Annotated in this window: 46 protein-coding genes, 1 tRNA gene and 1 pseudogene (2 of these 48 only partly in view); 20 read left to right on the forward strand and 28 right to left on the reverse strand. The window is 70.1% G+C overall.

The annotated features are described in order from the left end of the window. Positions 1–762 carry the 5' portion of a S8 family peptidase gene (locus ACFP2T_RS05095; protein ID WP_377417700.1) on the reverse strand. 534 nt of this gene lie to the left of the window's left edge, so only the first 762 of its 1,296 coding nucleotides appear in the window; the start codon lies at positions 760–762; its stop codon lies beyond the left edge, outside the window. Between the two features lie 124 nt (positions 763–886). Beyond that, positions 887–3,241, reverse strand: a complete 2,355-nt coding sequence (locus tag ACFP2T_RS05100; protein ID WP_377417702.1) for a cation-translocating P-type ATPase — start codon at positions 3,239–3,241, stop codon at positions 887–889. Positions 3,242–3,397: 156 nt separating this feature from the next. On the opposite strand from ACFP2T_RS05100, the gene ACFP2T_RS05105 reads away from it, so the two are divergent. Then, positions 3,398–4,996, forward strand: coding sequence for a sensor histidine kinase (locus ACFP2T_RS05105; protein ID WP_377417704.1), 1,599 nt, complete (start codon positions 3,398–3,400; stop codon positions 4,994–4,996). A gap of 39 nt (positions 4,997–5,035) precedes the next feature. Here ACFP2T_RS05105 and ACFP2T_RS05110 read toward each other — a convergent pair whose 3' ends face one another. Further along, positions 5,036–5,767 carry a hypothetical protein gene (locus ACFP2T_RS05110; RefSeq protein WP_377417706.1) on the reverse strand — a complete coding sequence of 244 codons (732 nt, stop codon included), beginning with the start codon at positions 5,765–5,767 and terminating at the stop codon, positions 5,036–5,038. Between the two features lie 88 nt (positions 5,768–5,855). On the opposite strand from ACFP2T_RS05110, the gene ACFP2T_RS05115 reads away from it, so the two are divergent. Then, the gene (locus tag ACFP2T_RS05115) at positions 5,856–6,392 is read left to right on the forward strand and encodes a hypothetical protein (RefSeq protein WP_377417708.1); all 537 of its coding nucleotides are present in this window, start codon (positions 5,856–5,858) and stop codon (positions 6,390–6,392) included. Positions 6,393–6,447: 55 nt separating this feature from the next. Here the strand turns inward: ACFP2T_RS05115 and ACFP2T_RS05120 are convergent. After that, positions 6,448–6,765, reverse strand: a pseudogene (locus ACFP2T_RS05120) (VOC family protein); the annotation flags it as partial. A gap of 112 nt (positions 6,766–6,877) precedes the next feature. Beyond that, on the reverse strand, positions 6,878–7,255 hold the full coding sequence (locus ACFP2T_RS05125) for a helix-turn-helix domain-containing protein (protein WP_377417710.1): 378 nt from the start codon (positions 7,253–7,255) through the stop codon (positions 6,878–6,880). Between the two features lie 339 nt (positions 7,256–7,594). Between ACFP2T_RS05125 and ACFP2T_RS05130 the strand changes: the two genes are divergently transcribed. Further along, a complete protein-coding gene (locus ACFP2T_RS05130; protein ID WP_377417712.1) occupies positions 7,595–8,233 on the forward strand; it encodes a flavin reductase family protein in 639 nt (212 codons plus the stop codon). Positions 8,234–8,270: 37 nt separating this feature from the next. Here the strand turns inward: ACFP2T_RS05130 and ACFP2T_RS05135 are convergent, their stop codons facing one another. Beyond that, positions 8,271–8,918, reverse strand: coding sequence for a DoxX family membrane protein (locus ACFP2T_RS05135; RefSeq protein ID WP_377417714.1), 648 nt, complete (start codon positions 8,916–8,918; stop codon positions 8,271–8,273). Positions 8,919–9,607: 689 nt separating this feature from the next. Between ACFP2T_RS05135 and ACFP2T_RS05140 the strand changes: the two genes are divergently transcribed. Beyond that, positions 9,608–10,303 carry a DUF6082 family protein gene (locus ACFP2T_RS05140; protein WP_377417716.1) on the forward strand — a complete coding sequence of 232 codons (696 nt, stop codon included), beginning with the start codon at positions 9,608–9,610 and terminating at the stop codon, positions 10,301–10,303. Between the two features lie 12 nt (positions 10,304–10,315). On the opposite strand, the gene ACFP2T_RS05145 is transcribed toward ACFP2T_RS05140, so the two are convergent. After that, positions 10,316–10,570 carry a DUF397 domain-containing protein gene (locus tag ACFP2T_RS05145; protein WP_377417718.1) on the reverse strand — a complete coding sequence of 85 codons (255 nt, stop codon included), beginning with the start codon at positions 10,568–10,570 and terminating at the stop codon, positions 10,316–10,318. 151 nt (positions 10,571–10,721) lie between these two features. Then, a complete protein-coding gene (locus tag ACFP2T_RS05150) occupies positions 10,722–11,399 on the reverse strand; it encodes an RlpA-like double-psi beta-barrel domain-containing protein (protein WP_377417720.1) in 678 nt (225 codons plus the stop codon). A 249-nt stretch (positions 11,400–11,648) separates the two neighbouring features. Between ACFP2T_RS05150 and ACFP2T_RS05155 the strand changes: the two genes are divergently transcribed. Further along, a complete protein-coding gene (locus tag ACFP2T_RS05155) occupies positions 11,649–13,019 on the forward strand; it encodes a glycoside hydrolase family 18 protein (RefSeq protein ID WP_377417722.1) in 1,371 nt (456 codons plus the stop codon). A 308-nt stretch (positions 13,020–13,327) separates the two neighbouring features. Further along, positions 13,328–14,710, forward strand: a complete 1,383-nt coding sequence (locus ACFP2T_RS05160; protein ID WP_377417724.1) for a D-glucuronyl C5-epimerase family protein — start codon at positions 13,328–13,330, stop codon at positions 14,708–14,710. A gap of 26 nt (positions 14,711–14,736) precedes the next feature. Here ACFP2T_RS05160 and ACFP2T_RS05165 read toward each other — a convergent pair whose 3' ends face one another. Further along, on the reverse strand, positions 14,737–15,234 hold the full coding sequence (locus ACFP2T_RS05165; protein ID WP_377417726.1) for a hypothetical protein: 498 nt from the start codon (positions 15,232–15,234) through the stop codon (positions 14,737–14,739). A gap of 208 nt (positions 15,235–15,442) precedes the next feature. Between ACFP2T_RS05165 and ACFP2T_RS05170 the strand changes: the two genes are divergently transcribed. The 3 genes from ACFP2T_RS05170 to ACFP2T_RS05180 all read left to right on the forward strand — a co-directional run bounded on the left by ACFP2T_RS05170 (position 15,443) and on the right by ACFP2T_RS05180 (position 18,337). Next, positions 15,443–16,567 carry a sensor histidine kinase gene (locus ACFP2T_RS05170; protein ID WP_377417728.1) on the forward strand — a complete coding sequence of 375 codons (1,125 nt, stop codon included), beginning with the start codon at positions 15,443–15,445 and terminating at the stop codon, positions 16,565–16,567. Beyond that, the gene (locus ACFP2T_RS05175; protein WP_377417730.1) at positions 16,564–17,256 is read left to right on the forward strand and encodes a response regulator; all 693 of its coding nucleotides are present in this window, start codon (positions 16,564–16,566) and stop codon (positions 17,254–17,256) included. Before ACFP2T_RS05170 ends, ACFP2T_RS05175 begins: the two co-directional genes overlap by 4 nt. 244 nt (positions 17,257–17,500) lie before the next feature. After that, positions 17,501–18,337 (forward strand): hypothetical protein, encoded by an 837-nt coding sequence (locus ACFP2T_RS05180; protein ID WP_377417732.1) that lies wholly within the window; start codon positions 17,501–17,503, stop codon positions 18,335–18,337. 227 nt (positions 18,338–18,564) lie between these two features. Here ACFP2T_RS05180 and ACFP2T_RS05185 read toward each other — a convergent pair. Then, positions 18,565–18,654: transfer RNA gene (locus ACFP2T_RS05185), tRNA-Ser, on the reverse strand. Between the two features lie 76 nt (positions 18,655–18,730). Here ACFP2T_RS05185 and deoD point away from each other — a divergent pair. Continuing rightward, positions 18,731–19,438, forward strand: a complete 708-nt coding sequence (deoD, locus tag ACFP2T_RS05190) for a purine-nucleoside phosphorylase (RefSeq protein ID WP_377417734.1) — start codon at positions 18,731–18,733, stop codon at positions 19,436–19,438. A 73-nt stretch (positions 19,439–19,511) separates the two neighbouring features. On the opposite strand, the gene ACFP2T_RS05195 is transcribed toward deoD, so the two are convergent. The 4 genes from ACFP2T_RS05195 to ACFP2T_RS05210 all read right to left on the reverse strand — a co-directional run bounded on the left by ACFP2T_RS05195 (position 19,512) and on the right by ACFP2T_RS05210 (position 23,330). Beyond that, complete coding sequence (locus ACFP2T_RS05195; RefSeq protein WP_377417736.1) at positions 19,512–20,735, reverse strand: ABC transporter permease; 1,224 nt, start codon at positions 20,733–20,735, stop codon at positions 19,512–19,514. Next, positions 20,735–21,520: an ABC transporter ATP-binding protein gene (locus ACFP2T_RS05200; protein WP_465264256.1), complete on the reverse strand. Its 786-nt coding sequence runs from the start codon at positions 21,518–21,520 to the stop codon at positions 20,735–20,737. The genes ACFP2T_RS05195 and ACFP2T_RS05200 overlap by 1 nt, the downstream gene beginning before the upstream one ends. Before the next feature lie 32 nt (positions 21,521–21,552). Beyond that, entirely contained in the window at positions 21,553–22,593 is a 1,041-nt protein-coding gene (locus ACFP2T_RS05205) for an efflux RND transporter periplasmic adaptor subunit (RefSeq protein WP_377417738.1), read from the reverse strand. A 191-nt stretch (positions 22,594–22,784) separates the two neighbouring features. Then, positions 22,785–23,330: a hypothetical protein gene (locus tag ACFP2T_RS05210; protein ID WP_377417740.1), complete on the reverse strand. Its 546-nt coding sequence runs from the start codon at positions 23,328–23,330 to the stop codon at positions 22,785–22,787. 131 nt (positions 23,331–23,461) lie between these two features. Between ACFP2T_RS05210 and ACFP2T_RS05215 the strand changes: the two genes are divergently transcribed. Further along, positions 23,462–24,118 carry a response regulator transcription factor gene (locus ACFP2T_RS05215; protein WP_377417742.1) on the forward strand — a complete coding sequence of 219 codons (657 nt, stop codon included), beginning with the start codon at positions 23,462–23,464 and terminating at the stop codon, positions 24,116–24,118. After that, positions 24,115–25,392: a sensor histidine kinase gene (locus ACFP2T_RS05220; RefSeq protein ID WP_377417744.1), complete on the forward strand. Its 1,278-nt coding sequence runs from the start codon at positions 24,115–24,117 to the stop codon at positions 25,390–25,392. The genes ACFP2T_RS05215 and ACFP2T_RS05220 overlap by 4 nt, the downstream gene beginning before the upstream one ends. 75 nt (positions 25,393–25,467) lie before the next feature. On the opposite strand, the gene ACFP2T_RS05225 is transcribed toward ACFP2T_RS05220, so the two are convergent. The 5 genes from ACFP2T_RS05225 to ACFP2T_RS05245 all read right to left on the reverse strand — a co-directional run bounded on the left by ACFP2T_RS05225 (position 25,468) and on the right by ACFP2T_RS05245 (position 28,451). Continuing rightward, entirely contained in the window at positions 25,468–26,379 is a 912-nt protein-coding gene (locus ACFP2T_RS05225) for an aminoglycoside phosphotransferase family protein (RefSeq protein WP_377417942.1), read from the reverse strand. Between the two features lie 136 nt (positions 26,380–26,515). Then, entirely contained in the window at positions 26,516–27,031 is a 516-nt protein-coding gene (locus ACFP2T_RS05230) for a nucleoside deaminase (protein WP_377417746.1), read from the reverse strand. A 46-nt stretch (positions 27,032–27,077) separates the two neighbouring features. Then, positions 27,078–27,614 (reverse strand): tRNA adenosine deaminase-associated protein, encoded by a 537-nt coding sequence (locus tag ACFP2T_RS05235; protein ID WP_377417748.1) that lies wholly within the window; start codon positions 27,612–27,614, stop codon positions 27,078–27,080. 160 nt (positions 27,615–27,774) lie between these two features. Beyond that, positions 27,775–27,942: a hypothetical protein gene (locus ACFP2T_RS05240; protein ID WP_192766406.1), complete on the reverse strand. Its 168-nt coding sequence runs from the start codon at positions 27,940–27,942 to the stop codon at positions 27,775–27,777. A 116-nt stretch (positions 27,943–28,058) separates the two neighbouring features. Beyond that, positions 28,059–28,451 (reverse strand): hypothetical protein, encoded by a 393-nt coding sequence (locus tag ACFP2T_RS05245; RefSeq protein ID WP_377417944.1) that lies wholly within the window; start codon positions 28,449–28,451, stop codon positions 28,059–28,061. 356 nt (positions 28,452–28,807) lie between these two features. Here ACFP2T_RS05245 and ACFP2T_RS05250 point away from each other — a divergent pair, with 356 nt between their 5' ends. After that, on the forward strand, positions 28,808–29,587 hold the full coding sequence (locus ACFP2T_RS05250) for a M23 family metallopeptidase (protein ID WP_377417750.1): 780 nt from the start codon (positions 28,808–28,810) through the stop codon (positions 29,585–29,587). 28 nt (positions 29,588–29,615) lie between these two features. Then, positions 29,616–30,620, forward strand: coding sequence for a prephenate dehydrogenase/arogenate dehydrogenase family protein (locus ACFP2T_RS05255; RefSeq protein WP_377417752.1), 1,005 nt, complete (start codon positions 29,616–29,618; stop codon positions 30,618–30,620). Here ACFP2T_RS05255 and mtnA read toward each other — a convergent pair. Both mtnA and ACFP2T_RS05265 read right to left on the reverse strand, forming a co-directional pair. After that, on the reverse strand, positions 30,592–31,668 hold the full coding sequence (gene mtnA / locus ACFP2T_RS05260) for an S-methyl-5-thioribose-1-phosphate isomerase (RefSeq protein ID WP_377417754.1): 1,077 nt from the start codon (positions 31,666–31,668) through the stop codon (positions 30,592–30,594). The genes ACFP2T_RS05255 and mtnA overlap by 29 nt on opposite strands. A gap of 117 nt (positions 31,669–31,785) precedes the next feature. Then, the gene (locus tag ACFP2T_RS05265; RefSeq protein WP_377417756.1) at positions 31,786–33,636 is read right to left on the reverse strand and encodes a M48 family metallopeptidase; all 1,851 of its coding nucleotides are present in this window, start codon (positions 33,634–33,636) and stop codon (positions 31,786–31,788) included. Between the two features lie 254 nt (positions 33,637–33,890). On the opposite strand from ACFP2T_RS05265, the gene ACFP2T_RS05270 reads away from it, so the two are divergent. Then, entirely contained in the window at positions 33,891–34,964 is a 1,074-nt protein-coding gene (locus ACFP2T_RS05270) for a PHP domain-containing protein (RefSeq protein WP_377417758.1), read from the forward strand. On the opposite strand, the gene ACFP2T_RS05275 is transcribed toward ACFP2T_RS05270, so the two are convergent. After that, complete coding sequence (locus tag ACFP2T_RS05275; RefSeq protein ID WP_377417760.1) at positions 34,950–35,924, reverse strand: DMT family transporter; 975 nt, start codon at positions 35,922–35,924, stop codon at positions 34,950–34,952. The two genes, ACFP2T_RS05270 and ACFP2T_RS05275, sit on opposite strands and share 15 nt — an antisense overlap. Before the next feature lie 72 nt (positions 35,925–35,996). On the opposite strand from ACFP2T_RS05275, the gene ACFP2T_RS05280 reads away from it, so the two are divergent. Together ACFP2T_RS05280 and ACFP2T_RS05285 are read left to right on the forward strand one after the other, a co-directional pair. Next, complete coding sequence (locus ACFP2T_RS05280) at positions 35,997–36,152, forward strand: hypothetical protein (protein ID WP_377417762.1); 156 nt, start codon at positions 35,997–35,999, stop codon at positions 36,150–36,152. A gap of 101 nt (positions 36,153–36,253) precedes the next feature. Further along, a complete protein-coding gene (locus ACFP2T_RS05285; protein ID WP_377417764.1) occupies positions 36,254–37,924 on the forward strand; it encodes a DUF885 domain-containing protein in 1,671 nt (556 codons plus the stop codon). 93 nt (positions 37,925–38,017) lie between these two features. On the opposite strand, the gene ACFP2T_RS05290 is transcribed toward ACFP2T_RS05285, so the two are convergent. Further along, entirely contained in the window at positions 38,018–41,164 is a 3,147-nt protein-coding gene (locus ACFP2T_RS05290; RefSeq protein ID WP_377417766.1) for a DUF7933 domain-containing protein, read from the reverse strand. A gap of 422 nt (positions 41,165–41,586) precedes the next feature. Here ACFP2T_RS05290 and ACFP2T_RS05295 point away from each other — a divergent pair, with 422 nt between their 5' ends. After that, entirely contained in the window at positions 41,587–42,150 is a 564-nt protein-coding gene (locus ACFP2T_RS05295) for a DUF7691 family protein (protein ID WP_377417768.1), read from the forward strand. Between the two features lie 83 nt (positions 42,151–42,233). Here ACFP2T_RS05295 and ACFP2T_RS05300 read toward each other — a convergent pair whose 3' ends face one another. The 3 genes from ACFP2T_RS05300 to ACFP2T_RS05310 all read right to left on the reverse strand — a co-directional run bounded on the left by ACFP2T_RS05300 (position 42,234) and on the right by ACFP2T_RS05310 (position 46,772). Beyond that, positions 42,234–44,258 carry an ABC transporter ATP-binding protein gene (locus ACFP2T_RS05300; RefSeq protein WP_377417946.1) on the reverse strand — a complete coding sequence of 675 codons (2,025 nt, stop codon included), beginning with the start codon at positions 44,256–44,258 and terminating at the stop codon, positions 42,234–42,236. A gap of 80 nt (positions 44,259–44,338) precedes the next feature. Next, positions 44,339–46,072 carry an ABC transporter ATP-binding protein gene (locus ACFP2T_RS05305; RefSeq protein ID WP_377417770.1) on the reverse strand — a complete coding sequence of 578 codons (1,734 nt, stop codon included), beginning with the start codon at positions 46,070–46,072 and terminating at the stop codon, positions 44,339–44,341. 34 nt (positions 46,073–46,106) lie between these two features. Further along, on the reverse strand, positions 46,107–46,772 hold the full coding sequence (locus tag ACFP2T_RS05310) for a TetR/AcrR family transcriptional regulator (protein ID WP_377417772.1): 666 nt from the start codon (positions 46,770–46,772) through the stop codon (positions 46,107–46,109). A 261-nt stretch (positions 46,773–47,033) separates the two neighbouring features. Between ACFP2T_RS05310 and murD the strand changes: the two genes are divergently transcribed. After that, the gene (murD, locus tag ACFP2T_RS05315) at positions 47,034–48,422 is read left to right on the forward strand and encodes a UDP-N-acetylmuramoyl-L-alanine--D-glutamate ligase (protein WP_377417774.1); all 1,389 of its coding nucleotides are present in this window, start codon (positions 47,034–47,036) and stop codon (positions 48,420–48,422) included. 72 nt (positions 48,423–48,494) lie between these two features. On the opposite strand, the gene ACFP2T_RS05320 is transcribed toward murD, so the two are convergent. Continuing rightward, on the reverse strand, positions 48,495–50,495 hold the full coding sequence (locus tag ACFP2T_RS05320) for a cell wall-binding repeat-containing protein (RefSeq protein ID WP_377417776.1): 2,001 nt from the start codon (positions 50,493–50,495) through the stop codon (positions 48,495–48,497). Between the two features lie 358 nt (positions 50,496–50,853). Next, the gene (locus tag ACFP2T_RS05325; RefSeq protein WP_377417778.1) at positions 50,854–55,233 is read right to left on the reverse strand and encodes an ExeM/NucH family extracellular endonuclease; all 4,380 of its coding nucleotides are present in this window, start codon (positions 55,231–55,233) and stop codon (positions 50,854–50,856) included. Between the two features lie 339 nt (positions 55,234–55,572). Between ACFP2T_RS05325 and ACFP2T_RS05330 the strand changes: the two genes are divergently transcribed. After that, on the forward strand, positions 55,573–57,671 hold the 5' portion of the coding sequence (locus ACFP2T_RS05330) for a VanW family protein (protein ID WP_377417780.1). 31 nt of this gene lie beyond the right edge of the window; the window shows 2,099 of its 2,130 coding nt (coding positions 1–2,099); its start codon is at positions 55,573–55,575; its stop codon lies off the right edge, out of view.

The following is a 57,671-nucleotide window of genomic DNA, read 5'->3' on the forward strand; positions in this document are numbered from 1 at the left end:
GGCGCCGATGCAGTCGAAGACCCGTACGGCGACCAGGGTGCTTTCCTTCGCCACCCCGTACGCGGCGCCGCCGATCGTTCCGGCGACGTGCGTGCCGTGTCCGTTGCAGTCGTCGGCGGCTCCCCCGTCGACGAGGTCGATCCCCTGGACCGCCCGCCCGCCGAAGTCCTGGTGCGTCATCCGGATCCCGGTGTCGACGACGTACGCGTGCACGCCCTCACCCCCGTTCGACGGGTACGTGTAGGAGCTGCTCAGCGGCAGGTCCCGCTGGTCAATCCGGTCGAGTCCCCAGGATGGCGGGTTCGGCTGGGTGTCGTCGAGCGTCACGACCTGGTTCTGCTCGACGTACGCGACGGCCGGGTCGGCGGCGATCTTCCTGGCCACCGCCGCACTGCCGTTCACCGAGAAGCCGCGCAACGCGGACGTGTACTGGTGGCCGACGACTCCGCCGTACCGCCGGGTGAAGTCCCGGGCGGTCTGACCGACGGCCGCGCGGGCCGCACCGGTGTCCTTCAACACCACCAGGTAGCTGTCGGGAATCGCCGTGGGGGCACCGGCACTGCGGATCCCGCCCGCCGTGCCGGAGCCCACCGCCCCGCCCCCACCCGCCCCGGAACCCGCCCCGGCGCCCGACGCGGAATTCGGCTCGGAATTCGACGCGGCCGATGCCGGACCGGCCACTCCGACCCCGAGCCCGACGACCAACGCGACGACCAGCCCGACGGCGACGCCGGACGTCCCGGACCGACCTCGATTGTCCATCGACGATCTCATCTCCCCGTGTCCCCCTTCTATCGGGTCCCGTTACGGCCCCCCGTGGACCGTTCGCCGGAACCCGTCGACGCGAGGCTACATTTCGATAGATCTAGATGGAACGAGGTCCCGATCACCGGGCCACGCGGGGCCGGAACCCGGCCCGGATCAGCTCCAGCAGCAACCCGGCGACGACCGCCAGCGCCACCGCCATCCCCGGTGCGGTCGTTCCGACCAGGCTCAACTGGAAGAACTCCTGGAGGAACGGCACCAGCAGCACGACCGCGAACGCCGTACCCATCGCCGCGACGAGCAGGATCCGCCACCAGGTGTACGGGCGGGCGATGATGGCCACCGCCCAGAGCCCGACCAGGAACAGGGTCAGCGTCGCGGCCGAGGTTTCTGCCGCCAGGTCGCCGCCGTAGACACTCCGGGCGAAGAGGTACGACGTGATCGTCGCCGCCATCGCCACGAGCCCGCCCGGTACGGCGAACCGCAGCACCCGGCCGACGAAGCCGGGCCGGGCCCGTTCGTTGTTGGGCGCGAGCGCCAGGAAGAACGCCGGAATGCCGATGGTCAGCGACGAGATGATGGTCAGGTGCCGGGGCAGGAACGGGTACGGCACCTGGCTCAGCACCACGATGATGGCGAGCAGCACCGAGTAGACGGTCTTGGTCAGGAAGAGGTTCGCGACCCGCTCGATGTTGCCGATCACCCGTCGGCCCTCGGCGACTACCGCCGGCAGCGCGCCGAAGTTGTTGTCCAGCAGCACGATCTGGGCCACCGCCCGGCTGGCCGGGCTGCCCGAGCCCATCGCCACCCCGATGTCGGCGTCCTTCAGCGCGAGTACGTCGTTGACCCCGTCGCCGGTCATCGCCACGGTGTGTCCCCGGGCCTGGAGTGCCGCGACCATGTCCCGTTTCTGCTGCGGCCCGACCCGACCGAACACCGTGTGCCGGTCCACGGCCTCGGCAAGCTCCGCCGGATCGGTGGGCAACTCCCGGGCATCGACCGGATCCTCCGCCCCGGGCAGGCCGAGGCTACGGGCGACCGCACCCACCGACAGCGCGTTGTCCCCGGAGATGACCTTCACCGCGACCCCCTGCTCGGCGAAGTACCGCAGCGTCCGCGCCGCCTCCCCCCGCACCCGCTGCCCCAGCACCACCAACGCCACCGGATGTAAGGAAGGGCCCCTTGTTATCGCTTTTTGTAGAAGAAGGGCCCCCTCTTCACACCCCTGCCGGGCGAGCAGGAGCACGCGCAGTCCTTGGGCGCCGTAGGCGTCGGCTTCGGTGAGGACCGGGTGGGCGGCAGGCAGCAGTACGTCTGGAGCGCCGAGCCGCCAGTCGGCGGTGTCCCCGGACGGGTCGGTGAGGGTGGCGCCGCTCCATTTCCGGGCGGACGAGAACGGGGTCCGGTCCCCGACGGTCCAGCCACCCGGCGCCGGGTACGCGTCGACGATCGCCCGCAGGCTGGCGTTCGGTCGCTCGTCGGCCGCGCCGAGCATGCCCAGCACCTCCGCCACCGGGGCGTCCTGGTCGAGGTGGCGTACCTCGGTCACGTCCATGGCGGTGTCGGTGAGGGTTCCGGTCTTGTCCAGGCAGACGACGCTGACCCGGGCCAGCCCTTCGATCGCCGGCAACTCCTGCACGAGGCAGCGCCGCCGGCCGAGCCGGATCACCCCGACCGCGAAGGCCACCGAGGTGAGCAGCACCAGTCCTTCCGGCACCATCGGGACCAGGCCGGCGACCATCCGTCGGACGGCCTCGGGCAGGTTGTCCGAGTTGACCAGGTACTGGCTGATGATCAGGGCCAGTCCGGTCGGGATGATCAGCCAGGTCACGAACCGCAGGATGGTGTTGAGGCCGCCGCGCAGTTCCGAGTTGACCAGGGTGAACCGGCTGGCCTCCTCGGCGAGCCGGGCCGCGTACGCCGCCCGGCCGACCTTGGTCGCGGTGAACGCCCCGCTGCCGGCGGTGACGAAGCTGCCGGAGAGCAGGGGATCTCCGGCCTGCTTGACCACCGGATCGGCCTCTCCGGTCAGCAGCGACTCGTCGACCTCCAACTGCTCCGCCTCGGTGACCACCCCGTCAACTGCGATCTGGTCGCCGGGTCCCAACTCGATCAGGTCGTCCAGTACGAGGTCGGCGGCGGCCACCTCGACGGCGTGCCCGTCCCGGCGGACCACCGGACGGGCCGCGCCGACGATCGCCAGCCGGTCCAGGGTCCGTTTGGCGCGCAGTTCCTGGATCACGCCGATCAGCGTGTTGGCGATGATCACGCCGCCGAAGAGCGCGTCCTGGATCGGGCCGACGGCGAGGATCACCCCGAACAGCACGCCCATGATGGCGTTGATCCGGGTGAACAGGTTCGCCTTGACGATCTCCCCGACGCTCCGCCCCGACCGGACCGGTACGTCGTTCACCTGGCCGGTCGCGATCCGTTCGGCGACCTGGGCCGTACTCAGCCCGGCTTGCACTGTCAGCATGCGGTCGAAGATACGAATTCGGCCCCGTCGGCCGATGCGCCCGATGGTCGACCCCGGACCCTGACCTTTCTCAGGGTCGCCGCGGGCCATTTTTCCGGGTACCCGGACGCCGTTCCCCGGTCGCCGACGCCCGCTCGGCACCGTAGCGTCGGAACGGTGCGGCGCGTGGTCACGGACATCCTGCTCTGGGCACCGCTCTCCGTCCTGGTTGGATTCTCCTGGACCGGCCACCGGGCGTACCCGTTGTGGCTTCTGCTCCTCGGGCTGGCGGCCTGGGCCGGCGCGGTGGCGGTCAGCCGCCGGGCCCCGGTGGTCCCGCTCCTCGTCGTGGTCGGGCTCTGTGCCCTGGACGGCAACTACTCGTTCGGCCTGCCGCTGGTCAGCTACCTGCTCGGGCGGCGGATGGCCAGCATCTGGCCGGCGGCGGCGAGCTTCTCCGGGCTGGCGCTGGTCGGCACCCCGGTGGTACTGGCCCAGTACGACTTCATCAGCTGGGCGACGCAGGTCGGTGCGCTGATCTACGCCGGGCTGTTTCCCTGGCTGCTGGGCAGGTACCGGCGCCAGCAGCGTGAGCTGCTCGCCGCCGGCTGGGAACAGGCCGAGCAGTTGGAGCGTGAGCAGCGGATCCTGGCCCGGGAGGTACGGCTGCGCGAGCGGGCCCGGATAGCCGAGGACATGCACGACTCGCTCGGGCACGAGTTGAGCCTGCTGGCGCTCCGGGCCGGCGCGCTGGAACTCACCGCCGGGCTCGACGAGCAGACCCGCGCGGTGGCCGGACAGTTGCGGGCGGGCGCGGCAGCGGCCACCGGGCAGCTCCGGGAGGTGGTCGACGTGCTCCGGGACGATCCACCCGCCGAGGCGCCGGTCCCGCCGGCCGGGGAGAGCGTCGCCGAACTCGTGCGCCGGGCCGGCGCGGCGGGCATGCCGGTGGAACTGCACCGGGAGGAACCGTCGGAGCCGTTGCCGGCGCTGGTGGACCGGGCCGTCCATCGGGTGGTGCAGGAGGCGCTGACCAACGCCAACAAGCACGCCCCGGGCGCCGCGACCACCGTGCGGCTCGGCTCCGACGACGGCGGGACGGTGCTGGTGAGCGTCGTGAACGCCCGGCCGGCGACCGGCCCCGGGTCCGGAGCCACGACCGGGGCCACGACTGGGGCCATGACTGGGATCGGGACCAAGACCGGGACAGCGACCCGGACCGCGTCCGGCATCGGTCGCGGCGGGCGTGGCGGACGTGGGCTGGTCGGGCTTCGTGAGCGGGTACGGCTGGCCGGCGGCACCCTGCACGCCGGCGAGCGGGACGGCGGCTTCGAGGTCGTCGCGCGGCTGCCCAGCCGGGCCGGGCGGACCGGTCCACCGAGTCCGGAGCCCACCTCGGCGGTGGACCGGCGTCGGCTGGTCCACCGGGAGGCCCGGCGCGGACTGGTCGGCGCGGCGATGGTGCTGACCACCCTCGCGGTGACGCTGGGCGGCACGGCGCTCGGCTACTACCTCTACGCGACCAGCAGTTCGGTGCTCAGTCCGGCGGCGTACGCGGGGCTGGAAGTGGGGCAGAACTGGACCGTGGTGGCCCCGCTGCTGCCCAGCCGGGAGGCACTCGAACCGCCCGATCCGGATCCGTTGCCGAAGCCGGCCGGCGCACAGTGCCGGTACTACCGCTCGCACGGCGACGTTCTACAGCCCCGGTTCGACGTCTACCGGATCTGCGCGGCGGACGGACGGCTGGTGGCGAAGGACGTACTCACGTCGTCCTGACCGGTCCTCCGGTCAGTCGTCCCGACCCGCGTTCTCCGATCAGCGATGCTGGAGCCATACGTTCGGTTCGACGTATACGCCCTGGTCGGTGGCGCGGTCGATGTGCAGGACGCTCAGCCCGTCCGGGATGACGAAGTCGCCGGAGTCGGGGAACGTCATCCCGGTCCAGCTCTGCCACTGCGCGACGGTGCCGGTGATGACCTGCGACCGGGGAGCCGTCGCCACCATCCGGGCGCCGAGCCGGTAGTGGGTACGGATCCACGGGTCGAACGGGGATCCGTCCGGCCGGGTCCAGCCGGCGTAGCGGTCGATCGGGGTGAGCGGGTAGCGGGACTTCAGGGTCGGGCGGACGGGGCAGATCACCCGGGGCCACGCGGCTTGCCCGGCGAGTTCGCGGAGCGCCCCGAGCAGTTTGCCGGCGAGGCCCTGGCCCTGACGGTCGCCACGGACGGCGGCGGCGAGGATGGCCAGCGTGTCGGGCTGCTGCCCGGCGTCGTACGCGGCGAGGGCCCGGGCCAGTGAGTCGTTGTATCCCGCGGGAAGGTCGTCGACCTCGCCGCTCCAGCACAGCGGCACCGCCCAGCCCGCCGCCACGATCTCGTCGCCGTCGAGCAGTACGACCTCCAGTTCGGCGAAGAGTTCGCGGACCCGGCCGAGATGCCGGGCGGTCTCCTGATCGTGGAAGACGAATTCGGGCCAGCCGGCGGTGAGCCAGGCCAACTGGTCTGCCGGTCGTGGTCGTGCGTGCAGCGGCTGCGCGACGATCGTCATGGCGTCGATTCTGCTGTGGAGCCAGCGGTACGACCCCGACGAATCGGACGAATCACGGATAAACTACTCTGTGTGCCCGGAGGGTGACATGGAGGCACGGAAAATCGTACGAATCGCCGCGGTGCTGGTGGCTGCCACCATCGCGGTCTGCCACGCGTACCGGACGGGGTCCGACGAGCCGCCGTCGACCCCGGCCTCGGGGCCGAACATCCTCAACCTGCGGGGCGTACGCAACGTCGAGTTCGGCGACACCGAACAGGAACTGCTGCGACGGGGCCAGTTGCATGCCGAGCCGGATCTGGCCTGCGGATCGAGCCTCACCGACCCGTCGGCGGTCAGCCCGGTCTTCGCCGACGACCGGCTGGTGCTGCTCTGGGCCAGCCCACCGGTGAAGACCCCGGAGGGCGTCACCGCGGGTACCCCGGTCGAGCAGGTACGGGCCGCCTACCCGGCCGCCACCCGGTTGACCGCGCCACCGGGGACGTACCGGTTCGACGGGCTGCTCGCCCGGCAGGGCGACCGGGCGTACCTGTTCCTGCACGACGGGCGGACGGTCCGGAAGACCGTCGCCGGGTACGCCCACTACGCGCAGCAGTTGTTCGACGAGGGCTTCGGCACCTGTTGAGGAGAACGGCGTCGAGGAGGCGCCAGCTCGGCTGCCTGAGCCCGAGCAGGGTGCCGGCCGGGTCGCGCACGTAGGCCAGGTGTCCCTGGCCCGGGATGCTGTGGCGGTCACCGACAGCCGATCCGCCGGCCCCGGTCACCGCCTCGATCGTCCGGTCGAGGTCGTCGACCTCGATCCACGGAATCGCCGGCTGGGAATGGAGGTCGGCGCTGAGTACGGCGCCGTCGATCCCGGCACCGGCACCGGTGTCCGCCAGGTGGTAGCCCGGCATGAACGGGGACATCTCGAAGCGCCAGCCGAAGGCGGTGGCGTAGAACGCCGTCGCCTGCTCGACGTCAGCGGCGGTGAATTCGACGTGGATGAGCCGACCCATCAGTACTTCCTTCCCGTTGGCCTGTCGACTCCGACGATGCCCGCCCGCCTCCCGATGGTCTTGTACGAATCTTCCCCACCGTCGTCCCCCCGAGACCCGGGACCCGTGCGGCTCAACGGAGCGGGGGCGGTTCGGTGTGCATCAGCTGGGCGATTCCGTGCTCGATCCGGCGGAAGGTCCCGGCGCTGACCCCGGTGAAGCGCTTGAAGTCCCGGGCCGCGTGTGCCTGGTCGTAGTAACCGTGCGGGCTGGCCAGCAGCGCCGCCGAGTTTCCGGGGCCGCCGCCGAGCAGCCCGCCGACGAAGTGGTAGTACCGGACGATCTCGCCGAACCGCTTCGGAGACAACCCGAGCCGACCGGCGAAGAGTCGGTACAACGCCCGGTAGCCCACCCCGATCCTGACGGCGAGTTCGGCCACTTCGAGCTGGCCGCGCGACTCCTCGATGGCCGCGACCGCCGTACGCAGCCGGGTCAGGTCCGGCTCGGACATCGGGGTTACCCGGTCGGTCAGAAACTCGGCGAGGCATCCGGCCGTTGGGAATCAGGATCTCCCGGATCGGCTCCGACCGGCCGGGCGACTCGATCATCCAGAAGTGTTCGACGTGCTCGCGCAGTGCCGGCGGCGGCGGGAATCGCGCATACCGGGACTGGCTCGGATCGACCCCGTCCATGCCCCACCTGCCCTCCTCCGTACCGCCGGCTCGGCGACAGCTTCCACCACAGCACATCGGGGCGTTGGTCCGGTGCCGCTCCGATCGGTCGACCCGCGCGCAGCGCGATGTCCGATGGCCGCCAGCATTCCCCGTCCGGTGCCGGCGAGAGTTGACGCATGCACATCGTCCCAGGGCTCAAGGTGTTGTACTTCGGCACTCCAGTGGTGCTGATCAGCTCACGCAACTCCGACGGCAGCGCGAACCTCGCGCCGATGTCCTCCGCCTGGTGGCTCAACCAGTCGGCCATGCTCGGCCTGGGCAACAGCGGCCAGACGACGGCGAACCTGCTGCGCGAGCGCGAATGCGTACTCAACCTGCCCTCGTCGTCGATGGTCGACGCCGTCGACCGGATCGCCCTCACCACCGGAAAGCGGGCCGTACCGGAGCACAAGGTACGCCAGGGCTACCGGTACGAGCCGGACAAGTTCTCGGCCGCGGGCCTGACCGAGCGGGCCTCGGAACTGGTCCGGCCACCCCGGGTCGCGGAGTGTCCGATCCAGTTGGAGTGCCGGGTCCGCTCGGCGCACCCGTTCGGCGGCCCCGCCCCGGAGTGCACCGCCTTCGAGGTGGAGGTGCTACGCGCCCACGTCGACGAGCGTCTCGTCATCCCCGGTACGCACTATGTGGACCCGGTCGGCTGGGATCCGCTGATCATGAAGTTCTGCGAGTTCTTCGGCGGTGGCCGGAACGTGCACCCGTCGAGACTCGCCGAGGGCTGGAACATGCCGCACCAACTGCCGACGGTCCCCGCCTGACCGCGCAGCGCGAACTCTCCGGTCAACTCGAACCTGCTCAACTCGAACCTGCTCGGCCGCCAGGACCGCCGGCCGTCGGACCCGAAACCGAATCGCCGTCGTCACTCGGATCGCCGGCTCCGTGCCGGTCGCCGGCCGGACCCGACGTGTGGTCCAGCCGGGGTGTCGCCAACACCAGACCCGCCGAGATGAGGATCAGGTTCTTGACCACGAATTCTCCGGTCATCGTCAGGACCAGCGGGTTGCCGCCGAGAAAGGCCACCTCGGGCTGGATCACGAGCACCAGGAAGGTACCGGCCAGATGCCCGATCATCAATAGGACGACCAGGCCCGTCCAACGTCCGATAATTAGCGCCACCCCGAGGATGAACTCGAAGAGTCCCAGGGCCGGCACGATCTGGTCACCCGGAAGAAATGGCAGGGTGTTGGCCACCAACTCCGCCACGGGTGTCACATTGGTGGCCTTCAATGCGCCAAACCAGATGAACACCAGCCCAAGAGACACCCGCAGCAGCCCCAGGCTGCTCCTGTCAACCGCTCTACGCAGCACGAACAGTCGGCCACGAGGTGCCGGCCCGACACCGAACCGCCTCGCGACCGACCGCCTCGCCGCCTCCGCCCGCCTGGCTAGCGTAACCACGACCACTCCCTTTGGTACCGATGGATGCAGCAGCCAGCCCACCACGGAGCCGACCTGACAGATTTCGCCGCCCGGCCCGATTCAGGACGCCGGGCACGAGGCCAACGCATTTACATTGACATATGTCTTTGCCCCTGTAAAGCAATCGGCCTTTATTGGAACCGGTAAAGACAGATCGGAAATTACCCTTGGGGGCACACAAACGCCGGCACCCATTGGAACGACAGCCGAGCGGGACCGATCGTCCAGCCAGTCCCCGGACCACCGCCGTTGCTGTCGAACCGGTCCAGATCGTCGATGAGCCGGCGATCGGGACGGCGAGGGACCGGTCCGCTCCGTTCGACGGTCAGCCCGGCCCAGGACGGGCCACCGGCGCGCTCGTCCGTCATCGCGCGGACGACCCGCCGACCTTCCCGAATCTCCGGTAGGCCAGAGCATCCCCGGCAACCGCCGATGCCGCCGCCCGATTTCTCTGGCCATCCCTGTCACGGTGACGGGGCCACGGTAGGCCGGGCCGCCCACGGGAAGTGAGTCCGGATGGCGGCATGCCGGCGCGCGACTATGACGTACAAACGAAATGGAAATTCCACGGATTGACGGATCAAGGCTCGGAACGAACGTACCGTTCACCCACGCCTGTGAGTGAACATGCATGACTACAGAGTCATCGGAGAAGAGGGGGCAAAATTGTCAGACTGGCCGTAGCCGGCCGCAGTCAGCGGAGGAGTCACCGGATGGCGCTTCGAAGGCCCCAGCCCCTGAACGACCTGGGTCGCAGACTCGTTCGGCCAGTGCTGCTCGCTGTATCGACGGTCCTCCTCATTGGAGCACTCCTGGTCGCCACGGTGTCCCCGGTCATCATAGACGCGCTCTATCGGGGTGAACGCGATTTCTCAAGAGCCAGCAACATAGGACAGGCCTACGGGGCCGCGTCCGCCCTATTGGCGGCACTCGCCCTCACGGTCGTTTCCGCCTCTCTGGTGGTCCAGTACAGCCAGTTCAGATACGAACGCCTGCAGACCGTCTACCAGCACACGGAGGACCTCGTGAAGCTTGCCATCGAGAACCCTCAGTACTGCCAATGCTGGGGATCCCGGATGTCTCCGGAGCACGTGGACGAAAGGTTGTTCTACTACTGCAGCCTCGTCATCAAATCGTGGACGCGGGCCTGGGAGCGGGGCGGCCTCACGGAACGGGAGGCGCGCAACTTCCTGAAGTCATTCTTCGACAGCGAGGTTCCTCGGCTATTCTGGCAACGCCATGGAGACTGGCATCTCTACCGGAAGGCCCGTACCCGGGCCGGCCGCTTCATGGTTCTCGTCAATGAGGAGTACCTGATCGCCATCAAATCCGGGCCTCCGTCACGTTCGCACGAACCCGCCCCACACATCGGTCGGCCCGGCGGTCGAGGAACGCAGAGAACAGAATGATGCCACCGCGACCTAGCCGCGTGCGGCAGCTGAGCGTTCGAAAACTCCGGCCTTCACTCCGGATATCAGGTTCCGCCACACGCTTCCGGGCAACAGGAGAACGTCGGCGGGATGCCGGGAGTTTCGCAAGGCAATGACATCAGTCGCAGAGGCGACCTCGACGCAATGATGCTCGGTGACGCACCGTGAACTGCGACGCCAAGCTGATTGATTAAGACCCGTCCGGTCGGAGGCCACCGATTGATTCCCCTCTCCCGCCGCAAACACTGGCCAGCCGAAGTCTGCCGCCCAAGGGACCGTAGCAGAGACAGTGCGCCGTTTTGCCGTAAATCAGCACATAAACGGACATTACCTACCATCACAGCGACCCTGGGCCGTCCGTGGTGGACGGCCCAGGGTGCCGGCGGTGCGGTGCCGGTCAGCCGATCCGCTCGACCACTGGCCGCCGGATCACGAACTTGCCGGCCTCCCGGACCTGCTCGAACGCCGCGTTGTTGAGCAGGACGCAACTCCCCGAAGGGCTGGTCACCTTGACCGTGATGCTCTTTTTGTTGTCCAGGTTCGTGACTCTGAGCGTGGTACCGATCGGGAACGTCCCGCTGGACGCCGCCGGTGCGGCATCCTCGTTGAACAGGGTCACGGTCGACCCCTGGCAGACGACGTTCCCGGCCGGCTCGGCCCCGCCGCCGGAGTCGGCGGGCGGCGCCTTCGGCGGTGCGGCCGGCGGCTCGGCCGCGGGCGGCTTCGCGGCGGGCGGGGCGGCGGGCGGCGCCTTGGTCGGCTCGGCCGCCGGCGGCGGCGCGGGTGCGTCCGCGCGGACGTCGGCGGTGCAGCCGGCCGTTGCGCGACGCTGCTGGATCAGGTCGACCACGGCCTGCCGGTTGGCGATCCGCGCCTCCGACTGGGCGTCCGGGTTGGCCTGCTGGCCTGCGATGAAGTTCAGGTTGTTGCGCAGCGCGGTGTCCAGGCCGGCACAGTTCTCGCCCGCGTTGCCGAGTCCGGTGCCGACGGCCAACGCGCCGCCGAGCAGGGCCGTCGCCGCCGCGCCCAGGAAGATCTTCCGCGCCCGGCCACTCGTCCTGCTTCGCCTGTACATGCACCGCTCCCTCGATCGTCCGCTGCCGGTTGCAGCTACCGATCGGTACGGAAGCGGGATCCCAGTGGATCAGTTCAGATTCCTAAATATTCTTTAAGTCCGGCGCCCGTCCACATCGGACCGACGTTGGAGCCGGCATGACAGTGCGCGAACGGCTCTTGACCGTACGACATCGACGGCCCTACCTTTCACGTCATCGGAAACTTTCCTAACGAATACTGTCGCTCCAAACCCCCGTCAGGAGTGCATATGCGCGGATCCGTCCTCCGTCGACTCGGCACCGCAACCGCCGTCACCGCGGTCACCGCCGTGCTGGCCGGCATCGCCGTACCCCCGGCATCGGCCGCCCCCGGCGCACCGTCGAAGCACGACGGCGGCCAGCGTGACGGCTTCGTCAAGGTCGGCTACTTCACCCAGTGGGGCATCTACGGCCGGGCCTTCACGGTCAAGAAACTCGACGACTCCGGTGCCGCAGAGCGGCTCACCCACCTCAACTACGCGTTCGGCAACGTCAGTCCCGACGGGCGGTGCTTCGTCGACGGCGGGCCGGGCGAGGGCGACGCCTGGGCCGACTACCAGCGGCCGGTCCCGGCGGAGGAGAGCGTCGACGGCGTCGCCGACGCCTGGGGCGAGCCGCTGAACGGCAACTTCGGGCAGCTCCAGAAGCTCAAGGCGGCCCATCCCAACCTGAAGGTGCTGATCTCGCTCGGCGGGTGGAGCTGGTCGACGCACTTCTCCAACGCCTCGCTCACCCCCGAGTCGCGGCGCAGGTTCGTCGCCTCCTGCATCGACCTCTACATCAAGGGCAACCTGCCCAACCCGGACGGAAGTGCCGGCGGACCGGGCTCACTCGCCGGGGTCTTCGACGGCATCGACCTCGACTGGGAGTGGCCGGGCTCGGCCGGCGACGTGGACACGGTCTATCGACCCGAGGACAAACAGAACTTCACCGCGCTGGTCGCCGAGTTCCGCCGGCAACTCGACGCCGTCGGCAAGCCGGTCCGCAAGCACTACGAACTGACCGCCTTTGTACCGGCCAACCCGGCCGCGATCGACGCGGGCTTCGAGGTCCGGAAGGTCTTCAAGAACCTCGACTTCGCCACCGTGCAGGGGTACGACTTCCACGGCACCTGGGAACCGGTCGCCAACCAGCAGTCCGCGCTGCGGGTACCGGCCGGCGCCACCGAACCCGACTTCGCGGTCGACCGGACCATCGACGCCTGGCTCGACCGGGGCGCCGAGCGCGGCAAACTGGTGCTGGGCATCCCGTACTACGGCCGTGGATGGGCCGGCGTGACCGGCGGTCGCAACGGCCTGTTCGGCACCTCCACCGGCGGCGCGGCTCCAGCCACCTTCGAGGCCGGCTACGAGGACTACAAGGTGCTCAAGACCAAGGTCGGCCAGAACGGCTTCAAGGTCTACCGCGACCTCCGCGCCGGCACCGCCTGGCTCTACGACGGTACGACCTTCTGGACGTACGAGGATCCGGCGGTCGTACTCCAGAAGACCCTGTTCATCCGGTCCCAGCGACTCGGCGGCGCGATGATCTGGTCGCTCGACGGCGACGACGACCAGGCGACGCTGACCCGGACCATCGATCTCGGCCTCTGGACGGGCTGACCACTCCCCGATCGACAGCGCCCGGCAGGTCCGTCCGGATCTGCCGGGCGCTGACCTGGGGGGACAAAAAACTTGTGACTGGATGCAACCATCTAGGCGCTCGCGGCCTTTGACGGATCGGAGGCTCGGTAGCAGAGGGCGACGCACTCGGCGCGTCTTGACGGGGGGCGACAGTGGAGGAGCAGAACCGCATCAGGAATGACACCCTGCATGCCGATTTTTCGCGTCGTGCCATTATCCGCGGCGCAGTCGCCGTCGGCGGGCTCGGGGCCTTCGCCGGCCTGGCCAGCGGCTGTAGTGGCAGCCGGATGACCGATCCGAAACTCGCGGCCAGCCAGCCTCGCCCGGCCTTCTTTCTCGGATCTTCCACCGAGGTCAATTTCGACCACCACGACTTCGAGATCCGCGAACTTCTGGACGGGATCCGGCCGTACCACCTGAAAACGGCTGTGCCGCTTGTCGATCCGGGTCCGCATGACTCGTCGGGTGTCCGGATGGCGTTGCTCGGCGGGAAGCTCCACGACCATCCGGTCGCCCAGGCGCAGTACGGCCTGCACCTGATCGAGGCCCACCGGCTCACGAAGAACGGCGAGTACCTGAACCGGGCCAGGAAGCAGGCGCAGCGGCTGGTCGACCGGCGGGTGTTGCAGGGCGACGGCTGGTTCTACCCGTACCCGTTCCGCCACCGGCTGCACCGCACCAACGATGTCTATCCCGCGCCGTGGTACTCGATGATGGCCCAGGGGCAGGCGCTCAGCGTCTTCTGCCGGCTGTTCACCGTCACCGGCGAGGCCAGGTGGCGGACAGCGGCCGACGCGACTTTCAGGTCCTACCTGGTGGCCCCGGTCGCGGGCAAGCCCTGGGGCGTGTACGTCGTGGACGGGAAACTCTGGCTGGAGGAGTACCCGAACCCGAGGGGCGTCACGGGTGACCGGACCTACAACGGGCACACCTTCTCGGCGTACGGCCTGTGGGACTACTGGGTGGTGACCAAGGACGAGCGCGCCAAGATGTTGTTGCAGGGCGCGCTGACCACGACCCGGGACGTGTACAGCGAGATCGCCAACCCGCAGTGGCGGAGCAAGTACTGCCTACGGCACTCCCATGACGCGGGCACCTACCACTCCACCCACATCGGCCAGCAGATCCAGTGCTTTGCGATCACCGGTGACACCGCGTTCGCGCGGATCGCGGATCTGTTCTACACCGATTTTCCGCCACACGGCATAACCGGGAAGGTCATGTTCCAGCCGGGTGACCACACCGGGTACCGGTTCGACGGCAATGGAGCCGTCACCGCCAGCAAACCGATCCGGCTGCTCCAGCCCCGTGAGGCAGCCTCCAAAGGGCGCGTACGGGTGAAGGACCAGCGCGACATCTGGTACGAGATCGGCGACGGCGACCTGGCCGGCTACCACGTGAAAGAGGTACCGGGGCATTCGTACCAGCTCGGTGAGGCAGCCCCCCTCGGTTACCGGATCCCGCGCCTGGCGTCGATCGCGCTGGCACCGGTCGAGGCGTACACCATCGATGCGGCCGGCGCGATGACCTCGGTGGTCACCAATTACCGGGTGGGTGATCGGGTCAGCCTCGACCGACGTGCCGTGCTGAACGGCACGGAGCACCTCCGGCTGGCAAACGGCCCGCACGTCGGTCGTTGGGTGAGGTATTCGGCCATGAACCGCACCTGACCCTCGTCAACCCGCCGCCACTTCCGTCAGTGGCGGGTGCGGGACCGGAGGAAGCTGACGACCAGCACGGCGAGGAGTACCAACGCGCCGCCGTCCGTGACCACCGAGGGCAGGACACCGACCCAGCCGAAGTTGTCGACGGCGGCCTCGAACATCTCGGTCGGGACCATGAAAACGCCCGCCGCCTGACCCGCGTTGACCACGACTACCAGCCAGAAGACCCAGGTCCTGCCGCGCAGCGCAAGCATTCCGAGCGCGTTGCCCACGATGAACAGCGCGCCGACGACACGAAACCCGGCGAGGAAACCCGGAGCGCTGTCGGTCGCTTCCGCCGCGCTCACGCCTGCCAGCCGCATCATCTGTTCGAGCGTGTCGAGGTCGACGATGACGAAGGTCTGCACGGTGGTGCCGATCGTGAAGACGACCGAGCAAACGAAGGTGAAGACCTGCGTCCGTCGGGTCCAGACCGTCGGGGCGCGCATCGGGCTGGTGGACGTCGGCGGGGCGATCGGGCGCTCGACCATCGTGGACCTTCTTCAGCAGACCTGGCGTTAACGGTTCCCATGCTCGTGGTCGACGTCGGCACGATCGTCGTTCCCGCATCGGCTCTTCCGCGTACTCCGTGGGTAGGTCATCCCCGGCCAGCAGGGCCGGCGTACCACCTACGGAGTACGCCGAAACTGCTCTTCGGGGTGGCTCGGCCCGGCCCACGACGCGGCTATCGTGGCCCGCATGGCCAGGTGGAGCATCGACGGTGTCGCCGCGGTCGCGGTGGCGGTCGGAGTGATCGCGGGCAGTCAGTTCGGACCCCGTGCCGGCGGGCAGAGTTCGTTGGATCTCGCGGGGTACGCACTACTGGTGGCCGGTTCGCTGCCGCTGGTCTGGCGGCGCCGTCGCCCGCTGCTGGTGGCCGCGTTGACCGCCATCGCGTGCGTGGCCTACCACGGCCTGCTGTATCCCGGCATCTTCGCCGCCACGCCCGTCCTACTGGCCGTCTACACCCTGATCAGCCTCGGGCATCGGCTCGAAGGAATCGTGACGGCCATCGGGTACGCGACCGGGTTCTACCTCGCGATCGGTGCGGCACGCGCCGACTTCGAGATCCACGACGGCCTGCTCTGGCAGATCGGCTTCCTGACTGCGGTCGGGGTGATCGGGCAGATGGTGGCGACCCACCGCGCCTACCTGCGGGCGGTCGAGCAACGGGCGGTCCAGGCCGAGCGGACACGGGACGAGGCCGCACTGCGTCGGGCCGGCGAAGAACGTCTCTGGATCGCCCAGGAACTGCACGACACCCTCACCCACAGCATTGCGGTGATCAACGTACAGGTCGGCGTCGCCGTCCATCTGCTGGACAAGAACCCAGAGCAGGCGCATTCGGCGCTGACCGCGATCAAGGAAACCGGTCAGGAGGCGATGCGGGAACTGCGGGCCACCCTCGGAGTACTCCGCCAGGCCGATCCCGACGGCGCCACGGCTGGCCTGGCCAAGCTACCGAGGCTGCTCGCGCGAGCCGAGGCGGCCGGACTTCCGGTCACCGTCGACGTACGCGGCGACGTGTCGCCCCTGACCGCCGAGGCCGATCGTGCCGCCTACCGCATCGTGCAGGAGGCCCTCACCAATGTGCTGCGCCACGTGGGCCACGCGGCCGTCACCGTGACCCGCGAATACCGTCGCGACACGGTCACCCTGCGCGTGGACAACGACGGCGCGCCGCTTCAAGCGGAGCCACGACACGGGATGGGACTGATCGGGATGAGAGAGCGTGCGGTGGCCGCCGGGGGCTCGTTGACCACCGGGCCACGCCTCGGCGGCGGATTCCGCGTCGAGGCCGAACTGCCGTTGGGGCGCCCGTGATCCGGGTCCTTCTCGCCGACGACCAACCGTTGATCAGGGCCGGCTTCCGCGCCCTGCTGGAGAACGAGGACGACATCACCGTAGTGGCCGAGGCCGGCGACGGCTCCCAGGCAGTGCAGCTCGTTCGCGAGCACCTGCCCGACGTGGCACTTCTCGATGTCAGGATGCCACTGCTCGACGGCATCGCCGCCACCCGCCAGATCGCCGCCGACCCCCACCTGGCAGCCGTCCACATCGTCATCCTCACCGCCTATTCGGTCGACCGCTACGTCTTCGCCGCCCTGCGTGCCGGCGCGAGCGGCTACCTGGTCAAGGACGTGGAACCGGCCGAACTCCTGCACTGCGTACGGGTCGCCGCACGCGGCGACGCACTACTCGCTCCCGCCGTGACCCGAAGCCTGATCCAGGAATTCGTCTCCACCCCGCCCCGTCCCGACCCGCCCACCAGCCTCGCCGGGCTCACCCAGCGGGAACGCGAAGTGCTCGTCCTGGTCGCCGCCGGCCTGTCCAACGACGAGATCGCCGCACACCTGACGATCAGCCAGCTCACCGCCAAGACACACGTGAGCCGCACCATGACCAAACTCGGCGCCCGCGACCGCGCCCAACTCGTCGTCTACGCGTACGAGTCCGGCCTCGTCACACCGGGCCACCCGACAACGCCGAGCGCCGTCAATTCCGACCAGTGATCACGGACCTGGGCCGCGAGCCCTCGCCCGGGTGCAGATCGGGTCGGGGTTTGTCTGCCTGGTGCAGGCGGGCCTGCTCCTCCCCGGCCTACCGAAACGACCCGTGCTGGGCACTCCAACCGATCGGACTCGACCCTCACACCACGCCATGAGCGAACTGGCATCGCAGGACTAGGCTCGTGGCCGTCGATGGCCGTCCGATCCTGTGGTCGGGCGCGTCGCCGTATCGGACCCTGGAAGCGCTGTGCGGGAAGAGTCACGGTACGACTTCGTCGGTGGCCTGGTCGTCGCCCTGATCGGTGCCGCCGCCGGCGCCCTCGTCGGGTTGCTCGGGTGGCTGCTCGGCGGGAACCCGCTGGTGGTGCTGCTCCTGGCGTCCTACGGTACGGTACCCGGCATTTTCTGGGCGTTCGCCCCACCCGAGGAGCGCGGCCGGCCGGCCCGCCCGAGGGTGCTCAGCCCACGGCAGCAGAGGGCGCGGGAGCGACAGTTGCGCCGCCACGAGCGGCGACTGGCCCGGCGGGAGCGGCGTCGTCAACGCCGGCAGAAGACGGCCGACACAACCGCTCACCTGCTGACGTCCGCCTGGTTCGGCGGCGCGACCGGCTGGTTCGCCTCGGTACCGCTGCTGCTGCTCACCGCCGCCTGCGGGCTCGCCCCGGGGATCGACCCGCTCGCCGCCATGCTGCCCCTGTCGCTACTGGCCGCGGTGGTGGCCGGGGTGGTGCAAGGGTTCGCGGGACCGACGGGCGGATGGTGGAACACCGCCTGGGATCTCGTGCGGCGTAGCCTGCCGGCCGCCTTGCTCGTACTGAGCGTTCCCGGGCTGGCGCTCGGCTGGACACTAGCGATGCCGCTGGCCGGGGCGGCGGTCTGGCTGGGGCAGGCGCGTAGCACCGCCTGGATCTGGGTGGTGCTCCCGGTCACACTGCTCGGCTACCTCGCCGCCACGGTCGTTTGGCGCCGGATCCTGCTACGTACCGATCGCCGCCCTGGCAATGGCAGTGGAGGCCGACCGCGCTCCACCAACGGCGGATCCTGGGTCGACGTCGACGTCGACGGCAGCACCTGGGAAGGCTGACCGGCAGGTAATCGAGCACCCTACCGACTCGATCCGAACCGACATTGCCAAGCGGGGCGGTGGGCTGATCTCGGCCACCGGTGGCCAGCCCGAGGCCGACGACGGCTCGGCGGAAGTCCGCATGCCGGTCGGGTGAGCCATTGAGACGACGATTGAGACTAGCGATCTTGAAACAGCGAAACGCCCGGTCAACCCTGGTGGGCTGGCCGGGCGCTCTGCCTGTTCCGTGGCGGTGGTGAAGGGATTTGAACCCTTGGAGGGCGTAAACCCTCACACGCTTTCGAGGCGTGCTCCTTAGGCCGCTCGGACACACCACCGCCGAGTAGGGTACCCGACGCTCGTGGCGGACGTCGCGGCGGTATCGGCCGGACCGACCTGGCAGGATCACCTCACATGAGCACGCACATTGGCGCCAAGCCGGGCGAGATCGCCGAGCGGGTCCTGATGCCGGGCGACCCGCTGCGGGCCAAGTGGATCGCCGAGACCTACCTCGAGGACGCCAAGTGCTACTCGACGGTCCGCGGCATGCTGGGCTTCACCGGCCGGTGGTCCGGTACCGAGGTCTCGATCCAGGGCTCCGGGATGGGCATGCCGTCCGCCTCGATCTACGCCCACGAACTGATCAACGAGTACGGCGTGAAGTCGCTGATCCGGGTCGGCTCCTGCGGGGCTCTCGCCGAGGACCTCCAGCTCAGGGACGTGATCGCGGCGAGTGGCTCGTCGACCGACTCGAACATGAACCGGATCCGGTTCGACGGGCTGATCGACTACGCCCCGGTCGCCGACTTCGGGCTGCTGCGTACCTCGGTCGAGGTGGCCGAGCGGCGCGGCATCGCGATGCGGGTCGGACCGATCCTGGCGGCGGACGCCTTCTACACCGATCGTCCCGACCTCTACGACACCCTCGCCGACTACGGCGTGCTGGCGGTGGAGATGGAGTCGGCGGCGCTCTACACGATCGCGGCCCGGTTCAAGGCGCGGGCGTTGACGCTGCTGACCGTCAGCGACCACATCAAGCGCGGCGAGAAGACGACCTCGCAGGAGCGGGAGCAGACGTTCGGCCAGATGGTCGAGATCGCCCTCGACACCATCATCGCCTGACCGCTGGTAACGCGGACGACCGTGGTCAGGAGCACGCCAGTCGACGGCGTACCCCTGACCACGGTGCGCTGAACTACGGGGCGGCGAGGGCCTCGGTCGGGGCGAGCCGGGAGGCCCGGACCGCCGGATAGAGCCCGGCGAAGGCGCCGATCAGCAGGGTCGCGCCGACCCCACCGGCCATCGCCCAGCCCGGTACGACCGTGGGCCAGTTCCGGGAGAGGGCGTAACCCGAGGTCACGGCGATGCCGATCAGCACCCCGCCGATCCCGCCCAGGGCGGACAACAGCAGCGACTCGGCGAGGAACTGGGTGCGTACCTGTCCTCGGGTCGCGCCCAGCGAGCGGCGGAGCCCGATCTCGGCCCGCCGTTCGAGTACCGAGATCACCATCGTGTTCGCCACTCCGACCCCGCCCACCAGCAGCGCGACCGCGCCGAGGCCGAGCAGCAGCCCGGTGAACGCCTCGTCGGTGGCCTGCTGCGCGGCGAGCGCGTCGGAGGGCTGGGTCACCTTGACCTCGTTCGGCGCCTCCGGGTTCGCGGTGGCGCCGAGGACCGCCTGCACCGCCTCGACGAACTCCTCCGCCGACCGGGTGTAGATCGTCGTCGGGTGGCCGTCGAAGTCGAGGTACGAGGCGGCGGCCTCCCAGCCGATCAGCGCGGACAGGTCCAGTTCCGGGGCCAGCGGCGCCGGCGCCAGGATCCCGACCACGGTGAACCACCGACCGCCGACCTGGACCTGTACGTCGGATCCGGCGGCGCCGAGGCCGAGCCGCTGGGCGGCGGTGGCCCCGAGCACCACGGCCGGGTAGCGGGCCGTCGCGGCGTTCAACCAGGTGCCGCTGGTCACGGTCGCCCCGACCGTGTCGAGCAGGTCCAGCCGGGCCGCCCGGGTGGCGATCCCGCCGCTCTCCACCGCCGGAATCTGGTCCGAGCGGTACACCTTGGCGTCGGAAAGCTGCCCGGTCGCGGAGACCTGTTCGACCGGACCGATCCGGCCGACCATCGCCACCGACTCCTCCGGGAGCTGGGCATTGTCCCCGAACATGGTGTTGCCGGGCGAGACGGTCAGCAGGTTGGTGCCGAGGGAGTCGAGCATCCGGTCCAGCTCGGCCCGGGAGGACGACGAGATGCCGACCACCGAGACCATCGCCGCGATGCCGATCGCGATGCCCAGCGCGGAGAGGAAGGCCCGCAGCGGTCGGGTACGCAGCCCGACGCCGCCGACCCGGAGGATGTCACGTGGACGCATCCGGGCCGGCACCAACCGGGGCCGGGCCGCGCCGCTCGTGCCGGCCATCAGCGCACCCCGTTCGACGCAACGGGACCGGACCCGACCGGAACGAGACCGGCCGGGTCGAACCCGACCGGTGCCAGCCCGGCGGAACCGCGCCCGGCGCCGCTGTCGGCGACCACCAGGCCGTCCCGCATGTAGACCTGCCGGGGCAGGCTCGCCGCGATCTCCCGATCGTGGGTGATCACCACGACGGTGGTCCCGGCGGCGTTCAGCTCGCGCAGCAGGGCGAGCACCCCCGCACCGGACGCGGAGTCGAGGTTGCCGGTCGGCTCGTCGGCCAGCAGCAACGCCGGACCGCCCACGACGGCGCGGGCGATCGCCACCCGCTGCCGCTCCCCGCCGGAGAGCTCGTGCGGCCGATGGTCCAGCCGGTGCCCCATCCCGACCCGGTCCAACGCGGCCTCCGCCCGCCGCCGCCGCTCCCCGAGGGGTACGCCGGCATAGAGCAGCCCGTCCGCCACGTTGTCCAGCACCGGTACGCCCGAGGCGAGATGGAACTGCTGGAACACGAACCCGATCCGGGACGACCGCAGCGCTGACAACTGCCGGTCGGAGAGCTTCGCCACGTCGTACCCGTCGATGTGCACCCGGCCTGCCGAGGGCCGGTCCAGGGTGCCGATCAGGTGCAGCATTGTCGACTTGCCGGAGCCGGACGGCCCGACGATCGCCGCGAGTTCGCCGTGCCGGATCGTCAGCGTGACTCCGCCGAGCGCCGTCACCCCGCCCGGATAGACCTTCGTCACACCGTCGAGCACGACGACCCCGTCGGACCCGGGCGCCGGGTCCACGGTCCCACCGGCGGCGACGGCCGTGCCCCCGTTCACTTGGGCATCCCGACGGTCGCACCCTCGGCCACCCCGGCACCGGAGATCTCCACCCGACCGGACGCGAACAGCCCGGTCTCCACCGCCACGATCCGGGTCGTGCCGCCCTCGACGAGTTGGACACCGTACCCGCCCTCGGCGAGCGCGAGCAGCGCGGCGACCGGCACGGTCAGGACGTCCGCGCGCTGGTCGGCGGTGAACGCCACGTCCACCGAGGCGCTGTCGAACCCGGTCAGCGCCTTCGGGTCGGCCGCCGTGATGGACACCTCGATCTTGGTCTCCGGCTCCGCCTCGGCGCCACTGCCGGTCTCGATCACCGTCTCCACCGCGGCGATGGTGCCGGCGACGTCCTTGCCGTCCGGCAGCGTCACGGTCACCTTGCCGCCCTTCTTGGCCAGCCGCTGGTCGTCCACGTCCAGCGACGCGGTGACCACCCGGGCCGTACCGGTGTAGGTCAGCACCCCGCTGCCGGGCTGGACGGCGTCGCCGACCGTTGCCTCGTGGCTGTCCACCCGGACCTCGCCGGCGGCGTAGACGACCTGGCCCAACTCGACCCGCCCGGTCTCGTCGAGACCGAGATCGTCCTGCCATTCCTCGACCGCGTCCGCGGTGGCCGAGGTGTACTCGTCGTCGACGGTGAACCCGTCGTACCCCAACGCGCTGAGGTTCCGCTCGAGCTGCTTGACGTCGGCGCCGCTGTCCCCGGACCGGAGCGTCCGGTACGCCGGCACCGTGCCATAGAGCAGCACGACCTTGGCGTTGTCGACCGAGTACAAGGGCTTACCCCGGGTGACCCGGGCACCGGTCCCGGCCATCCAGGTGATGGTGCCGCCCGCCCGGACGGCGGCGGTGCGGGTCTCCCCGTACCCGAGTTCACCGCTGACGCTCTCCGAGTCGATCAGCGTCTGCCTGGTGATCTGCGCATTGGCCGGGGGCAGGGTGCCGGCGGTCGCCGTACCCGGATCGTCGCCGCCGAATCCGACGGCCGCCGCCACCCCGGCGGCGACCGCGACCGCGGCGGTCGTCGCGACGGCCACCACCCTGGTACGACCGCCCCGGCGCCGCCGGTGCGCCCGGCCGGTGCCCCCCGCAACCGGACCGGCCGACACCGGCCCGGTCTCGCCGGACGGAGAATCCGACGGGGAACCGGACGGATCCGCACCGGCCGCACCGGCCGCACCGGAGCCTTCCGGGGCGGGTCCGGCGGCGGTAACCGAGGTGCCCGCCGTCATTGCGACCCCCGAACCCGGATCGGGAAGTTCCCACGGCACTTCTCCATCGCGGCCTGGAACTTCGGGTCCTCCCGGTCGAACCCGGACCCCGCCTGGAAGTCGATGGTGCCGTCCGCGTTCGGGTCCGGGAAGTTCGGTACGCCGTTCTCCCGCATGCACTTGGCCATCTGGCGCACCTGCTCGATCTGCTCCGCGTCGAGCTTCATTCCCTCGCCACCGTTCGGCAGCAGGCTGCGGCACTTCTGCATCGCCGCCTCCATCTTCGCCCCGTCATCCCCCGCACGCCGCTCGATGCGGATCCCGCCCTGACCCGGCTCCGGGTCGGGCATGTCCACCCCGTTCTCCCGCATGCACTTGGCGAACTCCCGCTGCCGGTCCTCGTTGCTGAGCGCGGCGGCGCTGGCGCTGGCCGTGGGTCCGGCCTCGGGCCCACCGCCGGCGGTCGCCACCCCGGTTCCGGAATCGGGTCCGCCGCAGCCGGCAAGAGCCAGACCGAGAGCCAGGGGCAGGGCCAGCCAGGTGCCCGACGTTCGTCGGCGCATGACACAACTCCTTCCGTGGGCCGGCGCGGTTCGCCGGCCGATACGGACAAAGTCAAGGGCAGGGCGCGTATCCGGGGCGTAACCGTCGACGTTTACGGCGGGGTTACCGGGGAGCGAGTCACGATGGGACAGTGCGGGTACTGGTGGTCGAGGACGAGAAGCTGTTGGCGGACGCCATCGCCGAGTGGTTACGTCGGGAGGCGTTCGCGGTGGACGTCGTGTACGACGGCGACGCGGCGCTGGAAAGGCTCGGTGTCAACGACTACGACGTCGTGGTGCTCGACCGGGACCTGCCGGTGGTGCACGGCGACGACGTGTGCCGGGCGATCATGGACGGCGGGGCCGAGACGAGGGTGCTGATGCTCACCGCCGCCGCGGCTGTCCGGGACCGGGTGGCCGGATTGGCGCTGGGCGCCGACGACTACCTGATCAAGCCGTTCGCGTTGGTCGAACTCTCGGCCCGGGTGCACGCGCTGATCCGCCGGGCCCGGCCGGCCGCACCGCCGAAGCTGACCCGGGCCGGTCTGGTGGTCGATCCGGCCCGGCACGAGGTCTACCGCGACGGCCGGTACGTCGCGCTGTCCCGCAAGGAGTTCGCGGTGCTGGCCGAGCTGATGCGGGCCGGCGGTGCGGTGGTCTCCGCCGAGGAGTTGCTGGAGCGGGCCTGGGACGAACACATCGACCCGTTCACCAACGTGGTCCGGGTGACCGTGATGAAGCTGCGTCGCAAGCTCGGCGACCCGCAGGTCGTCGAGACGGTTCCGGGAGTGGGGTATCAGATCCGGTGAAACGACTGACCATTCGAGCCCGCCTGACGCTTGTCTACGGCGGCCTCTTCCTGCTCGCCGGCATGGTCCTGCTCGGCGTCACCTACGTCCTGGTCAAGCAGCAGATGCCCGGTTCGTTCGGGGTGTCGCTGAACGCGATCAGGGTGTCCCCGGACGGTTCAGCGGGGCGGATCGTCTCCCCGGACAACGCCGAGCAGCTCCGGGTCTTCGCCCGGCAGGTGCAGGACCAGGCCCGGCAGGACGCGCTCGAAACCCTGCTCACCCAGGGCGGCATCGCCCTGGGAGTGGTGTCGGCGACCGCCGTCGCCTTCGGCTGGCTGCTCTCCGGCCGGGCGCTACAACCGCTGAACCAGATCACCGGCACCGCGCGGCGGATCGCCGGGGCGGGCGTGGCCGGACACGGGCTGCACGAGCGGATCGCGCTGCGCGGGCCCCGGGACGAGGTGAAGGAACTGGCCGACACCTTCGACCTGATGCTGGAGCGGCTGGACCAGTCCTTCGACGGGCAACGCCGGTTCGTCGCCAACGCGTCGCACGAACTGCGTACCCCGCTGGCGCTGAACCGCTCGCTGCTGGAACTCGCGATCACCCGACCGGACGCGCCCGCCGAGCTCCGGCAGCTCGGCGAGACGCTGCTGTCGATCAACGAACGCCACGAACGGCTGGTCGACGGGCTGCTCACCCTGGCCGACTCGGACCAGCAGGTTGTCGACCGTACGTCGATCGACCTGGCCGAGGTGGCCGCGTACGTCACCGACCAGGCCACGGCCGGGAAGCAGCTTTCGGTACGGCGGAACCTGGCGCCAGCCCGCACGGTCGGCGATCCGATCCTGCTGGAGCGGCTGGCCCAGAACCTGCTGGAGAACGCGGTACGGCACAACGTCCCGACCGGCGGCGAGGTGTGGATCGACACCCGCACGGTCGACGGCTGGGCCACCCTGGTGGTGGCGAACACCGGGCCGGTGGTGCCGGGGTACGAGATCGAGACGATGTTCCAGCCGTTCCGGCGGCTACGTCAGGAGCGGGTCGACGGAGGGCGGGGATTCGGTCTCGGGTTGTCGATCGTCCGGGCGGTCTCCCGCGCGCACGGCGGCTCGGTCCGCGCCGAGCCCCGGGAGGGCGGCGGGCTGGTGGTCACCGTCGTCCTGCCGGCCGAGCCGTCCCGCGGGTTCTCCACGTCGGGCGAGCCCCGGTGGGAACCAGCTCCGGTGGCCGCCATCGGCGCGGTGGCCGACACCGCGGTCCCGGCCACGGTCGGCGCCCGGAGCCGCTGACCCTCCGGGTCCAGTCAGGGCAGTCAGGGGCTCAGTCGCGACAGTCCGGGCTGAGTCGGGACAGTCCGGGCTCAGTCAGGGCAGTCGGGGCAGTAGTTGCAGCGCGACGTCCAGGGCGCGGCTACCGGGCGTGCCACCGCCTTCCGCGGTCCACACCTCCGACAGCACGCCCTGGACGTATCCCCAGGCGACGACCCGGTCGACGGGCATCTCCAGCTCATCGGCGAGCTGCTCGATCCGGCGCGGGACCAGGGCGAGGAGTTCGTCCTCACGTCGGCCGGGGTCGGGGTTGTAGAGCAGGGCGCCGATCTCGTAACCCGGATCGCCGACGACGCCGTGCGGATCGATCGCCAACCACGGTTCCCGGTCGGCTCGCAGGATGTTGTCATGATGCAGGTCGCCGTGCAGGATCACCCGGTCCGGCGCGGTCGCGCACAACTCGTCGAACAGCCGGCCCGCCCGCTCCACCAGGTGCCGGGGGAGCTGACCGTCATCGGGGTGCGCACGCAGGTGATTCGAGAAGGACGCGCTCCGGGCCGCCAGGTCGGGCAGTGGCCAACCCGGCGGAGCCGTACGGTGCAGCCGCCGCAGCACGTCGACGAAGGCGGTGGTCGCCTCCTCGTCACGGGTTGGTACGAGTGCACTGATCGGGGTGCCGGGGTTGGCCCGTTCCAGGAGCAGCGCCCCCCGGTCGGCGTCCCGGGCGAGCAGTCGTACGGCGCCCTGGCCGGCGAAGAATTCGAGCGTCGCCGCCTCCTTCGCCAGATGGCCGGCGTGCGGTACGCCGAGCTTGAGTACCGCTGGCGAGCCGTCCGCCCGGTTGACCGAGGTGACCCAGTTGAAGCTGAGCGGGAACGGCGTGCCGGGCTCCAGTTCCCAGTCGCGCAGCACCGAGGACTCCAACTCCGGCAGTTCGGTCAGCCACCGTCTGCCGGTCTCGCCCCAGGTCTCGACGACATTGCGGCTGAGGGAGGCGGGAATGACCATGCGGGGCACGGATCGAAGTCTGCCAGTCGGGTACGCCCCGGCACGTACCCGATCCACAGCCCGTACGGGAGTTTTCCACAGGTTTTGAAGTTATCCACAAACTGTGGATAAGGTCCTGGGCAAGCGGCGTGGGAAGTCAGCGGAAGAAGGCGCGGAGCGCGGCGGCACACTCGGCTTCCAGCACCCCGCCGTAGACCTCTGGACGGTGATTGAGCCGCCGGTCACGTACGACGTCCCACAGTGACCCCACCGCGCCCGTCTTCGGCTCCCACGCGCCGAAGACGAGGGTGGAAATTCGGGCCAGCACCAGTGCCCCGGCACACATGGTGCACGGCTCCAGCGTCACGACCAGGGTGCACCCGGTCAGCCGCCAGGCCCCCACCACGCTGGCCGCCCGGCGCAGTGCCAGGACCTCGGCGTGCGCGGTGGGATCACCGGTACGTTCCCGCTCGTTGCGGGCGGTGGCGAGTTCCGTACCGTCCGGGCCGTAGATCACCGCGCCGACCGGTACGTCCTCGGCCGCCACCTCCCTGGCCCGGTCGGCGGCGTCTCCCGCCGGACCGACCGCCCCGAGGTCGCCAGGTCCGGTGCCGGAGACCTCCAGCGCCCGCCGCATCCACGCCTCGTGCTGTTGCCGCCGGCCGGTCATCATCCGACCCGCCGGACCGACGTACCGGGACCTTCCGAAGCGGGGCCGGTCACGCCTCGCGGAGTTCCTCGACCTCGTTGCCGCAGCCGATGACCTGACACACCTGCGCCGTGACATCGGCCGGCAACATGCCCTCGTGGGAGCAGATCGCGAGCAGGCGATGCGCCGAGATGCCGAGGTCGGCGAGGAGGTCGGCGTCACCCACCGGGTCGGCGTCGGGATCGACCACCGGGTCGTTGTCGTCGTCGCCACCGGACGACCCGGCGGCGGGCTCTACCGGTTCGACGACATCGTCGATCTCCAGCGCCGGCGCCTTGATGTCCCCGACCAGCAGGGCACCGAGCCGCGACTCCTCGGCGAAGGCCGAGTCGGAGCCGAAGATGCGCAGGTCCTCACCCTCGTCCAGCCGCATGATGGCGAGATAGACGTCATCGGACTCGACGAAGAGCAACGAGACCTCGGCGTCCTGGTCGACGTCGCGGAGCAGGTCGGCAACCTCGTCGATGTCCGCCGCGCCACTAAGATCAACTTCTGCCGCAGTCCAGCCTGACGCGCCACGCGCGACGGCCGCAGCGAAGTACGACACGGTCCCCCCAATTACCCTGCGGCCCCCAGCCGCAGATCACCGCCGACATGCCTGTTCACAGCCGACTCTCTGTTACGCGTGACGGTATCCGGTCGCTTCCACAGGAGCCTACGCAACGCCCCGAAGCAGGTCGGGGAATCGAAGTGGGTGGCGCGGTTGGTCAGCTCACCAGCCGACGACGAGTGGCGATCAACTCACGCAGCCGATCAACGCGGGCACGTCGTGGATGCTCACGCTCCCGCACCGACTTCGCCCCGGCGAGCTCGGCGAGGAGCTGCAACCGGCGGCGGCTGCGGTCGGGGTCGAGCCGATGCTCTGTCCAGGCCATACCGCGAGGGTGCCGAGTCCCGCGCGGTTCGTCAAGGCCGGTCGCGGTACGCAGCCACAGGCTCACCCAGCGCCGTCAACGACGGCGAATTTTGCCCGGTTTCGCCCAACGGTGTCCTACCACAGCGGCCAGTCGGCGGAGGAGGACCAGCGGACCGCGACCGCCGCCGCGGCGATGGCCCAGCCCAGCGCCCCGGCCAACGCGATTCCCGCGCCGACCCCCCGATCACCGCGTGCGGTCAACACCAGGGCGACCAGCCAGGCCACCCCGCCGGCAAAGAGCGTCCACAGCACATAACCGCGCAGGTCACGGCCGAGCAGACCGAAGGCGAGCAGCCAGGCCGCCGCCGACCCGGCACCGGCGAACACACTGCCGACCCGGGCCGGATGGGGCTCGCGGTACGTCGGGTGTGAGTTCGGCGGCGGACCGGCCGGAAAGAGACCGGACGGGCTGTGCGCCACCGGCCGTGCCGTCCAGACGGGCCCGGCCCGCAGGCCGTTCCGGAGCATGTCGCCCGGCGGGAGCACGGCCGGTCCGGGCCTGCCGGGCCGGCGGACGTCCGCGTGCGGACCACCGGGCTGGCGGACGTCCGGGTGCGGGCCACCGGGCTGGGGCGCGTCCGGCCAGGGTCGGAACGCCGGCTGTTCCGCCATGACGCGGCTCCCTCCACCACCGTCCGCGCCGGATTCCGCGCGGTCCGCCGTCCGCAGCCTATCCCGGCCGATGCCGGGCACCCACCGAGTCGCGGCCAGCCGACATCCGGCAGGTCGCGGCGGCGGCAGTGGGCCCGGCGGGGGGACAACCCGGCGGCGGTGAGGTTCCGGGCGGGCGGGCGGGCGGCACGGCAGTCTGCCAGTATTGCCGGATGTCGTGGGGAGGAACCGCAGAGCGGGGTCGGCGGCGCGGCCGGGGGACGTACCCGGTCGTCGTCCTGCTGGCGACGGCGCTCGTGGCCGGCTGCGCCGACACGAGACAGTCGCCGGACGCACCGAGCTTCGAACCGATGGAGACGGCGACGCCGTCCTCGACCGGCGGCAACCCGCCGCTGGCGGCTCCGACGCCGACGGCCCCGGCCACGCCGAGCGCGTCGCCCTCCCGGAAGCCCACCACCCCGCCACCCACGACCGGCAACCACCGGTACGTCTTCCCGGTGCAGACCGGCAACGTCTCGTACCACCCGACGCACTCGGGCTACCCGGCCACGGACATCTTCGCCAACTGCGGCTCACCGGTCGTCGCCGTCACGGCTGGCCGGATCCTGGAGGTGAGCCGGGTCGACAACTACAGCAAGTCCGGTCCACAGGGTCCGAACAACGGCGGCAAGGCGGTGTCGCTGCTCGGTGACGACGGGGTGCGCTACTACGGCTCGCACCTGACCAACGTCGCCGCCGGGATCAACGCGGGCGTACGGGTCCGCGCCGGCCAGCAGGTCGGCACGGTCGGCAAGACCGGTAATGCGAACAACGTCTGCCATCTGCACTTCGGCATCTCGCCGCCCTGCAAGAAGACCGCCGACTGGTGGATCCGGCGCGGCGTCGTCTGGCCGGCGCCCTTCCTGGACGGTTGGCGCAAGAAGCGCAACACGTCGCCGGTTGCCAAGGTGAAGGACTGGCACGCCGACAAGGGCTGCCCGAAGGCGCCGTAACTGGCGCCGGTGTGCGAGAGTTCCCGACGTGGACGTCGCGGTGATCGGACTCGGTCTCATCGGCGGCTCGGTGCTACGGGCACTGGCCTCCGCCGGCCATCGGGTCCTGGGTTACGACGCCGATCCGGCGACCCGGGCCACGGCCCGGACCGCCGCCGCCCAGGCCCCGGCCAACGGGCGATGGCAGGTCGCCCGGACCGTACGGGACGCCGTGGCAAGGGTCGAGCTGGTCGTGATCGCGGTTCCGCTGCCCGCCGTGTCCGGGGTGCTGGATGACCTGGCCAGCGCCGGCTACACCGGCCTGGTCACCGACGTCACCTCGATCAAGGGGCCCGTGCAGGCGTTGGTCGACCGGCATCTGCGTGCCGGACCCGATCGCCTCGCCGGATTCGTCGGCGGGCACCCGATGGCCGGACGGGAGACCTCCGGATTCGGTGCCGCCGATCCGAGTCTCTTCACCGGCTGCGCCTGGGTACTCTGCCTCGAACCGGGGTCGACGTCGCTGGCCGATTGGCTCGAGCTGGCCGTACTGATCACCGGACTGAACGCCCGGGTGGTACCGGCCGTCGCCGACGAACACGACCGGGCGGTCGCCGCCGTCAGCCACGTACCGCATCTGCTGGCCTCGGCGTTGGCCGCGGTCGCCGCCGACGATCCGCTCGCCGGCACCCTGGGCGCCGGATCGTTCCGGGACGGTACGCGGGTCGCGGCGACCCGGCCGGACCTGGTGGCGGCGATGTGCGGTGGCAACGCGGCGGCGGTCGGTCCGGCCCTGGACGCGGTTCTCGACGCGCTGGCACGGGCCCGAGCCGCGCTGGACACCGCAGATCCGATCGACGCGCTACGGAGCTGGCTCAGGCCCGGCTCGGCGGCCCGGCTGGCCTGGCCGCCCCGGGGCGGTACCCCGGTGGAGCTGCCGGCCGAGCCCGACGCCCTGCTCCGGCTCGGCCGGGCCGGCGGTTGGCTGACCCGGGTCGCCGACGACCGGCGTACGGTCACCGCCGTCAGACCCGCTCGCCACGATCCAGCCTGATCACCCGTCGCTCGGTGACGATCGCGGTGACCAGGTCGTGTGGTGTCACGTCGAACGCGGGGTTGACCGCGCCGACGGTCGCCCACCCCGCTGACTGGTCCGGTCCGGCCGACTCGGCACCCGGTCCGGCCGACCGGGCATCCGGTCCCGCAGGCCCGGCACTCGGGATCGGCGGCCGGCTGTCGGGGGCGGGCGACCGGTGCACCGACAGCACCTCGTCCGCGCCCCGGTCCTCGATCTCGACGTCGGCACCGGAGGCCGTCGCCATATCCACCGTGGATTCGGGCGCGACGACGACGAACGGGATGCCGGCCCGGTGCGCTCCGAGGGCATGTGCGTAGCTGCCGATCTTGTTGATCACGTCGCCGTTGGCGCAGATCCGGTCGGCGCCGAGGACCACCCCGTCGACCTCGCCCCGGGCCATCAGGAACGGCCCCGCCCCGTCCACCGCCACCCGGTACGTCACCCCGGCCCGACCCAGCTCCCAGGCGGTCAACCGGGCCCCCTGCAGCAACGGCCGGGTCTCGCTGGCCACCACCGTGCCCAGCGTGTCCCGGCGGTGCAGCTCCAGCACCGCACCCAGTGCCGTGCCGCCGACCACCGTCGCCAGCGCGCCCGTGTTGCAGTGGGTGAGCAGGCGTGGACGCGCCCCACACAGCTCGGCCAACAGGTCGGCTCCCCGGGTGGCCATCGCGGCGGACGCCTCGATCTCCTCGTCCCGGACCGACAGGGCCTCGGCGAGCACCGCGTCGGCACCCTCCGGCAGCCGGGCGGCCGCCCGCCGCGCACCCCAGGCCAGGTTCACCGCGGTCGGCCGGGCGGTCTCCAGCAGGCGTACCGCCGCCGCCCGGTCGGTCGACTGGCGGGCGGCCATCGCCACCCCGAGGGCACCGGCCACCCCGAGTGCGGGAGCGCCGCGTACCGCGAGCCGCTGGATCGCCGCCACCAACTGCTCGACGGTGGTCAGCCGCAGCACCGTGAGCCGCCCCGGCAACGCGGTCTGATCGATGATCTCGACGGCGCCGTCAACCCAGTCGATCGTCCGCATGATCGCCAGGGTACGACGCCCTGACCGGGTCCGGCGAGCCGAGCGAACCCGGCCCGCCGAGCCGAACGATCCCGGTTCGCCGAGCCGAGCGGGCCCGGCCCGGCGAGCCGAGTCGGTTCAGTCCTCCGAGCCGAACGACTTCAGCGCCTTCAGCAGGGTGTCGCGGCTGTTCTTCTCCAGCAGTTCGCTGCTCCAGGCCTCCTGCAACGTCAGCCGGCGGCCGTCGTGCAGCACGACTTCCGCCTTGAGCGGCACCTGCTTGCGTACCGTCGCCGTGGCGAACTCCTCGAAGGGCAGGAACTGGTGCCGGCTGGCCAACTGGGTGATCGGGGCCGATTCGACCAGTTCCCGGAGCCGCTTCGTACCCTTGTCCGCCTTGCCCGGGTTGCTCACGAAGACCAAACCACGGTTGAGCATCAGCAGGTCGTGGTCGACGCCGTCCACCTTGATGTTGGCGAGCGCGGCGAGCAACCGGGCGCCGCTCGCGTCCGCCCGGCGCTGCACCACCTTTCCGGCCGCCGGGTCGATGCCGAGCGCCGTCAGCCGCGCGACGGCGTCCGGCAGGGTCTGCGGCGCGACGGCCAGCTCGGCGATCTCGGCGAGCGGCAACGGCTGGCCGTCACGGCCGACGAATCGGGCCGGCTCCGACCAGGAGTGCTGCCACCGGGCCGCCCCGGAGGCGACAGCGGCGCTCTGCAACAGCGACTCCATCGGCTCCGCGAACTTCCCGGCCGCCTCCCGGCGGGTCGCGTTCGGGAAGAACTGCTCGGCGAACTCTCCGAGCCGACCGCTCTGCACCAGCTCGAGTACGGCCGGCAGCCCGGGATCGGGCGTACCGGTGAACCGGCCGAGGGCCCGGAAAACGGCGTCGGCCTCCCGCTGCACTCCGGCGGCCACCGTCGCGGCAGTGAACTCCGGCCAGGGCAGCATGGTCCGGTCCCCGGCGTCGACCACCAGTTGTTGAAGGCGACGGCCGAGCGCGGTGATGTCGGGCAGCAGTACGCGGGCCGGTCGGTCGTCCGAGGCGCCGGAGGCGTCCGGTGCGGTCGCGATGATGCCGATCCGTTCGGCGATCGGCGGATGGGTGTCCCAACGGGAGCCACCGCCCTCGGGCTCGGCGCCCCGCATCTCGTCCAGCTCCGCCTGGCGGGCCACCAGCAGCTCGTTGAATCCGCCGAAGAGGTCGTCCGGAACGTACCCGGCCTGCCAGCCGGGGTGGACGTAACGCTGGAAGTAGAAGTCCCACGCCGCGTCGAGGACCGGCAACTCGCGCAGGGCGGACGCGGCGGCGACCCGCCCGGCGACCTGTACGGAGGAGCGGTCCGCCTCCAACTCCTGACGACGGGACGCGGCGTTGTCGACGAGCAGGTACAGCCGGGAGTATCCCCGGAACACCCAGCCCACCGGGTTGCGTGGACCGATCCGACTGATCGTGCCGCCCATCGCCAGCCGCCCCCGGTACGCCACCGCGCCGAGCCGGGTGTGCCGACCCGAGTAGTGGCCCAGCTCGTGCGCGAGTACGGACCGGATCTGGTCGACTCGCATCGCCTGGAGCAGCGGGATTCCGATGTAGAGGATGCGCCGACCGCTGATCAGGCCGAGTAGTTTGGCGTCCTCGCTCACCGCCGCGTTGACCTCGGGAACCAGCCGGATCTCGTTCGGGACCCGGGTGCCCACCACGGTGGCCAGCTCGTGCACCGTACGCCACAGCTCCGGCGCCTGGTCGGGGCCGACCGTGAGGCCCGGCGCGGGTTCCGGCTTGGCCCGGATGGCCTTCCACAGCGCGACGGAGACGGCGCCGACCGTCGCGACGAACAGCGGGAATGCGATCTTCAGCGCGATCACGCCGTTCAGCACCGTGCTGATCCAGATCACCAGGGCCACCGCGCCGGCGAGCTGGATGAGCGCGACGACGTAGAACCCGGCGAGCATCACCACCGACGCCAGCGCACGGAAAGTGGCGACCACGATTGTTCCTCCCCCATGAATGCGGTAGCCGCCCGTCGGGCGTAGCACGCGACGGAAAAAGCGGCGCACGGACAGTACGACGGCGATCTTCGCCCGACAACCCCTTACCGGTGGACCTCGCCGGGCCAACCGACCAGGTCCGGGCCGCTTCGGTGACTCGGCGCGACGCAGCCGCGACTCAACGCCCACGGCCGCCGACACCGCAACGCCGGCGATGTACGGCACCGGCGGCGGCCGGGAACTAATGTGGCGGTGTGACCGCCCGGGACCCCCTCGCCGATCTGCGCCGGATCGCCTTTCTGCTGGAGCGTGCGAACGAGGCCAGCTACCGGGTCCGGGCGTTCCGGTCCGCCGCCAAGACCCTCGCCGAGCTGCCCGCCGAGGAGCTGGCCGCGCGGGCCGAGGCGGGCACCCTGACCGAGCTGTCCGGTGTCGGTGACGTGACCGCGCGCACCGTCACCGAGTCGCTGCGGGGCGAGGAACCCGTCTACCTGCGCCGGTTGACGGCGACCGAGGGAATCGACCTGGAGGGTGCCGCGGCCACGCTGCGGGCCGCGCTCCGCGGCGACTGCCACACCCACTCCGACTGGTCGGACGGGGGTTCGCCGATCGAGGAGATGGCGCTGGCCGCGGTCGAACTGGGGCACGAGTACCTGGTGCTGACCGACCACTCTCCCCGGCTGAAGGTGGCACGCGGGCTGACCCCGGACCGTCTGCGCCGGCAACTCGACCACGTCGCCGCGGTCAACGCCGCGCTGCCGGAGGGCTTTCGGATCCTCACCGGCATCGAGGTCGACATCCTCGACGACGGTTCCCTCGACCAGGAGGAGGAGTTGCTCGCCCGGCTGGACGTGGTGGTCGGCTCGGTGCACAGCAACCTGCGGGATCCGCAGGCCCGGATGACCCGGCGGATGCTGGCCGCGATCGCCAACCCGCACCTGGACATCCTCGGCCACTGCACGGGACGGATGGTCGCGGCCCGTCCGCCGGGGGTGACCGGTGCCGGGGACCGGGGCCACCGCGCCCGTACCCGACCGCCGAGCGAGTTCGACGCGGACGCGGTCTTCGCCGCCTGCGCGGAGCACGGCAAGGCCGTCGAGATCAACTCGCGTCCGGAGCGGCAGGACCCGCCGAAGCGGCTGATCCGGCTGGCGGTGGAGGCCGACTGCCTGTTCGCGATCGACACCGACGCACACGCGCCTGGTCAGCTCGACTGGCAGCGGTTCGGCTGCGAACGCGCCGCCCGGTGCGGCGTACCGGCCGACCGGGTCGTCAACGCCTGGCCGGCCGAGCAGTTGCTGGACTGGACCGCGTCACATCCGAGCTGATTCGCTCAACGGCGCCATCCCGGTCGGGACCTCCCGGCGGCGCCGTCGAGTGCCGATCATGCCCTGCGAGACCGCCACCCCGACCAGCACGATCGCCGCACCCGCCGGCTGGTACCAGGCGAGGTGTTCGTTCAGCGCGATGACCCCGATCAGCACCGCGAAGATCGGGATGACGTAGGTGACCGTCGACGCGGTGCTCGCGCCGGCCAGCCGGATGTTGCGCATGTTGATCACGAAAGCCAGGCCGGTGCCGAGCGCACCCAGCGCCAGGACGCTGGCGATCACCTCGCCGGAGAGCCGGGTCGGCACCGGCGGGGCACCGGCGACCAGCGGCGCGACGATCGCGAGCTGCGCCGTCGCCATCAGGAGCTGCCCGGCGGAGAGCGCCAGGCCGGACTCGGGTCGGCCGGCGAAGAACCGCTTCTGGTACGGAATCGCGACGCCGTAACACGCCGCCGCCGCGAAGCAGAGCAGTTGCCCGGTGAACTGGGCACCGCCGAGGCCCTGCCACACGCCGAGCACCACCAGCACGCCGACGAAGCCCAGCCCCAGTCCCACGGCCCGGCGGGCGGTCATCCGCTCGGTCCGGAACACCAGCACCGCCAGCGGCAGCACCACCAGCGGGGTGGTGGCGTTCCAGATCCCGGCGAGCATCGACGACACCCGCTGTTCGCCGTACCCGAAGAGGGTGAAGGGCAGCGCGATCCCGATCGCCGCGTACACCGTGGTGTGCAGCCACAGCTTCGGGTCCCGGGGCAGCCGCTCACGGAGGATCGCCAGCACCCCCAGCAGGGTGATCGCGCCCGCGCCGACCCGGCCCAGCGTGAGGTAGACCGGGTGCATCTCCCGGATGCCGACCTTGATGAAGAGGAAGCTCGATCCCCAGATGGCGGCGAGGACGAAGAAGCCCGGCAGCCAGGTACGGAAGGCGACTCTGTCAGGAGCGGCAAGGGCAGTCACTCCTGACACTCTGCAACAGGGGTCCGACAATGTCCCGCGAGTTTCTCTCCTCGTGTCGGACGACACACGCGGGTGGAGATCGTCCGCCGGCTCCGGCACGCCTCGGTCGAGTTCTTCACCCTGGTCGACGGCGAGTACCAGCGCACCGCGGAGGCGGTCGCCGGGCAGCGACTCCGGGTGGACCAGCCGTTCGAGATCGATCTCGATCCGCGCGAGCTGCTGCCCTGATCTCCGGGTCCTGGCCGAGGCGGGCACCTCCGGCGGGCCGCGGGCGGTACCTGCGGGTAACACAGATGAACGGGACGGCACGGATCACGTAGGGTCGTCCCGTGGGACGAATCAACGAGCTGGCCGACCGCTACGTCGACGACTGGGCGCGGCTCAATCCGATAGGCGCGACCTTCGTCGGCATCGGCGGCCACGACGACCAACTCGGGGATCTCTCACCCGACGGCTTCGCCGCGCAGGCCGACCTGACCCGACGTACGCTCACCGCGCTCGACGCCACCGAGCCGGACTCCGAGGCGGAACGGACCGCCAAGGAGGCAATGCAGGAACGGCTGAACCTGGAACTCGCCCGGTACGACGCGGGCGAGTCGACCAGCGAACTCAACGTCATCGCCAGCGGGCTGCACGAACTCCGACAGGTCTTCGACCTGATGCCGACCGAGGGCACCGAGGCGGTAAGTAACATCGCCGCCCGGCTCGGCCTGTTCGCCGGGGCGGTCGAGGCGTACAAGACGACGTTGCGTACCGCCGCCGAGGCGGGCCACGTCAGTTCCCAGGCCCAGATCGTCGAGGTCGCCAAGCAGTGTGACGTCTGGACCGACCCGGACGGTGACAACTTCTTCCACGCCCTGGTCGAGCGGCTGCCCGCCGACGGCGCCCTGGCCGCCGAACTGCGTCGGGGAGCGGCCGCCGCCACCGCCTCGACCGCACAGTTCGGGCACTTCCTGCGCGAGGAACTCGCCCCGCTGGGCCGGACCAAGCAGGCCGCCGGCCTCGACCGGTACGAACTCGCCTCGCGGTACTTCCTCGGCGCCAAGATCGACCTCGCCGAGACGTACGCCTGGGGGTTCGAGGAGTTGGCCCGGCTGGAGGCCGAGATGCGCGCGGTGGCGGCGGAGATCGCCGGGCCGGGCGCCAGCGTCGACGACGCGGTGACGGCGCTCGACGCCGACCCGGCCCGCCGGATCCAGGGCAAGGAGGCGTTCCGGGACTGGATGCAGGCGCTGGCCGACAAGGCGATCGCCGAACTGCACGGCACCCACTTCGACATCCCGGAGCAGGTACGCCGGATCGAGTGCTGCCTGGCACCGACCAGCGACGGCGGGATCTACTACACCGGCCCCAGCGAGGACTTCTCCCGACCCGGTCGGATGTGGTGGGCGGTGCCGCAGGGCATCACCGAGTTCTCCACCTGGCGCGAGGTGACCACGGTCTTCCACGAGGGCGTACCCGGACACCACCTCCAGGTGGCCCAGACCCAGGTCCGCGCCGACCTGCTCAACCGCTGGCAGCGACTGCTCTCCTGGTCGTCCGGCCACGGCGAGGGCTGGGCGCTGTACTCGGAACGCCTGATGGACGAGCTGGGTTACCTCGCCGACCCCGGCGACAAGCTCGGCATGCTCGACGGGCAGGCGTTCCGGGCCGCCCGGGTGATCGTCGACATCGGCATGCACCTGGAGTTGGAGATCCCGCAGAACAACCAGTTCGGATTCCACCCGGGCGAGCGATGGACCCCGGAGCTGGGCTGGGAGTTCATGCGGGCGCACTGCCGGGTCCCGGACGAGAACCTGCGCTTCGAGCTGAACCGGTACCTGGGTTGGCCGGGGCAGGCGCCGTCGTACAAGGTGGGCGAGCGGATCTGGTTGCAGGCCCGGGCGGACGCCAAGGCCCGCAAGGGAGCCGACTTCGACCTGAAGGAGTTCCACCGCGCCGCGCTCGACCTGGGCTCGATCGGCCTGGACCCGCTCCGCTCCGCACTGGCGCGGATCTAGCGTTCCCGCCAGCCAGACGTATCGGGCCAACCGGGTCCAGGCCATCGCAACCTGGGGCATGAACGTATCGAGCTCATGCCCGCCTTCTTCGAGTTAGGCGACGAAGCGTCTGCGCCGGACCACCCGGTGGCTGATCGTGAGGAGCGCCGCGCCGAGGCCGATCATGGCTAGGGCGAGGACGATGTAGCTTGCTCCTCGGCTACCGGTGACGGGCAGGATGGGTCGTCTGCCGACCGTGATGGTTGCCGAGGCGGTAGCACCCGGGCCGCTTTCGACCGAGGTGACGGCAACCGTCGTGTTGACCTTCGTCCCGGTGGTGGTGGCGGTGACGTTGACCGACACTGTGCAACTCCCGTTGGCCGGCAGGGTGGCGCCGAACAGGCTGATGGTGCCGCTGCCGGGGTTCGCGACGATGGTGCCGTCGGCGCAGGTGGTTCGCGCGGAGTTGGGTGTGGCGACCACCAGTCCCGTCGGGAGGTTGTCGACGAAGCTGACGCCGGTCAGTGACCTGCCCGAGTTGGGGTTGGTGAGGGTGAAGCCCAGCGACGTCGTCCCGTTGAGAGGGATGGTGCTGTCCGCGAAGGCTTTGGAGAAGGTCGGTGCTTCGGCGACTCTGACCGTGATGCTTGCGGCGGCGGGGGTGCCCGGTCCGCTCTGGGTGGAGTCGACGGGGCTGCTCGTGTTGACCTTCGTACCGCTGGTGGTGCCGGTGACGTTGACCGAGAAGGTACAACTCCCACCGGCCGGCAGAGTGGCGCCGGTCAGGCTGATGTTGCCACTCCCGGCGGTGGCGGTGATCGTGCCACCGCCACAGGAACCACTCAACCCGTTGGGAGTCGCCACCACCAGCCCGGCGGGCAACGCGTCGGTGAATTCGACGCCGGTCAACGTCGTACTCGTGTTGGGGTTGGCGAGGGTGAAGCTCAGCGACGTCGTCCCATCGGCCTCGATGACGACGTCCCCGAAGGCTTTGGAGATCGTCGCTGGTGTAGCGGGGGCGACCGTGACGCTTGCCGAGGCGGGGATTCCTGGGCCGCTCTGGGTGGAGTCGACGGGGCTGCTCGTGTTGACCTTCGTACCGCTGGTGGTGCCGGTGACGTCGACCGAGAAGGTACAGCTACCGCCGGCCGGCAGGGTGGCGCCCGTCAGGCTGATGTTGCCACTCCCGGCGGTGGCGGTGATCGTGCCACCACCACACGACCCACTCAACCCGTTGGGAGTCGCCACCACCAACCCGGCAGGCAACGCGTCCGTGAAGCCGACACCGGTCAACGCCGTACCCGGGTTGGGGTTGGTCAGGGTGAAGCTCAGCGACGTCGTCCCGCCGGCCTCGATGATGGCGTCCCCGAAAGCCTTGGAGATTGTCGGCGGCGCGATGACCGCGGCGGCGACCGTGACGCTTGCCGCGGCGGCGGCACCCGGTCCGCTCTGATTCGAGTCGACGGGGCCACTCGTGTTGGCCTTTGTGCCGCTGGTGGTGCCGGTGACGTTGACCGAGAAGGTACAACTCCCACCGGCCGGCAGAGTGGCGCCGGCCAGGCTGATGTTGCCGCTCCCAGCGGTGGCGGTGATCGTGCCACCGCCACACGAACCACTCAACCCGTTGGGAGTCGCCACCACCAGCCCCGCAGGCAACGCGTCCGCGAAGCCGACACCGGTCAACGTCGTACCCGGGTTGGGGTTGGTCAGGGTGAAACTCAGCGACGTCGTCCCGTCGAGAGGGATGATCGCGTCATCGAAAGCCTTGGAGATCGTCGGCGGCGCGACGACTTCGGCGCCGACCGCGATGCTTGCCGAGGCGGGGATTCCTGGGCCGCTCTGGGTGGAGTCGACCGGGCTGCTCGTGTTGACCTTCGTACCGCTGGTGGTGCCGGTGACGTTGACCGAGAAGGTACAACTCCCACCGGCCGGCAGAGTGGCGCCGGCCAGGCTGATGTTGCCACTTCCGGCGGTGGCGGTGATCGTGCCACCGCCACACGAACCACTCAACCCGTTGGGAGTCGCCACCACCAACCCGGCAGGCAACGCGTCGGTGAATTCGACACCGGTCAACGCCGTACCCGGGTTGGGGTTGGTCAGGGTGAAACTCAGCGACGTCGTCCCGTCGAGAGGGATGATCGCGTCGTCGAAAGCCTTGGAAATCGTCGGCGGCGCGATGACCGGGGCGGCGACCGTGACACTTGCCGCGGCGGCGGCACCCGGTCCGCTCTCGGTCGAGTCGACCGGGCCACTGGTATTGGCCTTTACCCCGCTGGTGGTGCCGGTGACGTTGACCGAGAAGGTACAACTCCCACCGGCCGGCAGGGCAGCACCCGCCAGGCTGATGTTGCCACTCCCAGCGGTCGCGGTGATCGTGCCACCACCACACGAACCACTCAACCCGTTGGGACTCGCCACCACCAACCCGGCAGGCAACGCGTCCGCGAAGCCGACACCGGTCAACCCGGTGCCCGGATTGGGGTTGGCCAGGGTGAAACTCAACGACGTCGTCCCGTTGAGAGGGATGATCGCGTCGTCGAAAGCCTTGGAAATCGTCGGCGGTGCGATGGACGGGGTGCAGAACGGCCGAGTGATCGTGTTGTTGATCAACGTGACGGCGCCGTTTCGAGCCAACACCCGCCCGATCACGGTGGCCCCCTCGCCCAACGTCGCCGACTGCAACGCCAGGATGCTTCCGGCGAAGACGGTTCTGGTGTTCAACGTCGCCGAACTGGTGACCTGCCAGAACACATTGCACGCCTGGGCGCCCCGGGTCAGGACCACCCGGCTGTCAGTCGCGGTGATCAGGCTGGATCCCGCCTGGAAGATGAACACGGCGTTGGGATCATTCTGCCCGTCCAGCGTGAGAGTGCCGGTCAGAGACATGGTGGCCGGCGACCTGTACACCCCTGCGACCAAGGTCTGACCGCCGAGGTCCGCACTCACCGTACTGGTCGCCGGCTGCGCCGCGGCGAAGTTGTACGCCGTGGTCAAAGCGGACTGGGCCTGCATCGCCTCGGTGTCACCGACGTGCACCTCGCCATTCACCACCGGCGCGCCCGTGAGCGACGTACCCGGCCACACACCCAGGTCGCCATTGATGACCGAAGGACCGACCGGAGGTGGGACATCCGTGACCGCCTGGCCCCCCAACACCCCGTACGTCTCGGCAACCCCCAACGGAACCGGTGGCTGCGCCCACGCCGCCGGCATCCCCACCAGACCGACGACGATGACTGCGGCGACGACGGTCCCCACCATCGGCACCGCACCAAACCAACGGCGTACAGGAGACGCCAAACGGATCAACGACACGGATTTTCCCCACCGATCAAGATCCTGCCGCGCGGGCGGGATTCAGTACACGAAGGTTGTTACTCGGGCGCTCGCCAACGGACGACACCAGAGGCCATTTTTTGTCCTAACTTGGACATAATGGCATTGAAGTCCCCAGACGGGGCGTAATGGAGGATTCTCGGCGTGTCTGTGGCCGTCGAACTGGGGAGGCGGGTGATCCGGGGCGGGGCTGATCGGGCGACTGTGGTCCGATCACCGGTCGCCGGTCAGCACCGCTGACCACATCGGAACCGACCCACCCCGTACGCACGTGAGCCTGTGACCGATGTCGCACCCTGCGCCTACAGTCGACCAGTGCACTTGCCGGATGTACGAAGGGATGCAGCATGGGTTACGGCGTGATGGCCTATGCGGTCGACATCGACAAGCTGGTGGCTCTCTGCGGCAGCGGTGACGACCGGATGCGGCGGGTGATCAGCGGGAAGTTCCGAAATGACATCTACCGGACCAACGACTTTCTGGGGTGGTCCAACGAGCGTGGTGAGCCCTCGGTCTTCACGGCGATCAATCACCTCATCATGGGGGAGGAGAAGTCGCTCGAGGGTGCCATGTACGGCTATGGGTTCAAGTACATCGTCGAGTTTTCGGGCCGGTTCCTCGACAACAGTCCTTTTTGCCCGTGCCCGTCGCAGTACCTCACCGACACCGTCGACGTAGAGCTGGCAGGCATCGGCGCCAGCATCACCATGAGCGGCCTCATTTTCGGTGGCGCTCCGGTCGAATTCCCCTCCCCGGACGACTTCCCGGCGATCGGGCACTGGACAGCGGACGAGGTCGCCCGCAACGTCGAGCCGCTACGGGCGGGCTCCAGCACCGAATTGAAGACCATCGCGAGTTGGCTCGACCAGGCCGCCGCCACTGGTCGAGGGGTGGTCGGCTTCTACCACTGATCGAGGGTGCACCGGGCAAGACGCCCAAAGGGCCTCGGGCTTTCCCGGTCGGGGAGAGCCCGAGGCCCAGAGCGTCGGAAGGATCAGCGCTGCCGTGGTGGTGCTCCGGCAGGGACCGGTCCGGCCACCACGGCCGGCTCCACGTCGACCGCCGGCTGCGAGAACTGCGCGTGGTAGAGCCGGTGGTACGCGCCCTCGGCGGCCAGCAGTTCGTCGTGGGTGCCCTGCTCGACGATCCGGCCGCTCTCCATCACCAGGATGAGGTCGGCGTCCCGAATGGTCGACAGCCGGTGCGCGATCACGAAGCTGGTCCGGTCCGCCCGCAGTGCGGCCATCGCCCGCTGCAACAACACCTCGGTACGGGTGTCCACCGAACTCGTCGCCTCGTCCAGGATCAGCAGCGACGGGTCGGACAGGAACGCCCGGGCGATGGTGATCAGCTGCTTCTCACCGGCGCTGACGTTGTTGCCCTCCTCGTCGATCACCGTGTCGTACCCGTCCGGCAGGCTCTGCACGAACCGGTCGACGAAGGTCGCCTTCGCCGCCTCGACGATCTGCTCCTCGCTCGCCTCCGGGTTGCCGTACGCGATGTTGTCCCGGATCGTGCCGCCGAACAACCAGGTGTCCTGGAGCACCATGCCGATCTCGCCGCGCAGGGTGTCCCGGCGCAACGCCGTGAGGTCGACGCCGTCCAGGGTGATGCGTCCGGCGTCGAGTTCGTAGAACCGCATGATCAGGTTGACCAGGGTGGTCTTGCCGGCGCCGGTCGGCCCGACGATCGCCACCGTGTGTCCCGGCTCGGCCACCAGGGACAGATCGTCGATCAACGGCTTGTCCGGCTCGTACCGGAAGGAGACGTGTTCGAACTCGACCCGGCCGTGCCGGTCGGTGAGCCGGGCCGGCGCGGCCGGATCCGGGCTCTGCTCCCGCGCGTCCAGTACGTCGAAGACCCGCTCCGCCGAGGCGACCCCGGACTGCAACAGGTTCGCCATCGACGCGACCTGGGTGAGTGGCTGGGTGAACTGCCGGGAGTACTGGATGAACGCCTGGACGTCGCCCAGGGTCATCGCGCCGGAGGCGACCCGCAGGCCACCGATCACCGCGATCACCACGTAGCTCAGGTTCCCGATGAACATCATCGACGGCATGATGATGCCCGAGACGAACTGCGCCCCAAAGCTCGCCTTGAACAACTCGTCGTTCTTGGTGCCGAAGGCCGCCTCGACCTCGCGCTGCCGGCCGAAGACCTTGACCAGCTCGTGCCCGGTGAACGCCTCCTCGATCTGGCCGTTCAACGCCCCGGTGTGCTGCCACTGCGCGATGAACTGCTTCTGTGACCGCGTCGCGATCTGCTTCGTCACCAGCACCGACAACGGCACGGCGACCAGGGCGACCACGGCGAGCAGCGGCGAGATCACGAACATCATCACGACGACGCCGACGACAGTGAGCAGCGAGGTGAGGAGCTGACTCAGCGTCTGTTGCAGGCTCTGCGAGATGTTGTCGATGTCGTTGGTGACCCGACTGAGCAGTTCGCCCCGGGGCTGGCCGTCGAAGTACGGCAACGGCAGCCGGTTGAGCTTGTCCTCGACGTCGGCCCGCAACTGCCGGACGGTGCGCTGCACGGCACCGTTCAGGATGTACCCCTGCAACCAGCCGAGCAGGCTGGCGGCGAGGAACAGGCACATCGCCAGCAGCAGGACCTGGCCGAGCCGACCGAAGTCGATGCCCACGCCCGGCAGGACGTCCATCTTCTCCAGCATGTCGGCGAAGCTGTCGTTGCCGGCCGCGCGGGCGTTGTCGGCGGCCTGCTGGGCGGTAACCCCGGCCGGCAGTTGCTTGCCGATCAACCCGGAGAAGATCAGGTCGGTGGCGTGTCCGAGGATCTTCGGACCGACGACCGACATCCCCACGCTGACGATCGCCAGCAGGATGACCGCGAGCAGGTGTACGCGCTGCGGCCGGAGCCGGCCCATCAACCGCCGGGCCGACGGGCCGAAGTTCATCGACTTCTCGGCCGGCATTCCGACGCTCGCCCACGGCGGGCCGCCCCGCCCGCCCCCGGCCGGCAACCGGGCCGGAGTCGTCCGGGCCGTTTTCTGGTTCATCTCCGCACTCCGGGTCTGCTCGTCCGCCGGTTGGTCGTTGGCGCCGGTGTTCCGTCCGTTCATGCCGGTGTTCCGCTCGCTCATGACCGGACCGCCACGGTCAACTGGGACTCGACGATCTCGGCGTACGTCGTACAGCTCTCCAGGAGTTCGTCGTGCCGTCCGGCGCCGACGATCGATCCGTTCTCCAGCACGATGATCTGGTCGGCGTCGACGATCGTGGAGACCCGCTGTGCCACGATCACCACTGCGGCATCCGCCGTGACCGGGCGCAACGCGGCCCGTAGCCGGGCGTCGGTGCCGAGGTCGAGCGCCGAGAACGAGTCGTCGAAGAGGTAGATCTCCGGCTTACGTACCAGGGCACGGGCGATGGCGAGCCGCTGCCGCTGCCCACCGGACAGGTTCGTTCCGCCCTGCGCCACCGGAGCGTCCAACCCCTCCGGCAGCGCCTCGACGAAGTCCCTGGCCTGGGCGATCTCCAGGCTGGCCCAGAGTTCCTCGTCGGTCGCGTCCGGCTTGCCGTACCGCAGGTTGCTGGCCACGGTGCCGGTGAAGAGGTACGGCCGCTGCGGCACCAGGCCGATCCGTTCCCAGAGCAGGTCCGCGTCCAGTTCCCGGACGTCGACCCCGTCGACCAGCACCGCGCCGCCGGTGACGTCGAAGAGCCGGGGCACCAACCCCAACAGGGTGGTCTTGCCCGCTCCGGTGCTGCCGATGATCGCGGTCGTCTCCCCGGCCCGGGCCCGGAACGAGATGTCCCGGAGCACCGGAGCCGCCGCGCCCGGGTACTGGAACCGGACGTCCCGCAGCTCCAGGTCACCGTGGACCGGGACCTCGGTCACCGGTCGCGGGGCCGGCACGACGGAGGATCCGGTGTCGAGCACCTCGACGATCCGCTCGGCGCACACCGCCGCCCTCGGCACCATGATCAGCATGAAGGTCGCCATCATGACGGACATCAGGATGAACATCAGGTAGCTCAGGAAGGCGGTCAGCGCTCCGATCTGGATCTGTCCGGAGTCGATCCGGGAGGCGCCGAACCAGAGCACCGCGACGCTGGACGCGTTGAGCACCAGCATCACGATCGGGAAGACCAACGCCATCAGCCGGCCGACCTGGAGCGTGGTGGCGGTCAGGTCGGCGTTCGCCGCGTCGAACCGCCGGGTCTCGTAGGGCTCCCGGACGAACGCCCGGACGACCCGGATGCCGGTGATCTGCTCCCGCAACACCCGGTTCACGGTGTCGATGCGGGTCTGCATCAGCCGGAACTGCGGAACCATCCGGCGGATCACCAGGCCGATGGCCAGCACCAGCACCGGTACGCAGACCAGCATCAGCCAGGAGAGACCGACGTCCTCCCGCAGCGCCATGGCCACGCCGCCGAGCAGGGTGATCGGGGCCGCGACGAGCATCGTGCAGGTCACCACGACGAGCATCTGCACCTGCTGGACGTCGTTGGTGTTGCGGGTGATCAGCGAGGGCGCGCCGAACTGGCCGACCTCACGGGCGGAGAACCCCATCACCCGATGGAAGATCGCGGCCCGTACGTCGCGGCCGAAGCTCATCGCGGTCCGCGCGCCGAAGAAGACCGCGGCGATCGAGCAGGCGATCTGCACCCCGCTGATCAGCAGCATCCAGCCGCCGGTGCTGACGATGTAGCCGGTGTCGCCCCGGGCGATGCCGTTGTCGATGATGTCGGCGTTGAGGCTCGGCAGGTAGAGCGAGGCCATGGTGCCGACGAGTTGCAGCAGCACCACGGCGGTGAGCGGTCGGGCGTACGGCCGCAGGTAGCCGCGTAGTAGTCGCATCAGCATCGGCGATCCCCCGTATCGAATGCGCGGTTGACGATCATGGCTGCTCCGGGTGGTGTTGGCGCACCCCGTCGAGCAGCAGGGCAACGATCTTTTCCGGGGGCAGCGGCCGCCCCTCGGTTATCAGTGGGTGGGAACCGGAGAACAGGATCAACTGCATCAGCCGGGCCACCTCCTCGACCGGGTAGCGGAACTGGTCCTGGTCCGGTCGCAGCAGGTCGGCGGTCAGTTCGAGGATTCGCTCCCTCGGCGCCCGGAGGCTGCTGCGGTACTCCTCGTGGTCCTTGGGCACCGGCGGGGAGTGCACCCCGATCGCGATCAGCAGGTTGATCACACCGATCAGGCGGCGTTGCATGACGCCGGCAGCCTCGGTGAGCCGCTCGCGCAGCGGCAGCGCCAGGTCCACCGCGGCGAGTTCGGCCAGCGGCTCGGTGGGATCCAGCGCGGTCGAGACGGCCGCCTGGATCAGCGAGTCCTTGTCCGGGAAGACCCGGAAGATCGTGCCCTCGGCGACCCCGGCGGCCTCGGCGATCTGCCTCGTGCTGACCTTCGTCCCGTACTCGCTCACCAGTGGCAGGGTGGCGGCGATCAAGGCCGCGCGGCGCTCGTCCGGCGGCAGTGGCCGGGCCCGCTTGGAGGGGCACGGAGCCGAGGGCCCGTTGTCCGCGCGGTCCGCCGCTTCGCTGGTGTCGTCCGCTCTCACGAGGAAGAACTGTACTGAGTGAGTCACTCACTCACCACCGATTTTTACCTCGCCCCCCGTCCGGTCACGTGACCAGGGCCACATCCGGCCCGACGCCGGTCGGCGCCGCTGGGCTTCTCTCGATCCTGGGCGCCGCCCGGTCGGCAGTGCGCGTCCCCCACCCGGCGTCGGGCCGCCCCGACTAGAGTTTGGGCGCGTACCAGAACGCGCATGATCGCCACAGCGGACCGCGGGCGATCCGCGGGTGAAGGAGTTTCTCGGGTGCAGTTGACGGAATTGCGTGGTCGGCGCGTCGCGGTCTGGGGTACCGGCCGGGAGGGCGTGGCGGCGGTCAACGCGATCGCTCCGGTCGGACCGGCCGACCTCGTCGCGGTGATGGACCGGGAGACCTACGCCGCCAACCCGTGGACCGGGCGGCTCGCCGAGGTGGCGCCCCTGCACACCGGACCCGCCGCTCTGGAAGCCCTGCTCCGGGCGGACGTGGTGGTCCGGTCCCCGGTGATCGGCGAGACCCACCCCTGGGTGGTGCGGCTGCGCCGGCAGGGCGTGCCGATCACCAGCGGCACCGCGCTGTGGATGGCCGAACACGCCGCCGCGACGATCGGGGTGACCGGCAGCAAGGGCAAGAGCACCACCACCAACCTGATCAGCCACCTGCTCACCGCCGTCGGTCGACCCAACGCGATCGGTGGCAACATCGGCGTACCCGTGCTCGACCTGCCCCCCGCCGACCGGTACGTGCTGGAACTCTCCATGTACCAGTGCGCCGACCTCACCGACTCACCCGAGGTGGCGGTGCTCACCTCGCTGGTGCCGGAGCACCTCGACTGGGCCGGCGGCGAGGCCGAGTACTACCGCCACAAGCTCAACATCGTCGAGCACGGGCCACGGCAGGTCGTGTTCAACGCGCACGACGAGCGGCTCCGCGCCGAACTGGCGGCGCGGGCCGGGCTGCCGCTGGTACCCGCCGGGTCGGCCGCCGGTCCCGAGGGCGGAGTCCACGTGGCCACCGGCCCGGACGGCCACCGCTGGCTGTACGTCGACGACCAGCCGCTCTTTCCGCGTACCGCCCTGGCGCTGGTGGGCCGGCACAACGAGTGGAACCTCTGTGTCGCGCTCGCCGCGCTGCGGGCGGTCGGCGTCGACTGCGTGGCCGAGCGGGAGCGCCTCGCCGCCGCACTGGCCACCCTGCCGGCGTTGGAACACCGGCTCACCCCGATCGAGGACCCGTCCGGCATCACCTTCGTCGACGACTCGTTGTCGACCATCCCGCAGTCGGCGATCCACGCCATCGAGGCGTACGCGACCCGCCCGTTGACGGTCATCGTCGGCGGCGAGGACCGGGGGGTGGACTACGCGCCGCTGCGCGACTTCCTCGCCGAACAGGAGATCACGGCGACGATGATCGGCATCCCGGACAGCGGGCCCCGGATCCTGGACGTGGTCAAGGACGTCGCCACCATCACCACCCTGACCGCCGACGATCTGGTCGAGGCGGTCCGGCTCGGCCGGGAGCGCACCCCCGCCGGCGGGGTCGTGCTGCTCTCCCCGGCCGCGCCCAGCTACGGCCGGTTCGACAACTACGCACACCGGTCCCGGGTCTTCCGGCAGGCGATCCAGGACAGCGCCGAGTCGGGGCTGACCGGGTGAACAGATCCGGTACGCGAACGGGGGCCGGTCACATCGACCGGCCCCCGCCGCGTACCGTCCTGTCCTGCCGTCCTAGCGCTTCATCCGCTCCTGCAGCTTCGCCAGGGCCGCCCGGATCTGCTCGGGCGTACGGCGCTCGGTCGGCGCCGCCGCCGTACGGGCCCGCATGTTCGCGGCCGCACTACCGGCGACGTTGATCCCGATGTTGGTCGGGTTCTGCGTCTGGGTGTACCCACCCGGACCGCTCATCCAGGTACCGATCCCCGCCTGCTGTCCGGTCGCGACGACGCTCGGCGCGCCGAAGATGATCCCGGTGTGCACGGACCCGCTGTGCGCGTCGAGGTACCAGTCGGGCTCCGGCGACAGCGTCGACGAGCCACCCCTGGTGAGCAGCATCGGGCCGTTGATCGTCGCCATCAGGGCACCACCGGCGAGCGCGTCCGGCCAGTTCGTACCGGTCGCGATTCCGGCGTACGCGTTACCGCCGAAGAACGCCCACCCGGTGTACGCGGCCGTCTCGTAGCGGTTCGTTCCGACGATTTCGATCGGGTCGTACGCCGCGGTGGCGGTCGCGCCCTGGAAGCCGACTCCCACGACCTGCGCCCCCTGCGGCAGGTTGTCGAGATAGGTCTTGGTCACCGGGTCCAGGGTGGTGTCCCTGGTGAGGATGACCACCCCGGCTTCGTCGAAGAGCGGAGTGTTCAACGAACCGGCCGCCGCACCGGCCGCCAGCGCGTCCGGGAAGTTGGTGCCGGTGGCGGCGAACACCCAGCTCGGTTCCGGGTTGATCTCGTTCGCGATTTTGATCGACGTGTCGTACCGGCCCTCGCCGCCGATCCGCCTCACGTCATAGCCCAGCGCCCTGATCTGGTCCTCCACCGCGAGCGAGATCGCGGGGGGCTTGCCGAGCAGGTAGACCGTCTTGCCCGGAGCGAGGATCCGCTGGATCTCGGTCCGGGTAAGCGCGTCCAGCCCGTCCGGGTGGGTCATCAGCAGCGGCCCCTGCTTCGCGGCGGCCAGCGCCGCGCCGCCGAGCGCGTCGGCGAACAGGTCCGACCGGGACAGTACGACGGCCTCGGCCGTCTGACGCAGGTCGGAGACGTTCGATGCGGTGGCCCAGTGCGACTGGGACACGGCGGCCGCGGTGGCGTACCGGCCCTGGCCGAAGATCCGGACGACCTTGTCCGTCCGACGCGGCTGGTATGCGGGCACCCCGGAGAGGTTGGCCACCGTCGACGGGGCCGCGCCGCCGTTCGCCGGTACCGTCGCCACGCCACCGCCTTGGGTGAAGGCGATGGTCGAGCCGTCCGGCGACCAGACCGGGTTGTCATGGGTCGCCGCGTTCGAGGTCACCTGGACGACGTTGCTGCCATCGATGTTGGCGACCCAGACCTGGGAGGAGCGGATGAACGCGACCTTCTTGCCGTTCGGCGCCATGGCGGGGTTGCTGGCGTTCGACAGGATCGTCTGGAATGGGGTGGCGGAGTTGGAGTCGAAGACCCCGACGTCCGGCGTCCCGGCCGGTGAGCCCCCGCTGTCGGCCTGGGTCTGGTAGACGAAGAGGTTACCCGGGCCGGAGTCCGGCGCCAGGTAGTGCCGCCCGTCCTTGGGCGAGATGGGAAACGAGGTGCCGTAGCCCGTGGCGGGCTGTACATCAAGCCGCCACGGCTGGCCAGCCTGCTTGGCCGCGTAGAGCACGCCGATACCGTCGCCCCGGTAGCTCGGGTCACGCCGCTGCACGCCGTCGACTGGGGAGATCCACGTGTAGTCCCAGCCGTGGTCGTACCGAACCGTCGCGATCTCGTCATTCTCGGTGCTGAAGATCGCCCGGCTGCCGTCGGGCGCCCAGGCGGCTCCGCGAATGGTGGTGATGGGGTCGTAGTCAGGGGTGTCGATGGTGAGCTTGGTACCGCTGGAGAACGTGATGCTGCCGGTGCCGTTGCTGGAGGTCAGCGTGTTACCACTACCGGCGGGGCTCGCCTGTACCGCTGTCGTGCCAGCGACGGCGGTGGTCGCGCCGAGCGCGACTACCGAGGCGAGCGCCAACGACCGGTGGATGAAACGTGGAGGCAAGGGTACTCCTCGCGACAGATTGCGCGCCGCACTGCCCACTTGGGGCGGTTGACCCCCGTGGGGCGGCGCCGTCGAGAACTTTAAGGGTTCCTTTATTCAGCGCGCTGCCCCGTACCGGCTCCCCGGGGCAATATGGTCCGTTAGGCCAATGGAAGGCGTCCGATCCGGCGGCTCGGAATTGAAAGCCCATACTCCGGTACGGTCCGGGCAAACCAATCCCGGGTTCGATCGCTATCCGTTCTTATCGCTGTCCGGATCCAGGCGGCCCAAAAACCGAGCTGCGGGCCCGGGACCGTGTCCCGAACCCGCAGCCGCGGCTTCCTACACACTCAACGGTCGTGCGAAACAGGTCGCTCGCTCACAACCGGGCGCACTGTCCCGTCGCCGGACCCCGGACCGTGTTGGCCCGGCCGTCGTTGCCTGGCGCGGGGTTGTTGCCCAGGCAGGAGAGCGGGCCGCTGATCTTGTTCCCGGCCACCAGCACCGGCTGGCTGCCGGTGTTCCCGACCAGGGACACCGGGCCGGCGACGGTGACGGTGTCCACCCGTACGCCGCCGCTGCTCAGCGCGACCGAAACCGGTCCGCTCACCTTGCCCTTCTCGACGAGCACCTGGCCGGTCCCGCCGACCACCGACACCGGGCCGGAGACCGTGGTGCCGTCCAGGGTGAGCAGCACCGAGCGGGTCGCGGTCACCGGGCCGGCGATGCTGCCGCCGGTCGCCACCAGCGACGCACCGGGCAGTACGGTCACCGGCCCGGAGATCGTCGCGTTCTCCAGACAGGTCAGCCCGGAGAAGACGGTCAGCGGCCGGTTGTAGCGTCCGCTGATCGTCGTGGTGCACTGCGGACCGGGCCGCCCGACCGACGACCGTGGCGCCGGATCGGCGGTCACCGGCGAGTTGTCGGCGAGGTAGTCGGTCAGCATGGTCAGGTCGTTGTCCCCGGTGGTGACCCGATCGGTGCCACCGGCCAGGGTGACGAAGTTGTCCCCACCGGATGCGAGGAACGAGTTGACCGTCAACCGGTAGCTCCCGGTCGGGCTGATCGGCGTGCCGTTCAGGGACATCGACGTGATCCGGGAGCCCTGTGCGGCCTCCGGGTCGTAGGTGTAGCTGAACCCCTTCGAGACGCCCAGCCAGAGCACCGGCCGCGACGCGCCCGCCGGCTGCCACTGCTCCTCCAGTACCTGCTTGAGCTGGGCACCGGTGTAGCTCTTCGTCACCACGTCGTTGGCGAACGGCTGCACCGAGAACGCCTCCGAGTAGGTGATCACCCCGTCGGCGCCGTACAGCAGGTCGGCCCGCAGGCCACCCGGGTTCATGAACGCGATCTGCGCCCCACCCCGGCCGGCGGCGGAGGTGCTGGCGAGCTGCACGTCGGCGATGAAGTTGCCGAGCACCGACTCCTTGCCCCGGTCCTCGTTACCCGCCTCGTTGTACGCCCGCTTGATGTCCGCGGTGATCGAACCGAGTTCCCGCTGACCCAGCTCCTGGGCTCGTACCTTGGCCGCCGCGACGATCTCGGCGACCGCCGGATCCTGCGGCGCGCCGACCACGTCGACCAACGCGACGTCGGCCGAGGTCACCTCGCCGGATGCCGGATCGAAGGTCAGGTTGACCCGGCCCAGCCGCTTGCCGTAGTCCTCGGCCTGGACCACCGGGCGCAGCTTGTCCGTGCCGGGCACCGGCACCTCGAAGGCGTACGGCTGGTGGGTGTGCCCGCTGAAGATGGCGTCGATCGTCGCGTTCGCCCGGGTGAACTTTCCGAAGACCGGATCGTTCGCCAGTTCCTCGGCCGAGTCGATGTTCTCGGTCGCGGCCCCCTCGTGGGCGAGCAGCACCACCACGTCCGCCTCGCCGTTGGCCGGATCGCCGTCCTTGAGCTGTCCGGCGACCGCGTTGGCCTCGGCCACCGGCTCCCGGAAGGTGATCCCGACGATGCCGTCCGGGCTGACCAGCGAGCCGGTCTGCTCGGTCACCACGCCGATGAAGCCGACCCGGATCCCACCGATGGTGCTGACCGAGTACGCCGGCAGCGCCCGCTCGTCGCCCCGGTACACGTTCGCGCCGAGCAGCGGGAAGTCCGCCCGGTCGGTGACCCGGCCGGTCAGGTCCGCGATGCCCTTGTCGAACTCGTGGTTGCCGACCGCCGAGGCGGCCACCCCGATCTGGTTCAGCGCGTCGATCGTCGGGTTGTCGTCGTCGATCGCCGAGATGAACGTGGAGGCACCGATGTTGTCGCCACCGGAGACGAAGGCGGTGTTCGGGTTCTCCGCCCGCAACTGGTTGACCAGACCCGCGACCTGGGCAGCCCCGCCGATCGGTCGGCCGTCCGGCGCGTTGCCGGGCGATTCGAGCCGACCGTGGAAGTCGTTGACGCTGAGCAGTTGCAGCGCGACCGGACCGGTCGGTGCGGTGTTCAGCCCGACGACGATCGGGTTGTGGTCGCTGGCCCGGTACGGGTCGGCGGCGTAGAAGTCCGGGTGCCCGTCGTACTGGAAGGCGTACGACTCGTGCGAGTTGATCTGCCAGATGTCGACGCCGGTGACCCGGGCCGCCAGCGACGGAGAGGCGACCGCGTGGTCCAGCGACCCGGACTCGCCCCCGAAGACGTAGCTGTGCTTGCCGGTGTCGTTGAGGTCGACGTACGCCGCGTCGTAGAGGACCTTCATCGGGTCCTCCTGGGTGTACGCGTTGAAGTCGCCGAGCAGCAGCACGTCGTCGCTGCCGCTGTCCGTCTTCAACTGCTCGACGAAGGTGACCAGGGAGCGCGCCTGGCGTACCCGGTCGCCGTTGAACGCGCCCTGTCCGTCACCGCTGTCGGCGTTGTCGCCGGTCGCGGCGTCGGAGGTGCTCTTCGACTTCAGGTGGTTGGCCACCACGGTGAAGGTGACCGGACCGGCGGTGAAGCTCTGCGCGATCGGCTCCCGGGCGTTGGACCACACGGTCTCGTCGTTGATCGCCCGGGACGCGCCCTTGGGCTGCACCTTGGCGGGCTTGAAGATGATCGCCGTGGTGATGAAGTCCTGCTGCGTCGCGGCCGGAAGGTCGGCCGGACTGCGGACGTAGTCCCAGGTGCCGGCACCGTCGGCCGTGTTCAGCGCGGCGACGAGTCGCTTGAGCGCCTGCTGCGGATCGGCGGCGTCGAACCGGACCGAATTCTCGATCTCCTCCAGGGCGACCACGTCGGCGTCGAGCGCGCTGATCGCCGAGACGATCTTCGCTTCCTGCTTGGCGAGCCCGGCCTCGTCCTCGGCACCCCGGGCGTCACCGCCGAAGTGGACGAAGTAGTTCAGCACGTTGAAGCTGGCCAGCCGCAGGTCGCCACCGACGTTCTCCGGCGCGGCCGTACGCGGGTTGGTCACCTTGAACGTGGTCCGACCGGCCGGCGGGGTGTCCGCGCTGACCGGGGTCGTCGGCTGGAGCCGCCACTCGTTGAAGCCGTACGACAGCACGGCCGGGCCGAACGCCTCGACACTGTCGCCGACCCGCAGCGGGTTCGCCTTCGACAGGTACGGCGGCAGCAGCCCGGCGTCCGCCAGGTTGGTGGTCCGGCCGTCGTCGAGCAGGAGCCGGCCCAGCTTGTTCGCTGCGGCTGCCTGGCGGGCGGCGTCGGAGCCGGGCCGGGCGATGTCGGTCGGGATGACCGCGGCGTGGTCCCCGGCGGCGAGCACCACCTCGCCGTACCGGTTGGTGTTGTACACCTCGGAGACGGTGTACTGGCCGACCGGGGCGACCACCATCGACTCGACCGACTCCCGGGCTGCCGGGTCCAGCGGCAGGCCGAGCGCGACCGGCGCCGGCAGTGCGACCCCCTCCGCGCAGACCTGTACGTCGGTCCGGGCGGCGATGCTGACCTGGGTCAGCCCGTTGAACTCGCTCGCGGTGCCGCTGACCCGGATCCGGTCGCCGACCGCGACACTCGGGTGGTTGGCCGTGTTGGTGGTCAGGTAGACGAAGACGCCGTCCGAGGCGGTGCCGGCTGCCGGCGCTTGTCCGCCGCTGCCGGCGGTCTGGAGGTAGATGCCGTTGTAGCCGCCGGTGCGGTGGTCCGCCGTGACGACACCCTCGATCGTCACCCGGGTACCGGCCAGCGGGGTCGCGTCGCCGGTCCCCTGGACCTGGGCGATGGTGTGGCTGACCGGGGTGTCGCAGCCGACCGGGTCCGGGTCGGGATCCGGGTCGCCACCGGTGTTACGGGTGCCGAAGCTGTGTGGTGCCGGTGCCCGCCAGTCGCCGTCGACGCGCTGGAGCGACTGTCCGACGGGGGTGCTGCTGCCCTCCGCCACCCCGATGTCGGTGGCGGCCAGTCCGTCGGCCGGTCCGCCGACCCCGGTCATGCCCCCCTCGTAGCTGAGGAACTCGGCGACGGCGCCGTCGGGTGCCACGAGCGCGACCGCGTCGGGCGAGCCGTTCTGGACACCGTCCGTCGGATACGTCGCGACGACCACACCGGCCGCCGGCACGGCACCGGTCAGCGTCCTGGTGCCGTACGCCGCACCGTTGTTTCCGTTGTAGAGGACGAGCTGCCACCCGGTGAGGTCGGTACCGGCCGGAGCCTCGACCTCGATGGCCTCGCCGGTGTCGGTGCCGACGTTGTCGTAATGAATTTCACTGATGAAGGGCGTCGCCGCGGGTTCCGCGGCGAACGCCGCGACCCCACTGGTCATACCGAGCGCACCACTGGTGAGAAGTACGCCCAGCGCCTTGAGCGAGCGTCCGCGTCTGTTCCGGCGCATCAAGTTGCCTCCGATAGGGGGTAGACGGTCGGAGCATATGCGGGGTCAGTAGCCAACCGAGAGCTGCCAGGTGTACGGAACACCATGGATGTTCGGCTGAAACGCGCCGAAGTTCGGACTATTCGGCGTTATCGTCCGGGTGCCGGGGCCACGGTCCGGGACACCGTCCGGAATTGCCGCCAGATGACGAGGTCAGACCTAAGGCGAGAGTGATTCGAGAACCGGCCATTTCCGGGAGGGCCGTCGCCCGTTCCCGCCGAGTTTTGGCTACCGTAGTCGTCCAGGTCTTGCCGAGCGGGCCACATCGACGCCCGCCGTATCGCCCTGATCGAGGTGTCCGTGAGTCAGTACGGCGAGAACAGAGTGCCCGCCGACGAGCAGCCGACCGTCCAGATGGCCGCCGTCTCGGTGCCCGCCGAGGAACGTCCGACCATCCAGATCGCTGCCGTGACCCTGCCGGCCGAGCAGCGGTCCGGCCACATCCGGACGGCGACCACCCCCGGCCCCGCGCCCTTCGGGGCGAGCACGTCGGCTGGTCTCCGCACCGGCGCCGCCAGCCCGGCAGCCGGCTTCGGCGGCCCGGCAGCCGGCTTCGGCGGTCCAGCAGCCGGCTTCGGCGGTCCAGCGGCCGGTGGTGCTCGTCCCGGTGGTACTGGTGTCGGTGGCGCTGTGCTCGACCGCCCGGCCGTCGGCGCCGATGCCGGCGGTCCCGGTACGGCGGCCCCCGGTGGATGGGGTAACCCGGGTGTCGCCGGTGGAGAGCCCGGCGCCGCACCGCCGCCGCCAGCGGCCCGACGAGGGCTACGCCGGACACTGCTCGCGGTCGGCACCGCCGCCGCCGTGCTCGTCGTCGGAGGCACCGCCGCCGGTGGCTACGCGTACGCCGGCGAGGTTCCCCGGGGTACCAGCGTGCTCGGCGTCGACCTGGGCGGTAAGAGCCGGGCCGATGCCGTTGCGACCCTCCGCGCCGACCTCGACCGCCGGGCCAGCACGTTCACCACGCCGGTGCCGGTACGGATCGGTGACCGGACCGGCGAACTGTCCCCGGCGGCCGTCGGGCTGGCGGTCGACGTGGAGGCGACCGTGGCGGCAGCCGCCGCGCAGCGACCCGGGCCGGTGAGCCTGCTGTTCGGCTCCCGTACCGCCGCGCCGGTCGTCACCGTCGACGTCGAGAAGCTCGACACCGAACTGCGCAAGATCGTCGGCAAGAACGGTCCGCAGATGACGCTGCCGGCGATCACCTTCAGCGGCACCACCCCCAAGCCGGTGTACCCGAAGCCGAGCAAGGGCATCCGGGCCGACGATTCGGCCAAGGCAGTACGGGACGGCTGGCTGCGGGGGCAGCCGGTGGTGGTGCCGCTGGTCGAAACGCATCCGGTGACCACCACCGAAGAGGTGGACCGACTGATCACCGAGCTTGCCAAGCCCGCGGTCGCCACCCCGGTCTCGGTGAACACCGACCGGGGCGCCTTCACGATTCCGCCGGCCGCGATCGCGAAGAGTCTCGTCCTCAGTGCCGACAAGACCGGCAAGATCGAACCCCGGGTGGACGAGAAGAAGCTGCGCGCCGCGTTGACCAGCCAACTCGGCAGGGTCGAGGTGAAGGCGAAGGACGCCAGCATGTCGATCCAGGGCAACAAGCCGAAGATGGTCGCCGGCGCCGGCGGGCAGCAGGTGGACACGGCCACGCTGGCCCGCGACCTGCTGCCGGTGCTGTCGAAGGCCGACGGGCGGCAGGTCACGGCGAAGCTCAAGGCGGTGCAGCCGAAGGTCAGCACCGCGGATCTGACCAAGATGGGCATCAAGGAGCGGGTCTCCAGCTTCACCACCAAGTTCACCGGCGGACTCGCCTCCTCCCGGAGCCAGAACATCGTGACGATCGCGAGGGACGTGGACGGCACACTGGTGAAGCCGGGCGAGACCTTCTCGCTCAACGGCCACACCGGCGAGCGGGGCTACGCCCAGGGCTACCGCGACGCACCGGTCATCCTGGACGGCAAGCTCGTGCCGGGGGTTGGTGGGGGTACCTCGCAGTTCACCACGACGCTGTTCAACGCGACGTACTACGCCGGCCTGGAGGACGTGGAGCACAAGCCGCACTCCTACTGGTTCAGCCGTTACCCGGCGGTGATCGAGTCGACCATCTTCTGGCCCGACCTGGACTTCAAGTTCAAGAACGACACCCCGCACGGCGTACTGATCGACACCTCGCACACGTCGAGTTCGATCACCGTGTCGATCTGGAGCACCAAGGTGTACGACAAGGTGACCACCGAGTACAGCCCTCGCCGGAACATCACCAAACCGAAGGTGATCAAGCTCGAACCCGGTCCGTCCTGCATCCCCACCAACGGAATCGACGGTTTCACCCAGGACGCGTTCCGGGTGTTCCACAAGGGCGGCAAGGTGCTCAAGCGGGAGAAGTTCACCTGGAAGTA

This window comes from Plantactinospora solaniradicis, assembly GCF_042658085.1.
Lineage (GTDB): Bacteria > Actinomycetota > Actinomycetes > Mycobacteriales > Micromonosporaceae > Plantactinospora > Plantactinospora solaniradicis.

What these genes read in the sequence shown, in the direction of transcription:
- ACFP2T_RS05110 (WP_377417706.1), bottom strand. Translation starts at nt 5,767, where the DNA reads ATGACGATCGTCGCGCAGCCGCTGCACGCACGACCACGACCGGCAGAC.
- ACFP2T_RS05130 (WP_377417712.1), top strand. Translation starts at nt 7,595, where the DNA reads ATGCACATCGTCCCAGGGCTCAAGGTGTTGTACTTCGGCACTCCAGTG.
- ACFP2T_RS05325 (WP_377417778.1), bottom strand. Translation starts at nt 55,233, where the DNA reads ATGCGCCGGAACAGACGCGGACGCTCGCTCAAGGCGCTGGGCGTACTT.
- ACFP2T_RS05210 (WP_377417740.1), bottom strand. Translation starts at nt 23,330, where the DNA reads ATGCGCCGACGAACGTCGGGCACCTGGCTGGCCCTGCCCCTGGCTCTC.
- ACFP2T_RS05305 (WP_377417770.1), bottom strand. Translation starts at nt 46,072, where the DNA reads ATGCTGATGCGACTACTACGCGGCTACCTGCGGCCGTACGCCCGACCG.
- ACFP2T_RS05160 (WP_377417724.1), top strand. Translation starts at nt 13,328, where the DNA reads ATGACCGATCCGAAACTCGCGGCCAGCCAGCCTCGCCCGGCCTTCTTT.
- ACFP2T_RS05290 (WP_377417766.1), bottom strand. Translation starts at nt 41,164, where the DNA reads ATGGTGGGGACCGTCGTCGCCGCAGTCATCGTCGTCGGTCTGGTGGGG.
- ACFP2T_RS05240 (WP_192766406.1), bottom strand. Translation starts at nt 27,942, where the DNA reads ATGGCCTGGACAGAGCATCGGCTCGACCCCGACCGCAGCCGCCGCCGG.
- ACFP2T_RS05165 (WP_377417726.1), bottom strand. Translation starts at nt 15,234, where the DNA reads ATGGTCGAGCGCCCGATCGCCCCGCCGACGTCCACCAGCCCGATGCGC.
- ACFP2T_RS05155 (WP_377417722.1), top strand. Translation starts at nt 11,649, where the DNA reads ATGCGCGGATCCGTCCTCCGTCGACTCGGCACCGCAACCGCCGTCACC.
- ACFP2T_RS05195 (WP_377417736.1), bottom strand. Translation starts at nt 20,735, where the DNA reads ATGGCCGGCACGAGCGGCGCGGCCCGGCCCCGGTTGGTGCCGGCCCGG.
- deoD (WP_377417734.1), top strand. Translation starts at nt 18,731, where the DNA reads ATGAGCACGCACATTGGCGCCAAGCCGGGCGAGATCGCCGAGCGGGTC.
- ACFP2T_RS05115 (WP_377417708.1), top strand. Translation starts at nt 5,856, where the DNA reads ATGGAGGCACGGAAAATCGTACGAATCGCCGCGGTGCTGGTGGCTGCC.
- ACFP2T_RS05100 (WP_377417702.1), bottom strand. Translation starts at nt 3,241, where the DNA reads ATGCTGACAGTGCAAGCCGGGCTGAGTACGGCCCAGGTCGCCGAACGG.
- ACFP2T_RS05125 (WP_377417710.1), bottom strand. Translation starts at nt 7,255, where the DNA reads ATGTCCGAGCCGGACCTGACCCGGCTGCGTACGGCGGTCGCGGCCATC.
- ACFP2T_RS05245 (WP_377417944.1), bottom strand. Translation starts at nt 28,451, where the DNA reads ATGCTCCGGAACGGCCTGCGGGCCGGGCCCGTCTGGACGGCACGGCCG.
- ACFP2T_RS05150 (WP_377417720.1), bottom strand. Translation starts at nt 11,399, where the DNA reads ATGTACAGGCGAAGCAGGACGAGTGGCCGGGCGCGGAAGATCTTCCTG.
- ACFP2T_RS05140 (WP_377417716.1), top strand. Translation starts at nt 9,608, where the DNA reads ATGGCGCTTCGAAGGCCCCAGCCCCTGAACGACCTGGGTCGCAGACTC.
- mtnA (WP_377417754.1), bottom strand. Translation starts at nt 31,668, where the DNA reads ATGCGGACGATCGACTGGGTTGACGGCGCCGTCGAGATCATCGATCAG.
- ACFP2T_RS05295 (WP_377417768.1), top strand. Translation starts at nt 41,587, where the DNA reads ATGGGTTACGGCGTGATGGCCTATGCGGTCGACATCGACAAGCTGGTG.
- ACFP2T_RS05225 (WP_377417942.1), bottom strand. Translation starts at nt 26,379, where the DNA reads ATGGTCATTCCCGCCTCCCTCAGCCGCAATGTCGTCGAGACCTGGGGC.
- ACFP2T_RS05300 (WP_377417946.1), bottom strand. Translation starts at nt 44,258, where the DNA reads ATGAACCAGAAAACGGCCCGGACGACTCCGGCCCGGTTGCCGGCCGGG.
- ACFP2T_RS05250 (WP_377417750.1), top strand. Translation starts at nt 28,808, where the DNA reads ATGTCGTGGGGAGGAACCGCAGAGCGGGGTCGGCGGCGCGGCCGGGGG.
- ACFP2T_RS05230 (WP_377417746.1), bottom strand. Translation starts at nt 27,031, where the DNA reads ATGATGACCGGCCGGCGGCAACAGCACGAGGCGTGGATGCGGCGGGCG.
- ACFP2T_RS05170 (WP_377417728.1), top strand. Translation starts at nt 15,443, where the DNA reads ATGGCCAGGTGGAGCATCGACGGTGTCGCCGCGGTCGCGGTGGCGGTC.